A 55,668-nucleotide genomic window follows, 5' to 3' on the forward strand; every position below is an offset into this window, starting at 1 on the left:
ATGGTGGCTGCCAGGGCTCGCGGGTTGCACACGTGCCCTCAGGCCGCCTTTCTGAAGTATCACCACGTCATCGCCGAAGTCCTTGGCATTCCCGACGAGCAAATGCTGGTCTGCGGCATGAGCCTGGGCTATGCGGACGCGTCCAGCGTCGAGAACGAGCTGGTCACCGAGCGCGAACCGGTCAGTGCATTCACCACCTTTCATCACAATAACAAAGAGACTCGCCCATGAAGCCTGCAGCCCTCAACGAGTGCCTCGACAAGACCCCGGCCAATCACCTCCCCCTGACCCCGTTGGGGTTTCTGGAAAGGGCTGCGTTGGCCCATCCGACACGGGCTGCGGTGGTGTATGGACCCATCACGCGGACCTGGGCGCAGACGCGCGAGCGCTGCCTGCGACTGGCCAGTGCTCTGGTCGCTCGAGGATTGGGCGCTGGCGATACCGTCTCCATTCTGTGCCCGAATACGCCGGCCATGCTCGAAGCGCATTTCGGCATCCCGTTATCGGGCGCAGTGCTCAACACCATCAACTGCCGGCTCGATGCCGAAGGCGTGGCGTTCATTCTCAGGCATGCCGAGTCCAAGGCCATTCTGGTGGATCGCGAATACGCAAGCCTGGTTGCGGCGGCGCTCGAGCGGCTGGATCAGGCGCTGATCGTGATCGATATCGACGACCCCTTCGCGCCGTTGGGGCCATCGATCGGCGTGGTGGGTTATGAAGAGCTGCTCGCCAACGGCGATCCGGACTTCGCCGGCGTCTGGCCTGTCGATGAATGGCACCCTATCGCTCTGAACTACACCTCCGGTACCACGGGCGATCCCAAGGGGGTCGTCACCAGCCACCGCGCGACCTATCTGATGAGCCTGCTGCAGATGACCAACTGGCCGCTGCCGCGTGCGCCGCGCTACCTGTGGACGCTGCCGATGTTCCACGCCAACGGTTGGTGTTTTACCTGGGCGATCACCGCAGCGGCGGGCACTCATGTGTGCATGCGCAAGGTCAGTGCCGAGGCCGTGTTCGATGCCATCGATACCCACGGAGTGGACCATTTCTGCGCCGCACCCGTGGTCATGGCCATGATTGCCGATGCGCGTGATCGCGAGGTGTTGCGATCACCTGTGCGCGTGCTCACGGCCGGCTCCCCTCCACCGGCTTCGGTGCTCAGCGCGGTGGTTGCACTGGGCTTCGACGTGGATCATGTCTACGGCATCACCGAGGTATCCGGCACCCCGGTGAGCTGCGTGTGGCAAGACGGCTGGGACGCGCTGACGGACAGCGAACAACGCGCATTCCGGGTTCGCCAGGGCACGCGAGCGGCAACGTTCGAAGGGATGATGGTGGCGGATCCGGACACCTTGATCGCGGTGCCGCACGATGGTGTCACCACCGGCGAACTGTTGCTGCGCGGCAATACCGTAATGATGGGATACCTGAAGAACGCGTCGGCCACCGGCAAGGCCTTCGCGGGTGGATGGTTTCATACCGGGGACATCGCGGTGGTGCATGAAGGTGGCTACGTGCAAATCACCGATCGTTCCAAGGATGTCATCATCTCAGGCGGCGAGAACATCTCCTCGATCGAAGTCGAGGATGTCATCCACTGCCATCCCAGCGTCCTGCACGCGGCTGTCGTGGCCCAGCCCGACGACAAATGGGGTGAGGTGCCATGCGCTTTCATCGAGCTGAAGGCCGGTGTCGCGGCGCCCACCAGTGCCGAGCTGATCGCGTTCTGCCAAACGCGCCTGGCCAGGTTCAAATGCCCGCGACAGGTCATCTTCACGGAACTGCCGAAGACGGCGACGGGCAAAATCCAGAAATTCGTGCTGCGCGAGCGTGCAGGCAGCAAGGCTGCCATCTCGAGGCTCGCGTCCGGAGGGTGAAGCCGTTCGTAGGTGTGCGTTCAATACAGAGGGGCAGTGTTCAACCCATGCTGAGCACCGCCTCCCCTGTTACCCATCAGTTGGACCCTGCCCGGTTTGAGTGCAGGATTCCCATTCTGGAGCACACTATTGCGCTCTCAAAAGCGCACCAACAAAAAATATTCAGTGAAAACATCCAGTTACTGACAGCGGCCTGATTATTGCTTCGTTTAGGGCGTCGCGCCCCACGCGACATCTGTTTCCTCCAGCGGCCCTCATGCCCTGGGCGACCCGGCCCCAACGATGCGGCTGCGGTCACAAGCGAAACGCTCGACACCCGTTCAGCCGACAGCGTCGTCGGTACGTGAGATCAGGCCCTACCCCCCTCGCCTGCATCTCATCCAGCCCCCACTCCATTCCTGTTTCCCGGTGCTTGCACGGGCAGCCCCTTCGGCTGTGCGCAAACCGGCAGGCGATGGCACGCAGGGCTGGTTCCAGGAGCACTGAGCATGGCTATCAATCGTCGTACCTTCCTGCGTTCGTCCGCCATTTCCGCTGCCGCACTGTCGGCGCTGAGCTTCAAGAGCCTGTCGGCCTTCGCCGCCGACGACGCCATCAAGATCGCCTCGCTGTACGACAGCTCGGGTGGCCTGGACATCTATGGCAAGCCGATCGTGGACGCGCTGACATTCGCCACCGAGGAACTCAATGCCCAGGGCGGCCTGCTCGGTCGGCCGTTGAATCTGATCAAGTACGACACCCAGTCCAACATGCAGCTGTACGCGCAGTACGCCCAGCAGGCGGCGCTCAAGGATCGCGCTGCCGTGGTGCACGCGGGCATCACTTCGGCGTCACGCGAAGTGGTACGGCCGGTACTGGACCGCTACAAGACGCTGTACTTCTACGACAACCAGTACGAAGGCGGCGTGTGCGATCGCAACTTCTTCGGCACCGGCGTGACGCCGGGGCAGACCGTGGAGAAGCTGGTGTCCCACGTAACCCAGAAGTGGGGCAAGAAGGTCTACATCGTCGCGGCGGACTACAACTACGGGCAGATCGTCACCGCCTGGGTGAAGAAGTACGTCGAGCAGGCCGGCGGGTCGAGCGTGGGTATCGAGTTCTTCCCGCTCGACGTGACCAACTTCGGCGCGACCATTTCGAAGATCCAGGAAGCCAAGCCGGACTTCGTCTGGTCGGCCCTGGTCGGCGGCGCGCACATGTCGTTCTACCGCCAATGGAAGGCCGCCGGCATGACCGGCAAGCTGCCGATCGCCTCGACCACCTTCGCCGGTGGCAACGAGCACATCGTGCTCTCGCCCGAAGAGTGCAACGGCATCCTGATCTGCCAGAACTACGTGCAGGAACTGCAGACCCCGCTCAACACGGCGTTCGTCGAACGCTTCCACAAGCGCTTCGGCGCCGACTATCCGTACATCACCGAACTGGCCATGGGCGCCTACCAGGGCATGATGCTGTGGGCCGAGGGCGTGCGCCAGGCCGGTTCGATCGAACGCATGGCGGTCATCGAAGCGCTGGAGAAAGGCATCAGCCTGGACCTGCCCAGCGGCAAGGTCAGCATCGACCCGGCCACCCACCACTGCATTCTGGACGTGCACATCGCCGAGGTGCGCGATCGCCGCCTCGAGGTGGTTGAAAGCTTCGCCCAGCAGGCCCCTTCGGACACCGCCGCGGTTTGCGACCTGATCAAGAACCCCCGTGATGCCAAGCAATACAGCATCGCGCTGTAAGGAGACGGACATGGATTGGGCTGCGATTTTTTCCCTGCAGATAGTCGGTGCCATCGCCACGCTGGTGCTGCTCAGCATCGGCCTGGCGGTGGTGTTCGGCATGATGAAGATCATCAACCTGGCGCACGGCGAGTTCATGATGCTCGGCGGTTACGTGGCCGTCCTGGCCACCCACCATTGGCACGTGCCGATCTGGATCTCGATCCTGGTGCTGGCGCCGCTCACCGTGGGCCTGTTCGGCATGCTGGTCGAGCGCCTGCTGATACGCCACCTCTACGGCCGCATGATCGATACCATGCTGGCCACCTGGGGCCTGAGCCTGGGGCTGACCGGTGCGGCGACCATGCTGTTCGGCAACACCACGGTGGGCATCAGCTCACCGTTGCCGGGCATTACCCTGGGCGCCTATCAAACCAGTGGCTACGGACTGTTCGTGATTGCCGTGGCCGTGGCGGTCCTGCTGGGCCTGTGGGCGCTGCTGCGCTTCACCCAGTTTGGCCTGTGCGCGCGGGCGACCATGCAGAACGCCAAGATGGCTGCCGCCCTGGGCGCCAACCCCGGGCGCATCTACAGCCTTACCTTTGGCCTGGGTGCGGCCTTGGCCGGGCTCGGTGGCGCGGTCCTCGCGCCACTCACCGGGGTGATCCCGACGCTGGGCGCCAGCTACATCGCCAAGGCCTTCATCACGGTGATCGGCGGCGGCAGCGCGGTCATCACCGGCACGCTGAGTGCGGCCGGCGCGTTCGGCGTCATCAGCCAAGTGGTGACCTTCTTCAGTACCCCGGTGTTCGGTGAAGTGGCCCTGCTGCTGGCCGCCATCGTGCTGATCCGCGTGTTGCCCCAAGGCATCACCGGTCGTTTCTTTCGGAGGGCGTTCTGATGCCTGTCGCATTTCGTGATCTGCTGCCGGTGCTGGGCTGTGTGCTCGCCGCCGTGCTGGTCGGCGTTCTACCGCAGTGGCTGGACCTGTTCACCCTGCTCTCGCTGACCATCTACCTGGTCATGGCCTTGCTGGCGCTGAGCCTGGCGTTCATCTGGGGCTTTGGCGGCATCCTGTGTTTCGGCCAGGCTGCGTTCTTCGGCCTGGGTGCCTATGCCTATGCCATCGGCGTGCTGAACATCGGCGACAGCACCTGGCCGGTGCTGCTGGCCATTGCCGTGCCCGCACTGTTCGCCGCGGCCATGGGCTATTTCATGTTCTATGGCGGCATCAGTGATGTGTACCTGGGCGTGATCACCTTGGCGGTGACGTTGATTCTGTTCAACGTGATGAACTCCACCTCGGGCAGCGAATACCACATCGGCAGTGCGCTGCTGGGTGGTTTCAATGGCATCCCGGCGATCCCGACGCTCAACGTGCCGTTCGATCCGCAGCGTGTGCTGGAACCTGAAACCCTGTTCCAGGTGATCGGCGGCGCCTTGATTCTCTGCTACCTGGGCCTGCGCGGGCTGCTCGCCAGCCGCTTCGGCAAGGTGGTCGTGGCCATCCGTGAAAACGAGCAGCGTGCCGGGCTGCTGGGCTACGACACGCGCCTGCACAAGCTGATCGTGTTCAGCCTGGGCGGCGGCATTGCCGGGCTGGCCGGATGCCTGTTCGCCAACTGGGGTGCGTTCGTCAGCCCGGGCGTGTTTGGCCTGGCACAGTCGGCGCAGATCATCATCTGGGTCATCGTCGGCGGCCGCGGCACCTTGTTCGGGCCGATCCTGGCGTGCATCGGCCTGCAGGCACTGATGGCGCGACTGGGTGAACAGCAAACGGTCGACAGCGGCCTGGTGCTGGGCGCGATTCTGCTGACCTTCGTCATGCTGCTGCCGCGCGGCCTGCTGCCAAGCCTGGGGGCTTTGGCCTCGCGCCTCTTCAAGCGCCGCCCGGCGCCCAGCCCTGTCGTGCCACCGGAGAACGTCGTATGAGCGTGCTACTGCAAACCCAGGGCCTGGGCGTCAGTTTCGGGGGTGTTCACGCCGTCAAGGCAGTGGACTTCACCCTTCACAGCGGTGAGCTGCGCTGCCTCATCGGCCCCAACGGTGCGGGTAAAAGCACCTTTTTCAAACTGCTCAGTGGGCAGTTGAAGCCGACCCACGGCACCTGCCACTTTCAGGCCAGGCGCATCAGCGGCCTGCCCCCGCACCGCATCGCCCGCATGGGTATCGGCATCAAGACCCAGACGCCCAGCGTGTTCGACGGCCTGGATGTATTCGAGAACCTGCGGCTGGCCGCCAGCCGTACGCAGAGCGCCGATCAGGCCCGGCAAAGCGCCGAACACACCCTGCGGCGCATCGACCTGGCCGAGTACCGTCATCGTCTGGTCGGCGACCTGGCCCACGGTCAGCGTCAATGGGTCGAGCTGGGCATGATCCTGGCCTCGCGGCCGACGTTGGTGCTGCTGGACGAGCCGGCCGCCGGCATGACTTATCAGGAAGTGCGCAAGACCGCGGAGCTGATCAAGGAGATCAATGCGCACAGCACCGTGGTGGTGGTCGAGCACGACATGGAGTTCATTCGCCTGATCGCCGGCACGGTCACCGTGTTCAACCAGGGGGCAATCCTCGCCCAGGGCAGCTTTGCCGAGGTGACTCAGGACCCGTTGGTGCGCGAAGCCTATCTGGGCAAACAGGAGATCAAACATGCTTGAAGTCAACGGATTGTGTTCCGGCTACGGGCGCGTGCCGGTGTTGCGCGACATCGGTCTGCGCAGCGCCACCGACAGCTGCATCGGCGTGCTCGGCCGCAACGGCATGGGCAAGACCACCCTGCTGCGCGCGCTGATCGGCGAGTTGCCGGCGCTGTCAGGCAGCGTGCGATTCGCCGGCCACGACCTGAGCCGCGCCGATGCCAGCCAACGCGCACGCGCCGGCATCGGCTACGTGCCCCAGGGCCGGCAGATCTTTCCGTTTCTCACCGTGGGTGAAAACCTGCGCATGGGCTGCGTGAAGCACTTCGCCGAGGCCGGCGCCACCATCGAGCGGATCCTGACGTATTTCCCGCGGCTGCAACGGCTGCTCGACCAGCCCGGCGGCGCGTTGTCGGGCGGCGAACAACAGCTGCTGGCCCTGGCTCGCTGCCTGTGCGGCAACCCGAAGCTGATTCTGCTCGATGAACCGACCGAGGGCATCCAGCCCTCCATCTGCGACGAGATCATCGAAACCCTGCAGCGCCTGCGTCGCGAACAGGGCCTGGGGATCATTCTGGTGGAGCAGGATATCGACTTCCTGACGGCGCTGGCCGATCGCATCCTGATCATCGAGAACGGTCGACTGGTCGATGAAGTCGACCCTGCCAGCACTACCACCGAAGCGCTTGCCGAGCGTTTCATGGGCTTTCATTCTTAAGGATTCATCGTCATGTCCATTCAACGTCCAACCCAGGTCGAGCTTGCCGAAACCGGCAACCAACTGGGCCTGCATCTGCCAGCGCCGTTACTGGCGCAGTATGCCGACATCCTCGAAGCGGTCTGGCAGGACTATGACCGCCTGGATCAGCTGCAACCGGTCAGCCTGCCGCAGCGGTATCCCAGGAATGCCGGACAGATTCCCGCGCCGGCGCAGAACCCCTACAACGCCTGGTACGTGCGCACCGACCTGCACGGCGCTGCCGACGGCGCCCTGAGCGGCAAGCGCATTGCCCTCAAGGACAACATCTGCCTGGCCGGTGTGCCCATGATGAATGGTTCGTCGACCCTGCAGGGTTACGTGCCCGATGTCGACGCCACCGTGGCCACGCGCGTGCTGGACGCCGGCGGCAGCATTCTGGGCAAGGCCCATTGCGAATTTTTCTGCGTCTCGGGCAGCAGCCACACCAACGCCACCGGCGCGGTGCACAACCCGCGCAACCCAGGGCACTCGACCGGGGGGTCGTCGTCGGGATGCGCCGCGCTGATCGTCGCCGGTGAAGTGGACCTGGCCATCGGCACCGATCAAGGCGGCTCGGTGCGCATTCCAGCGGCCTACTCGGGCATCTACGGCATGAAGCCGACCCACGGCTTGGTGCCCTACACCAGCATCATGCCCATCGAAATGACCCTGGACCACGCTGGCATCATGAGCGCCACGGTGGCCGACAACGCACTGATGCTCGAGGTATTGGCCGGCGCCGACGGCCTGGATCCGCGCCAGGATCGGCAGATGCCAGTACAGGCCTATACCCAGGCCTTGGGAGCAGGTGTTGCGGGCCTGCGCATCGGCGTGGTCAGCGAAGGCTTCGGCCACGCCAATTCCGAAGCCGATGTCGACGCCGCCGTGCGCCGCGCCGCCGGTCTGTTCGCCGAATGGGGCGCGCTGGTGGAAGAGGTTTCCATCCCCCTGCACGCACTGGGCCATGCCATCTGGACACCGATTGCCGTGGAGGGCACCACGCAGCTGCTGCGCGGCTACAATTATGGTTCCAATTGGAAGGGCTTGTACGTGGAGAGCCTGATGCGCGCGCAACAAGACTGGCAACAGCAGGCCGACGCCTTCCCTCACGATCTGAAAACCTGCCTGCTAGCAGGCCACTATGCCCATCAGCGATTCGCCGGCCAGTACTATGCCAAGGCGCAGAACGCCGCACGCCAGCTGCGCGCCGCCTACGACGAGCAGTTGGCCCGCTACGATCTGCTGCTGATGCCGACCGTGCCGCTCAAGGCGCCCAAGCTTCCCGCAGCCGATGCCACGCCCGCAACCTGGGTTACCCGTGCCTTGGAAATGAACGCCAACACCGCCCCGTTCGACGTGACCGGCCACCCGGCCATGTCGATTCCCTGCGGGCTGGCGCAAGGGTTGCCTGTGGGACTCATGCTCATAGCCCGCGATTACCATGAGGCGACCCTTTACCAGGCTGCGCATCACTTCGAACAGCATATCGATTGGGAAAGCCTGACCTCATGAGCGGCGAAGACTACAAGGTAGGCCTGCTGTTTTCCCGCGCTAGCCTGACGGCGGCGTCGGAAACCGCCCAGGCCAATGCCACGCACCTGGCCATTGCCGAAATCAATGACAGCGGCGGCCTCGACGGCCGGCGCCTGCTGGCCATCGACGGCGACCCCGGCGCCGATCCGAACGACTACCGCGACAGTGCGCTGCAGCTGTGCGACCAGCATCAGGTGCAGGTGCTGTTCGGCACGCACATGTCGAGCACGCGCAAGGTCGTTCTGCCGGTGGTCGAAAGCCGTCGTCGATTGCTGTTCTACCCAACCCTGTACGAAGGTTTCGAATACTCGCCGTACTGCTTCTATACCGGCTCGGCACCCAACCAGAACTCCCTGCAGCTGGCCCGCTACGTGCTGGAAACCCATGGCGGGCGGGTGCTGTTCGTCGGGGGCTCGTATGTCTACCCCTACGAATCGAACCGCATCATGCGCGAGCTGTTCGAACAGGCCGGCGGCGAGGTCGTCGACGAGATCTACCTGCCCTTCCACGCCACCGCCGAAGATTTCGACCGGGTCATGCAGCGGGTGCGCGAAACCGCTCCCGACGCCATCTACTCGACCATCGTCGGCAGCGACATTCCGTCGCTGCACCGCGCCTATCGCCAGGCGGGGTTCGATCCTGCGGTCGTGCCCATCGTCAGCCTGGCCACCAACGAGGTCGACGTGCAAGCCATGAGCGACGAGGAAGCCGAAGGCCACATCTCCGCCGCGCCTTGGTTCTCGACCTTGCAGACCCCAGCCAGCCAGGCGTTCGTGGCACGCTACCGTGCGCGCTTCGGCGAACACGCCGCGATTACCTCGGGTGCCGAAGCGGCCTACTTTCAGGTTCACCTGTTCGCGCAAGCCGCGCGCCGCGCGTCCGATGACTCAGTGCAGGCCCTGCGCGAAGCACTGGCCGGGGCACGCTTCGAGGCGCCTCAAGGCACCGTGCAGATCGACGCCCAGACCCAGCACACCTGGCTGTGGCCGCGCATCGCCCGGCTCGACCAGCGACGGCGATTCCAGCTGGTGCTGGAGAGCGCCGAAGCCGTGCAGCCGAGCCCCTATATGGTCGACTACCAGATGGACGTGCAGCCATGACCTGCCGGAGGCCGAGATGACCAGCGCGCCGTCCCTGCTGCGCGAACTCAAGGGCCTGCGCGTACTGGTGATTCACCCACAGGACGGTGAGGCACGCATCGTGCTCGACCAACTGCAGCGCATCGGCTGCATCGTCGAACAACGCTGGCCGGTGCCCACCACGCTGCCCGAAGCGGTCGACGTGGTGCTGCTGGCCGTGGAACTGAGCCAGCGGTTGAACACGCAAACCTTGGTGGAAGGCCTGAGCGAGCAGGCGCCGCCAATCATCGCCGTGGTCGGTTACGAGAACCCGTCGATGCTGCAACTGGTGCTGGAGACGCAACCGGCGGCGGTCATCGAGCGGCCCCTGCGGCCCTTCGGCCTGCTGACCCAGTTGCTGATGGCGCGGGCCGCCTGGCGGGCGCGCATCGACATGCTCGCCGAGTTGCGCAAGCTGCAAAGCCGGCAACCGGCCGTGTCGAAAATCTCCATGGCCAAGGCACTGTTGATGGCGCGCCATCGCCTGGGCGAAAACGATGCTCATCGGCGCCTGCAACGCGAAGCCATGACGCGCCGCACCAGCATGGAGGCCATCGCCCAGCAGATCATCGATGCCGATCAACCTGCCGAACCCGAACCGCCGCTGCCCTAGCCCTGTGCTGAACCAGCGCCCCCAACCACAAGAATACGAGGTCACCCCATGCAAGGATTCACCTTCAGCAGCACTGCCCACCTCATCTGCGCCACCGGCAGCGCCGCTGGCCTGGCCGAACAGTGCGCCAGCCGCGGCGCCCAGCGGGTATTGCTGGTCACGGACGCCGGCATCCTCAAGCACGGCCTGCTCGACAGCGTGCTGCCGGGCTTCGCCACTGCGGGCATCGAACTGGCGGTGTACAGCGACGTGCTCGCCGATCCGGCAGAGGCCCTGGTGCTGGCAGCCACCGAGCAGGCCCGGGGCATGCAAGCCGACCTGATCGTCGGCTTCGGCGGCGGCAGCTCCATGGACACCGCCAAACTGGTCGCCTACCTGGCACACCCTGGGCAGCGGCAGAGCCTGAGCGACATCTACGGCGTGAACCAGGCCACCGGCCCGCGTTTGCCATTGATTCAGGTACCCACCACCGCGGGCACGGGTTCGGAAGTCACGCCCATCTCCATCGTCACCACGGCCACCGGCAAGTCCGGCGTGGTGGCGAACCAGCTGTTGCCGGACCTGGCAATTCTCGACGCGCAATTGACCATCGGCCTGCCCGCCCCGGTCACCGCTGCCACCGGCATCGACGCCATGGTGCATGCCATCGAGGCCTACACCAGCAAGCACCGCAAGAACCCGCTCTCCGACCTGCTGGCGCGCGAAGCCTTGCGCCTGTTGGCGGCGAACCTGGAACGCGCGGTCAATACACCGCAAGACCTGGAAGCCCGCCAGGCGATGTTGCTGGGCGCCTGCCTGGCCGGCCAGGCCTTCGCCAACGCACCGGTTGCCGCCGTGCATGCCCTGGCCTACCCGCTGGGTGTCAGCTTTCACCTGCCCCACGGCCTGTCCAATGCGCTGGTACTGCAGCAAGTGCTGCGCTTCAACCTGCCAGCCGCCCAGGGCCTGTACGCCGAGCTGGCGCCATTGGTGCTGGGCGAGCGCCTGCAATCGGGCGACGCGGCGCAGCAGTTCATCGACGAACTGCTCAGGCTTCATGTGGCCACCGGCCTGCCGCTGCGCCTGGGTGATGCCGGAGTGACCCGCGAGAGCCTGCCGGAACTGGCTCGCAGCGCAATGCTGCAACAGCGCCTGCTGGTCAACAACCCGCGCGAAGTCAGCGTGGCCGATGCGCTGGCAATCTATACCGCGGCGTTCTAGGTCGCTGCCGAACACCGCGCCTCCTGTGCTGCACGGCAGACAGCCCTATACCGCGGGGCTGTCTGCCTGCGGGCAACCCATCGCATCAACTCCATCAATGTTTACTATCGTGAAAGTCCGCTTTCTTTTCGCGGTGCCAGACGTTTATATGCGCGACTTATAGCAACTGTCTCGCTTTGGAGCTTCACGTGTACGCCCGCCCTGATTTGAAATACTCGCTTCTGTTCGCTTTGGCCAAATGTTCGATTGCTGGCTTGTCGTTTGCCATGGTGTGGTTGGACATCGCAGTCTTTCATACCGATATCCTTGAAATATCGTTTACCGAGATCACCCAGGAGCTCATGCTCGCGCTGTGCGCCCTGTTGTTCTGGAGCGCACCGGGACCGGCCCGCAAAGGCGGCTTCGAATACCTCGCCGCAGGATTTTTCGCCTGCCTGCTGACCCGAGAGCTGGACGGTCTGTTCGACCCCATCAGCCACAGTGCGTGGCTGTGGCCGTTCCTGGCTATCGCTGCAGTCGCCATAGGCAAGGCGGCAAGTGCCAGGCACAGACGGCAAACCCTGCAGTCCCTGGGCGCTTTCCTGCGCACGCCAACGTTCGCCGCGCTGGCCACCGGCTTCGCGGTGCTGATCTTTTCCAGGATCTTCGGCATGGGTGCGTTCTGGCACCAGGTCATGGGTGACGGCTACCAGCGCCTGGCAAAAACCACGGCCGAAGAAGGTGTGGAGTTGCTGGCATATGGCATCTGGCTGTGCGCCAGCTTCGAGTATTGGGTCAAATGCCGGCTTGGCGAAAGCTGGAGTCCTCAAACCGCAACGTCTTGATGTGGAGTCCGCTGATGACTATTCGATCGTCAGTACTGTTCGTGTCCCATGGTTCCCCCATGTTCGCGGTCGAGCCCGGCCTGGCTGGCAAGCACCTGGCCGAGCTGGGTCGTGAGCTGACGCGGCCCGAAGCCATCGTCATCCTTTCCCCGCACTGGATGACCCGCAGTGACATCTGCGTGACCGCCAGTGCAGCCCCGCCGACGATTCACGATTTCGGCGGCTTCCCCGACGCCCTGTATCGGATTCAATACCCAGCACCGGGCGCACCGGCCCTGGCCGCGCGGATCGTCGACATGCTGCAGGCCGGCGGCTGGCAATCCCGCCTGGATGCCGAGCGGGGCCTGGACCACGGGGCCTGGGTACCGCTGCTGTATCTGGCGCCGGACGCGGACATACCGGTCATCCAAGTTTCCATGCCCGCTGCGCTTGATACTCATCAGGCCTGGAAGCTCGGCCAGGCGCTCAAACCACTGCGCGACATGAACGTACTGATCGTGGCGTCCGGCAGCCTGACGCACAACCTCTACGAATTCCGTGGCGCAACGCCCCATGGCGCGCAATACGTCAAGGATTTCGCCGCCTGGACGGCGAAGACCCTGGCCTCGGGTGATCTGCACGCGCTGCTGGACTACCGGCAATACGCCCCCTCGGCAGAACGCGCGCACCCCACGGACGAGCACTTCATGCCGTTGTTAATCGCGCTCGGCGCGGCGGGTGAGCAGTATGAAACGCGGGTGATCGAGGGCGGCGTGGAGTATGGGGTGTTGGCGATGGACAGTTATTTGTTCACGTAAAGCAGCAAGCGTGAGCTACACGGGCGGCCACTGGAATGGCCAGCCCTGCCGAAGTGGAACGTTCCGCTACCAATCCTCACTGCGCTCTGCGTGTTGGTGCAAGATTCGATACACCAGAATGGCATTGCCTTTCAGGGTGTAGATCGCACGGTAGGGATACTTCGCAAAGATCAACTCACGGCAATCGGGGATGCCCGACGCCTTGCCCAGTTGAGGAAACGCCTCCAGCTGGCTCAAACCATCCAACAGCTGAAAAATGGTTTCTTCTGCTTTTTCAGGTCCTCTGAGCGCTTCGTAGTGCTCATGAATACCGTCGAGATCACTCGCCGCCTTGCTGGTTAATGCGACTTTCGGCACTCGCCACCCACTTAGCCTTTACGGCATCCAAATCGACCAGATTGCCTGCCTCTGCATCTGCGATGCCTTCGGCTACAGCACGGAAATGCCACGACTCGGATTCCACATAGCGAGCCAAAGCACGTTTCAAATGGTATTGACGATCTCGATCGGTGGCTTCGGCGAGCTGATCGAGCTGATCGATCAGCTCGGCTTCCACACGGAAAGAAAGAACGGGCGAACCCATGGCAGTACTCCTGGCACGTTTGTTTACGATGTATACGTTTATGCGCAACGTACACACTACCGATTGGAAGCTGCTTGAGCAATCCCTGTCGTGACTGATCCGGAAGTCAGCTGCTGCTTTCGAATACCAGGCTGCTGAAAAGCCTGGTGTGTACTGGTTAAATCACCACTGGCTGTACGGTATTACTTGCCAATTCGTCAGGTAGTTTCACTGCTACAACAACCCAGAGACCATACGGACATGCTCATCGACCTGCTGCCTGCCTTCGCCCTTTTCGCTCTGGTGTCGTCCATCACCCCAGGCCCGAACAACACCATGCTGCTGGCCTCGGGGGTGAACTTCGGTTTCCTGCGCACCATTCCCCATGCCTTGGGCATCAGCCTGGGTTTCATGCTGCTGGTGCTGGCAGTCGGACTGGGGCTGGGTGAAATATTCACCGCCGTGCCCTGGACCTACACCGCACTGCGCTGGATAGGCGCGGCCTACCTGCTTTACCTGGCATGGTGCATCGCCACCTCGGGCAGCATGAGCGAGGCGGGAGAACAGAACAGCACACCCATGACCTTCCTCGGCGCCGCCGCCTTTCAATGGGTCAACCCTAAAGCCTGGGTAATGGCGGTTGGCGCCATCACCACCTATGTGCCGGCGCAGGGTTACGTTTATAACGTGATGGTCATCGCTGCAGTGTTTGCACTGGTCAACCTGCCGAGCGTGTGCGTCTGGGCAGGTTTCGGCAGTGTGTTGCGCAACGTGCTGCGCGTGCCGCGCTGGTTGCGCTTGTTCAACTGGGGCATGGCGGGGTTGCTGGTGCTGTCGTTGTATCCGTTGCTGCAGAGCCCGGCACCTGTTTGAGGTGTTGGAAAGTCATCCGCATATTAGCGTTCCGGTGATGTATTGGGCTATTTCCTGATGGCCCGGTCTTGGGATATGCGATGAGTATGCGCCGGTTTCACGACGCGCTTTCGAGCTAGCATTGTAGATACTATGTTTATACAAAACGCTTGCGGCTGACTCGACACGTATCTACAATGTGTACACTTTTTCAGGAGGTTGCCATGGAAGTCAAGGTGCAGCAGTGGGGCAATAGCGCGGCGATTCGCCTGCCAGCAACTGTGCTCAAGATGATGAATCTGGTCAGCGGCGATGTGCTGAAACTCGATGTGTCCGCCGAGGTGATGACCCTCAAGCCTGCGAAGGCCAAGCCGCGTTACTCGCTGGCCGAGCTGATGGCGCAGTGTGACTTGAGCGCGCCGGAACCTGCCGACATGGCAGCGTGGAATGCCATGTCGGCCGTTGGGCGTGAGGCGTGAGGCGGGCCAAATTCAACCGTGGCGATATTGTGCGCCTGAACCTGAACCCCACCGCCGGCCGTGAGCAGCAAGGCGATTTCCGTCCGGCGCTGATCATTTCGCCTGCGGCCTTCAACGTGTCGGGCTTGGTCCTGATTGCGCCCATCACCCAAGGCGGGGATTTTGCCCGCCATGCTGGTTTTGCCGTGCCACTAAGTGGTTCCGGCACCGAGACGCAAGGCGTGGTGTTGTGCAATCAACTGCGCACCGTTGACCTCGAGGCTCGTGGAGGCAAACGCGTAGAGACGGTCCCCGAGGTGGTGATGGACGACGTACTGGCCCGCATTCAGGTGTTGATCGAGTAAGGAAAACAATACCAGCGCCGGCCCTCGCGGAAGAATCCATTGGAAAATACGCTGCAATATCGGCAGCGACACCTACCGGCCCACACTGGATACACCCATGAAATACAGCATCCTGGCTTCGCTATTGGCTTTGAGCCTGAACGCATCGGCCGCTCAACAGAGTCTTGATCTACCTAGTTGCGACATCAAAGCCCAGCGCGAGCTGGTGGGCGAAACAGGTGGCAAGATCACCGACCCTCGACAGGCCCACATCTCGGTACGAGCCAACATTCTCAGCGCGGACATCGGCACCACGCGAAAAACCCGCAAGATCAGCCAAGCTCAAGCCGACCGTATGATCGAACGTGTCGAAGTCGTCCGTCATCAAACCGACCAATTCGTACATCAGCAGGGCTTCTTGAGCGCAGCGGAAAAAGCCAGTTTCGACCGAGAGTTCGACAGCCTCGCCATGCAGTTGTGCAAGCAGAAGAGTCGGAGTGAATAGGTCGATGGTATGCTCACAACGCGGATAAAACGCTCGACTCACAACACCGCAGCTCACCTAAGAAGAGCATCCGCAACCCAGCGAATCGATCGAAGAAGGTCACCTCATGAAACTGAAAGCTTTTTACTATTGCACTGCTTTCCTGTGCGCGGCTACGTTGGCTGGTTGCTCCACCAACACGGTCGTCACGTTGCAGAACGGCACACAGTACATCACCAAGGATGTACCTGACGCCAAAACGAAAGACGGCTTCTATGAGTTCGAAGATGTTTCGGGCAAGCAGGTAAGGGTCAAGGCAGACGAAGTGGCTACCGTGAAGGAAGAGGATTGATCCTGCCGTAACGCCGCGCCCCGGCGACACAGAGGATCACCGCTACTGTGACGCCGAACATGCCAAGGCTGACCTGTTCGTGCAGCAGTACCGCGGCCAGTGCCAGGCCAAAAAATGGTTGAAGCAGTTGTAGCTGGCCGACAGCAGCGGTGCCGCCCTGCACCAGGCCGCGGTACCAGAACACGAAGCCGATCAGCATGCTGAACATCGACACGTAAGCCAGGCTCAACCACGCCGGTGTGCTGATGCCGGAAAACGAAGCGGGCGCCAACCATGCTGTCAGTGGCATCACGACCGGCAGCGCCAACACCAGCGCCCAGCAGATCACCTGCCAACCACCCAACGTTTTGGAAATTTTTGCCCCTTCGGCGTAGCCGAGGCCGCAGGCAAGAATGGCCAAGAGCATCAGAATGTCGCCGGTCGGTGAGGCGGTCAGCCCTTGGGTAACGGCAAACCCGACGACTATCAGACTGCCCAGCACCGAGAAAAACCAGAACGCCGCCCCAGGGCGCTCACCACCCCGCACTACGCCGAACGCAGCAGTCGCCAGTGGCAACAGGCCGACGAACACAATGGAATGGGCCGACGTCACGTGCTGCAACGCCAGTGCAGTCAGCAGCGGAAAACCGATCACCACGCCCATTGCTACGATGATCAAAGGCAATAGGTGCTGACGTACCGGTCGCCGTTCCTTGAACAGCAAGAGCAGGCACAGCGCGAGCACGCCGGCGATGGCTGCCCGTGCCACGGTCAGAAATACCGGGTCGAATTCCAGCACAGCAATGCGAGTGGCGGGCAGCGAACCGCTGAAGATCACGACACCGATGAGGCCATTGACCACCCCGCTCGCGGGTTTCACTGTCGTTTGGCTGTGCACGTCAGAGGTGCGTTCCATTGAGTGTCCACTCCATATCGGGTTGCATGTAGCGCATCGTATGACCGACTATCGTGACAATCAAAAAATTGTCATGGATACACTTCAAGATGGCTCCCTCCCGGTACAAGTCGCTGGTAGATACCTTTGCAGCCGATATTCGCGCCGGACGTTTGCCGCCGGGTACGCGTTTGCCGACACATCGCCAACTTGCGGCTACCCATGGATTGGCCTTGGTCACCGCCAGCCGGGTGTATGCGGAGTTAGAAGCCATGGGACTGGTCAGCGGCGAGACCGGGCGCGGGACGTTCGTGCGGGAAACCTCACTGCCGCCCGGCCAAGGTATCGATCAGCCGGACATTGCCGCGGGCGTGATCGACCTCAACTTCAACTATCCGGCCATGCCAGGTCAGGCCGACCTGTTGCGCAGTGCCTTGCGCCAGCTGGCGTTGTCCGGCGACCTGGAAGCGCATTTACGCTATCAGCCACATGCGGGTCGCCTGCATGAACGGGCTTCAATTGCCCGTCATCTGATCCACCGTGGCGTCACGGTGGATCCCGAGCAGATTCTGATCGTCAGCGGCGCCCAACATGGTTTGGCGATAAGCCTGATGGCATTGCTGAAACCTGGGGACGTGATCGCGGCAGATGCGTTGACCTATCCTGGGTTCAAGTTGCTGGCCAAGACATTGCACCTTGAAGTGGTGCCCATTCCCGCCACCGCACAAGGGCCGGATCTCGATGCCCTCGCCTCGCTCTGCCGCCGTCGTTCGGTGCGCGCCGTCTACACGATGCCTACGCTGCACAATCCGTTGGGTTGGGTGCTGCCCGCCGATCAGCGCGAGCGCTTGGTGGCGATCGCTCGCGAGCATGACCTGACGATCATTGAAGACGCAGCCTACGCGTTTCTGGCGCAAGATCCGCCGCTACCGATTATTGAGTTGGCGCCTGAAAGAACGTTTTACGTGTCAGGGTTTTCCAAGAACATCGCCACCGGCTTGCGCGTCGGCTTCGTCGCAGCCCCTGTGCATCGAGTGGACGCGTTGAAGCGCACGGTCAAGGCCACGACCTGGAACACACCCGGCGTCATGACCGCCATCACCTGCGCCTGGCTCGACGATGGCACGGTCGCCGCGCTGGAGACGAAAAAGCGCGCGGACGCGCAGGCCCGGCAGGCGTTGGCTGACACGTTGTTGTCAGGGTTACCGGTGGTGCGTCATCCCTCTTCGTACTTTCTATGGCTGCCGTTGGCGGAGGATGCAAGGGCGGATCAAATCGCCCTGGAACTGATGCGCGAGCATGTGTCGGTCTCGACGGCCGAGCCGTTTTCGATCTCGGTGCACGTCCCTCATGCACTACGGCTGGCACTTGGGTCGGTGAGCATGGACGCCCTGGGTGAGGCGCTGGGCACCGTAAAGCGGGTGGTGGGGGCGTATATCTGATCCCAGTTCACCCAGGTAAGAAAACGAGACACCACGTCGTCTACTCGACCGCCGAATGCGATATGAGGTGAGTTTGGACATGTGGCCATCAAACACGTTTGATTGCGTACATAAAAGCAAAAACAGCCAGGATCTTGAAAGTTGCCAAAAACCCTTTAAGGGCCAAAGAATACCACTCTGTTCCTTCAACACAGTCCATGCACTGCAGCGACGCAGGCGAGCTTCCTGACTTCTTGAACTCCAGTTCGCGGCAGTAGCCATAAAACATGAACGACCAGAGAAGCATGACCGCGCCCAATGCTTTGATCTTGTCTCTGGATGAGTAGATGACCTCTGGCTCAAGAAGGTAAACCACGCCTGCCAAGACAAAAATCAACATGCCCACATAAGCCATTTTTTTTCGGCACCTTGGCGACGCCCGAAAATTGTTGAATACATCGAAAGGATGAAATGTACGGTCCCTCTGTAATCTATCTTCGAGGGAAACCAAATAGCCGGAGCAAAAAGCAAGCATCCCAATAATAAGAACAAGGATCATATGAAGCCCCGCATTAGCAAAACTGGGCAGAACACCGATCTACCATTTCCCGATCAGGCTGTGGCTCCCACGACCTCAATACTAACACCGGTACCCGCCATCGGAATATGATGCGGCAGTGGTGTCAACGCCCCCTTCTCGCGCGATCTATCGCCCGGCTCGGGTGCTAAAATCCCTCGTCCCTGGACTCCGCCCGAGTGATGCACTCATGCTCCTGAATCTCGAAATCCGCAGCTATGAGTGTGAAAACCCTCATCACTCCCACGATCATGCTCAATTGGTCCTGCCGGTTCGTGGCCAGATGGAAATCGATGTAGACGGTCGCGGCGGGAGTATCGATCAGTCATTGGCCGCCGTGGTGAGGCCAGGCTCGGTGCACTCTCAGCTCAGCCGCGCAGACAGCTGTTTTCTGGTGCTGGACTGCGCGCCGGCTCTGCTGGAGACACTTCAGATGGAGCATCTGGCTCGAAAGACGTACGTACCTATCTCCCCTGCGACACGACGGCTGATCGAGTTCGCCGAGCTCATCGGCAACAAGCGACTAGCCTTGGACGCTTCACAGTTGAGCTCGCTGCTTCTCTCATCTCTCGGCCCTGACACCTACAGTTCCCCATCCGCCATCGAGCAACTGGTCGCTCGCTTGCGGGCTAACCCGGGGGCAAACTGGAGCAACGAGGTCATGGCCCGGGCTGCAAACATGAGCATGAGTCAAATGCACCAGCGATTTCGGCAAATGTTTGGAATGAGTCCTCAGGCCTGGTTGACGGGGTTACGCATCCAGGAAGCTCAGAGATGGCTGCGTGGCACTTCCTTGCCGATCGCCGAGATTGCCTTGCGTACAGGGTTTTCCGATCAGGCATCGCTGACTCGAACCATGCAACGTGTAAGCGCCGTCACTCCGGCGGTCTATCGCAAAGCGCAAAAGCATTCTGGGATAAAAATCCCGTAGTTACCGACAATACTCTCCTGGTTCGGCGCTTCAGACTTTCCCCGTTCAAGCTACGGAGCACGGGTGGAATGTTTACTGATCAGTCGCTGTTGAAGGGTATTGTTTATGGTGTTTGCGCGGGACTGTGCTGGGGAGTGATTTTTCTTGGGCCACAGCTCACGCAAGGCTTGAGCGGCCTGCAATTCGCAGTGCTTCGATTTCTTTTTTACGGTGCGATTTCAGCTGTTCTGCTTATGTCCCGGTGGCGGCAGGTGTGCGCAAACCTTACTCGAGCCGATTGGAAGTCGCTCTTCTGGCTCAGCCTGATCGGGAATCTCGTTTACTACGCGCTGGTAGGTACCGGGGTGCAACTGGTGGGAATTGCGACGACGTCACTGATTGTCGGGCTCATCCCCGTGTTGCTGACCTTCAGGTCGGCACGACACCAATGCCGTCTCCCTGCGCAGACTCGCCCCCTCGCTGTGCTGCGCAATGGCCGGCGTTGTACTTATCAGTTGGCATGCACTGATCAATGGCGACACGCCTGAAACATCGACAGCCATCGCGGGTATTCTCTGCGCCACAGGTGCGTTGGTTGCGTGGACTTGGTTCGCCGTCCGCAATGCTCGGCGGCTGATTCAGCTCACCAGCATTTCCTCCAATGACTGGGCACTGCTGACCGGCATCATGACGGGCGCTCAGTCGTTGCTCTTGGCGGTGCCTGTGCTGGTTTTTCAGGCAGATGCCCATGGCAGTTCAGAATGGCTGCATTTTTTTCTGGTGGCCTGTGGTGTAGCCCTTCTTTCTTCGGTTATTGGGGGCGCGTGCTGGAATCAGGCAAGTCGGCTTCTGCCGTTGGCACTTAGCGGGCAAGTGCTGGTGATCGAGACGCTGGCAGCGTTGGCTTTTGGATTTCTATGGGAGCATCGGTTACCCGATACGTACGAGATAGCGGCCATTGCGTTGCTGGTCGCCGGGGTTGTCTGGTGTCTGAATTGTCATCGTGCTCCTCCTACACTTGCAAGCTGATCAAACCCGCTCGTGAACATGGGCAACGGATGTGCTGATCTGCCGAACTGACGGCCAAGCGAATTCAATCACTGACCGATGGACTTCGCAGCGTTGACCAAGCCATCCAGCCAGTCCTGATGGCCATTGATCATCGGATTTGGTTTGGCTTTGGCTAGATCCTGCGCAGGTTTGCCCTTCTGGGTCTCTTGGGTAAGGATGCGCACCCGTCCATGGGGCAGATCCTCGATCAGCCAGGCATGATGAACATCCAGACGTGTCTCGCCTTCACCCGCCCAGCCATGCCAGGCAATCCGGCCAGGTTCGGTCGAGGTGGGCGGCACATGCTCGGTGCACAGCGCCTCGACGGGAAATCCGAACGTCTCGAAGTAGAAGCGCACGCCCTTGGCCAGATCCGGCCCAACGTGATCGTGAAAGCGCACGTTTGCAGAGTTCGCGTAGTACGAAGGCCACCGCTGGGCCTGACTCAACAGCGGCCACACCTGTACAGCACTCAAACCCGCAACGATCACTTCGTTGGAAACGAAGTTTTCAGTGAAACCGGGCAAAAAGCCCTCGGGCCAAATGATTTCGTTCATGGACGACTCGGTAGGTGATGGATGGAATAGCGCCATGATCGGTGTAAGCTTGGAATAACGCCAATCGCGATTTTTTATCCAGCACATCATGAATACTGATATCAGAAACCTGGACCTGAACCTGCTCAAGGCCCTCGATGCGCTGCTCGATGAGCGCAGCGTCACCCGTGCAGCCGAAAGGCTGGCACTGACCCAACCCGCCGTCAGTGGCATGCTCAACCGACTGCGGGAAAGCTTCGACGATCCGCTTTTCGTGCGCGCCCAGCGTGGCATCGTGCCGACAGTGCGAGCCGAGCAATTGGCGGCACCGGTCAAGCAACTGCTGGCTGATGTCGAAGCCTTGCTACAACCCCAGGGGTTCGATCCGCTCAATGCCAACCTGACCCTTCGTCTGGCGTCGACTGACTATGCGTTGCGCGCAGTCGTCGTGCCGTTCTTGCGTGCGCTGAGGGAAAGGGCCCCGAACATCCGGGTTGCGGTTCAGCCCGTTGATGATCAGCAGCTTGCCTCCCAGATGGATCACGGTGATATCGATCTGGCGTTGGTCACACCCGCCACAACACCCGCAGGGCTACACGCTGCCCCGTTGCTCCATGAGCAATACGTCTGCGTCATGAGAACTGACCACCCCGACGCGCTGAACGGCACGATCTCACTGGATCGTTTTTGCGCCGTGGATCACGTATTGGTTTCGCCCTCCGGTGGAGGATTTCGAGGCGTGACAGACATTGCCCTCGAACGCATTGGCCGGACACGTCGAGTCATCTCATCGGTGACCAGCTTCTTGATTCTTCCGGAACTGCTGATGCAGAGCGACCTGATTGCCGTGGTCCCCCGGCGCCTGGTGCTGCATCAAAATGGTCTGTGCCTGATGAAACCCCCGGTCGAGATTCCCGGCTTCAGCAAGACGCTGGTCTGGCATGAAAGGACGCACCGCGATGCGGGACATCAGTGGATACGTTCACTTCTGCTCGAAACGATCGAGTTGCTTGACTGACAAGGGCATGAAAAAACGAAAGCCTGGCGCATGTCTGTTTGCTTGGACACCATCGCGGCCCTGAGCTCATCTAGGCAGTTGCGTAGATTTTTGAAGGGTGCCCGACTAGGCGGACACCCTCTCTGGCTGACTAGGCACTTGGGCTTATCGATATTTCGGGTGCGTGGCTGACTGGGAAGTTTACCGAACGGGCAATGAAGCACTTTTCATGAGCTACTTTGTGAAGCGTCTGAGCTTTTGCGATCTCAGACCCCGATTCCAGTACCACTTTCGGCCTCAGAATAACTGAGGTGAACTGACCGGCGCCGTTGCTCTCCTCGAGCATTGTTCCTTGAGCGTTGTCCTCGTAGGCCAACACAACGATACCGGCCTCGGCGCAAAGCCCAAGGTACCAAAGCTTGTGGCACGCAGATAAGGATGCCAAGAGCAATTCCTCGGGATTCCAGCGCGTGGGGTCTCCTCGAAAACTGGGATCGGACGACCCCTCAATGGGTGTTTTGCCGTTGGCTGCGATTACGTGCGCCCGGCTGTAACCCCGATAAGATGACGTTCCGGTCCCGTTGTTGCCGGCCCAAGTTACCTGGACTTCATACTCGTGCGTTTTATCTACCATTGATCCCTCCTGGGAACGTTTTCGAAAAGTCCGTCAAAGAACGGGCTCATTGAGTAAGCACCCATCGATGAGGTAGCGAGTCAGCGCAACCCAACGTTTGAGGTCGCCCGGCTATAGGCGATCTGTGGCACGTCGAGAAATGTCAGTGGGCAGAGGTTGGCACGAAACAGGGGCAGATTCGCCGCGAGCCGTGAGGTGCGCTTGTTGATATAGGCAAAGGGCTGCAGATAGGGCAAGTGCACCATCACGAAAAAGGATTGCTCGAACGGATCGGCAATCTGATTGGCCTTGCTCAGCACTTCGTCCAGTAACGGCTCAATGAGCCCGGGCGCAGACAGCGGCCGGTACACGCTTTTGCTGATATCTACCGCATGCTGACGAATCCGCCCTTCATCGGCTGGGTTGGGCAGCAGGTTTTCTGCCAGTGGCGCAATTGTGGCGCGATTTCGAGAATCGCGCCAATTTTTGGCGCGATTTATGGCGCAATCTGCAGAATCGCGCCAACCGTATTTGACATTGAAGGAAACAAACGCTGGCAACGTGTCCAGCAGCAATTTCCTTCAATACAGCCCCTCCCATGATCTCTACCGTCAGTGCTCCCTCACCCGTATTGAAGGTGCCTGATGAGTATCGTCGTTTCCATGGCCGTTTTTGCACTGGCCTCTTCCATAAGCCCCGGCCCGGTCAATCTGGTCTCCCTGAGCTGCGGTGCACACCACGGACTGCGGGCCGCCCTGCCCCACGTCACGGGAGCGACTCTGGGTTTCATCCTGCTGCTGTTGCTCATGGGCCTGGGACTGCATGAAGTGCTGAACCGCTGGCCGTGGCTGACACAGCTGATTCGCATCGCCGGCGTGATATTCCTGCTGTACCTGGCCTACAGACTGGCAAGCAGTGATGGGCGAGTGAACACGGCGCACGTGCAGACACGACCCTCAGCCTTCACCGGCGCACTGATGCAATGGCTCAACCCGAAAGCGTGGCTCGCGTGCCTTGCGGGCATGGGCGCTTTCGTCGCCGACGGCAATGTGCGAATGGTGTGGATGTTCGCACTGATCTATCTGGTGGTGTGCTGGCTATCACTGGCCAGTTGGGCCTGGGCCGGTGCCTCGTTGCGCGACTATTTGAACAACACTGCCAGACTGCGCGGGTTCAATCGCGTCATGGCCGCGCTGCTCGGGGGCTGCGCCGTGTATCTATTGCTTGAGTAGGCACACCGCGATAGTGCCCTGGCCTCGTAGCCAAGGCGCGCTTGAACAGCCGCTGCAAGTGCGCTTGATCCGCAAAACCAACGCGCGCCGCGACCTGGGCGATGTCCTCACCTTGGCGCAGGCCATCGCGGGCCAGCTTGAGGCGGCAATCAATCAAGTACCCATGAGGTGTAAGCCCATGGCACGCTTTGAAAGCGCGGATCAGATAGGAAGGTGAAAGCTGCACAGCCGACGCTATATCCTCCAGCCGCAGTGCATCAGCGCAATGCTCACGGATGAATTCCGCTGCCTGGGCCATTTTGTGCGGTTCACTTTTGGCGTCATCGCTGACCGGCTGCAACCGCGCCACCAGTCGCTGGAAAAACCCCAGCGTTGCACCCTGCATGATAGTTGGCGGGCAGTCGCTGGCATTGAGCGTGCGATACAGATCGTCCAGCTCGTCAAACAGACCGACGTCGGCGCTGTAGGTCTGCGCAAAAGGCACGAAGCCCTTTTGCGTGCCAAAACTTTGCTGCTGCTGCAGATCCGCGAGCCACTGGGCATCCACGTAGAACATCCGGTACGCCCAAGGCTGTTCGTGCACGGGATTGCACGCGTGCACCACACCGGGGTTCATGAGCACCACACTGCCAGCACTGATCAGGCGGCTACTGTCGCCGTTCAAATAAGTGCTCTGCCCCTGCATGATCGCGCCAATGGAGAACGTCGAATGAGAGTGGCGCGCGTGGCTGAACGTGCGACCGTCCTCGACGTTGCGGATTTCCAGGTGTGCGAGCGCAGGATGACGCCAGTAGTGAGACATAGGTACTTCCATCCCGAGGGGCTCGCATGCAGAAAGGGGCAGCGTTGCCGTTGGGCACGATTGAGCTTGATCCTGAGCTTATACCGAGGGTCCGCGCTCGGCCAACTGCTGTCGTGAGCGCAATGAATGAGTAGCGATGCTAAGCCGGCGCACTCATTGCTGCGGCGTTACAAGCACGCCCTTGGCGCTACCCTAAAAGAGATCAACAAGTGGGTACTGGAAAAACCAGCCACCAATATGTTACGGTATAACATATTACTATTCACCTGAGGCAATGACTATGAAACCTGGAATCCACCCTGACTACCGCACGGTCCTGTTCCACGACACGGCTGCGGACGTCTATTTCCTGATCGGTTCGACAGTAGAAACGGATCGAACCCAGACCCATACGGATGGCAACGTGTACCCGTATGTCGCCCTCGATGTCTCGAGTGCTTCACACCCTGTCTACACCGGCCAGGTCCGCAAGACTCAGGCGGAAGGCCGTATTGCCGGATTCAACAAGCGTTTTGCCGGTTTCGCGTCGAACAACAAGTGACCCCTCGTAACCAGTGTCGCTGAAGCCAGTGCGCCCCGCTGGCTTTGGTCCTGGCGAGACGTTTACTCGGCTGCACGTCACGCACCGTGGTGCCAAGCCCTCTATCGCGACAGTATGCAGTTAGACTGTGCACACATTTCAGGTATGGATCCCGAGCCGTGAGCGTGATTCTGATCAGCATTGTGTGCATCATCTTCTGGACCACTGTGTCATGGCTCTCAGGCACTGCGGAGCCGTGGGACGCAGCGGGTTACTGGACCACTGTCTACCCTGCGGCGCTGGTGCTGTCAGCCATTCTGGGGGCAATGTTTCTACGCTTCAGCCTGATAGCAGGCGCGATAGTCATGTTTGCCCAACTCCCGGTGGTCGTAGTGTCTGCCGGCGTTTCGCCCTTGCTGGCTGTGGGGGTCATCTATGTCGCTCTCCTTTCCATTCCTGCAATGATGATCTCTTGGGGGTCCGGAAAACTGCGGCGTTTTTGCAGCGGTTGAGTAGCGGCAGGCTGCTGGCCCCTCTGCTCGGAATTGATCCTTACAGTATCGGGTGATGAGGCATCGGAGATGCTTCGATGGCCAATATCCTCGATTAGGAGATGCGAGATGAAGGATCAGGACAACCATGCGCTGGTGAGCACGTTGATATTCCCTATTGCTCCCATCGTGGTGATTTTCGCGCTTTCGGCTCTCTGCGCAGATATGTGGCACGCAGCCCATTACACGCCAGGCGAAGATGGTGGTGAAGCTGAGCCTGCCATGGCGCTTATTCTGATACCGCTGCTGCTGACGATTTTCGCCATGGTCCTTGCAGGAATGACAGCACTCAATCGCTGGGTCGCCCGACGGTTCGCTCCGGGCGTCTGGTGGCGCCTCGCAATGGCCATTCCGCGAATGCTGCTGGCGGGCCTTTCACTGCTGCTTTTTCTCGTCTCCGCTGGTTTCTTCATGGGCGACGTAACGGCCATAGGACACTGGCAGGTAGTTTGCGCCTGGATTGCCTGCCTCATCGTAATGGCGACGTTTGTTGTTCAGCAGTATCGCCGCCTGACTGAATGAAAATCGGACGTAGGCACCGCCGACGACTTCGTGGCGGCGGGTGGTTCTTCGATCTGGAACAGTCGAGGTGAAATCCTTTGCAGTGCTGGTGTAGATCAGGAAGCGTTGATTGCGTATGACATGGAGACTGGCGAAGCGGGTATTTTTAGCCTGGTGTGAAACCCCACGCTTGATGTCGCGGCAGAGGACATTGCCGGTTACCTGCGCGCGAGCCCGGCGATACCACTGCACAGAAAAATTTTGTAGACGACCGGTCGGTATGTGTTTACCATGCTGCCCATCATGAAGAAACCAGCTCAAGACATGCGGCAGCACATCATCGATGTGGCTCGTTCGCTGATGACCAACAAAGGCTATACGGCCGTTGGCTTGGCCGAAGTGCTGAGCACGGCGGGTGTGCCCAAAGGGTCGTTCTATTACTACTTCAAGTCGAAGGAAGAGTTCGGCCAGGCTTTGCTGGAAGAATATTTCTCCGAGTACCTGGGCCGCGTGGACGCGCTCATGGCAAAGCCTGGAAGCGGCGCCGAACGCTTGCTGGCCTATTTCAACTACTGGACTGAAACCCAAGGCACTGACCTGCCCGAGGGCAAATGCCTGGTGGTCAAGTTAGGCGCAGAGGTCTGCGATTTGTCTGAAGACATGCGCGCTGTGCTCGAAGTCGGTACGGCGAAGATCATTCAGCGCATCACAGCATGCGTGGACATGGGCGTAGCCGACGGCAGCATTCATCCAGAAGGTGACCCTGCAGCCTTTGCTGAATCACTCTACCAGCTATGGTTGGGCGCCTCCCTGCTGGTCAAGGTGAACAGATCCACGGAGTCCTTTTCAAAAGCTCTGATCATGACCAAGCGCTTGCTGCACTAGTACGCGCTTTTTATTTACCCAATTTAGTAGACGACCGGTCCACTACAAAGGCTTAGAACATGAAAGACATCAGCAACACCACTGACCTGTTTTCTCCCGTACGCATGGGTGCCATCGAACTGGCTAACCGCATTGTCATGGCGCCCGTCACCCGTAGTCGTTACGGCGAAGCAGGTATCCCCACTGAGTTGCACGCCACTTATTACGCTCAGCGGGCCACCGCTGGATTGATCGTGGCTGAGGCGACCAACATCTCGGCTCAAGGCCGCGGCTACGCGGCGACCCCTGGCATCTGGAGCGAGGAGCAGGTAGCAGGATGGAAAAAGGTCACCGATGCGGTGCACGCTGCAGGTGGCAAGATTGTCAGTCAGCTCTGGCATGTAGGGCGCTTTTCAAGCGTCGACCTGCAACCCAATGGCGAGGCGCCGGTAGCACCTTCCGCTATCCAGGCAGAGGGTAATACCTACACAGCCGATGGTTTTGTGCCTGTGTCCATGCCGCGAGCGCTCGAAACCGACGAGATTCCCGGCATCATCGAGCAGTACCAACACGCGGCCAAGAATGCCAAGCGCGCGGGTTTCGACGGGGTAGAAGTGCATTCGGCCAACAGCTACCTGCTGGACCAGTTCCTTCGCGACTCCACCAACCAGCGTACAGACCAGTACGGCGGATCCATCGAGAACCGCGCGCGTCTGACCCTTGAAGTGACCCGAGCAATCGTCGATGTCTGGGGCAATGACCGCGTAGGCATTCGCCTGTCACCGGTGACACCGGATGCGGGAAACACGCCACCGGACAGCAATGTCATGGGCCTTCACGGCTACCTTATCCAACAGCTCAACGCGCTGGATCTGGCCTACCTGCATTTTGTCGAAGGGGCCACGGCCACCTCCCGAGAAGTGCCGGCAGGTGTCGACATGGACGCATTGAGTGCCCAGTTCAATGGTCGGTTCATTGGCAACAACAACTACGACCTGGAGATGGCGGTCGAGCGGCGCGCAGCGGGCAAGATCGACGCTGTGGCATTCGGCCGCCTGTTCATTTCCAACCCAGACCTCGTCGCGCGCCTGCGCCACGGTGCCGAGCTGACCATTGCGCCTCGTGAGTCGTACTACGGCGGCGGCGCCAAAGGCTACACCGACTGGCCATTGGGTAATTACTAAGACCAGCACTTACCTACTCCCCTGCCCGGTTCATCTGGCACTCCCCAACGGTTAGTACGCGCCACCTACGCGGGAACACCGCCACAAAGGAACACGACATGAATTACCTGGACAAGAAAACCGCCATCGTCACTGGCGCCTCTTCTGGCATTGGAGCCGCCACGGCTAGAGCGCTGGCGGCCCATGGCGCCAACGTCATCGCCGCGGCCCACGAAGAAGCGGGCCTCGTCGTTCTGGTCAGCGAGCTACGTGCCGCCGGTTATGAAGCGGTGAGCTACGTAACGGACGTTACCTGCCCAGAGCAAACACTGGCGATGGCCCAGTTCGCCAAGGACACCTACGGCTCAGTGGATATCTTGGTGAACAACGCAGGCCTGATGCTGTTTTCCAACTGGGTCGACCTCGCCACCCGCGACTGGAACGCCATGATCGATGTGAATATCAAGGGCTACCTGAACGCCATCGCGGCCGTTCTCCCATTCATGATTCAGCAGAAGTCCGGCCAGATCTTGAACATGGACTCAGTGGCAGGGCATCAGGTCGGCCCAGCCGCCGGTGTCTACAGCGCTACCAAATTCTTCGTTCAGGCTATGACTGAATCCATGCGCAAGGAGTTGGGTGTGCACCACGGCATCCGCGTCAACACCGTAAGTCCAGGCGTGATCAATACCGGCTGGGCCGACAAAGTGACCGATCCCGAAGGCCGCAAAGCCGCCAAGGCGCTGAATGAAATCGCTATCGCGCCCGAGGACATCAGTCGCGCGGTGATCTACGCACTCAATCAACCAGCCAACGTAACTGTGAACGATCTGATCATTTCGCCGACGCGTCAGGACTGGTGATCGGATTATGCACGTCGATGTAACCCAGTGATCCGTCGAATCCAACTTCAGGAGAAACACCCTATGAGCAACAACATCAAAGCCGTGCCAACCAGCGATTACAACGCCGTCATCGAAACCGCCAGCAACTATGTCGAAGGCTTGCGTGCAGGCAGCGTTGCCATCATCGCGGAAGCGTTTCATAAAGACGCCGTGATGTACGGCTTCACCAACGGTCAACTGTTGGGCGGGCCGATCAGCAACCTGTATACGTTCGTCGAAACCAACGGCACGGCGCCAGACATCAGCACTCGTCTGGACGTGCTGGCTATCACTCCGACCACCGCTGTCGTACGCGTCGATATGGAAAAAGACGCGATCGGCGCTGACTACAACGACTACCTGACGTTGATCAAAATCGATGGTGCCTGGAAAGTCATTGCCAAGGTTTACCACCAATTCGAAGGCTGACTGCGCAGGCCTGTGCCGGTGCAAGCCGCACCGGCACTTCCCCACAACAGGAGCAACCCATGTCCAGAGTTTTTGTCATTGGCGCCGCCGGTAAAGTCGGCAAACGCCTTGTCAGTCTTCTTGTCAGCAACGGTCACGACGTAGCCCCACTGCATCGGCAGCGCGTCGATTGATTTGGCTGCAAGCACGCTCAGCCAACGATAATTTTTAAAGATATGGCTTTGAAGGCTTTTGGAGTTTGATGTATGGCAACAGTTGAATACAGCGCCGTTATCGCAACCACTGCAGAACACGCCTGGAAAGTGCTAAGAAACTTTGGGGAAATAGCCCAATGGCACCCGGCAATCAATGAAAGCAGCCTCGAAGATGGGCAATCAGAAAGCACGATTGGCTCAGTCAGACGGCTTGATCTGGCAGACGGAGGCGTTCTTCGCGAACGCCTTCTGGTACTGGATAACCCCCAGATGCGCTTAACATACAAATTCGAAGAATCACCTCTACCGCTCGACAACTATCGAGCAGACGTCAGGGTGATCAAGGTCAGTGGAGAGCTTCAGTGTGTCATTGAATGGCGTGCGAGCTCCGACGTCCGCGATGCAGAAATGACTGCCCACTTTGAAGCGCTGATCACCCGGCTGGTCGTGGATGGCCATGACAGCCTGGCGCTTTACCTCGCTCAGTCACGGACGTGCAAAGACGGGCACTGAAGCCAGCCGGTTTGAAGGACTACTGATGCCCCATCACCGGCCAGCCTGCGATCTAAAGCGGCGGGCGCTCGAGGGCGACCCAGGCCTGCACGCTGGGACGCTGCCATTGACGTTGCGCATACTCCACCAACGCTGAAGGCACAGCATCGCCATTGAGTATCAGCCGGTTGAGCATGAGCGCCAGATCGACATCCACTATCGACCATTGGCCGAAAAGATTTTCTGCGCCGTCTTTGAGCAGCGCTTGCGCCGTATAGAACAACTTGTCCGCTGACTCACGAGCCGTCGGCGACAAAGGGCCATATTGCTGACCATAGAAAACCCCAACGGTGGAACGCTCCTGCCTGATGGGCAGCAGATCGCTACGGATCCAGGCCTGAACCTGCCGCGCTTTTGCCAAAAGCCGAACGTCTTTTGGATAAATCGGCACTTCGGGGTAAACGCTTTCGAGATACTCCGTGATCGCTGAAGATTCCGACAAGGCAAAATCTCCATCCACCAGCGTGGGGACCCTTTGGGTTTGCGAGAGAACAGCGTAGGCATCTGCCTGGTGTTCAAGTTTCTGCAGGTCGACTGCGCTCATCGCAAAATCGATACCCTTCTCGCGCAATGCAACAAACACCGACAGGGCATAGGGGCTGGTGAATTGCGAATCGACGTACAAGTGCAAACGGCTCATGGACTGATCTCCTTATGCAGAAGACTCCACGCTACGAGATTAAGCAGAGAGAGGGAAATCAATGATTTTCATGGGGGTATTCTTGGTAGGAATGGGCGGTGTTGGGGTGTTGGTCTGGATAGGCTAGGGTCTGGGTCGATCCAGCCCACGCGTTTATCGGCTCAGGCGAGTACCGGCTCGGTGCGGACCATGGCAGTCTCGAGGTACGAATCAAGCGTCCCAGTGGCTACGCGATTCCAGACCAGGCGTTTAAAGGTTGGCACAAGTGACAGCTTGTTTGATATCATAGCCTCGTCAGCACAGACCGGAACCTTCGCTTGAAGGGGTGTTGATTTCGGAGCGAAAGCTCTCCCAGCCAGTGTGCGGGATAAGGCGCAAGCCGAAAGAACAGGCCGATATTGAGACACGCAAAAAGCCCCTGTGCGCAAGCACAGGGGCTTTTTGCTTCCTGTCAAACCGACTTTCCTTTATTGCGCATCTCCAGTACGTAGCGCGTGTTGAATGCTTTCCCTTTGGGCAGCGAGTGGCGACCCCAGGTATCAACCTCATAAGCGCTGATGACGTGCATTCGCAGTAGATTCGTCGTTTCGGCAGGCTTGGTGATGGAAAAGAAAATCGCGTAATCATGTAGATCCAGACAAAAGTACCTCTGGCCACTGTTCTTGCTGTTATGCGGCACTACCATTCCGGTATAGAAGCGGCGCTCTATGTAGTCACGCAGCTGGGTGCTGCAGTGGTACCGCGAAGGGCAGAAGTATCTATGTTCATGCTTGTGCCGCAGCGGCTCACCGTTGCCTTTATCGTCCGTGAAGCAATGAAAGCCGAATTCGAAACGGACGGTCAGCTGGTTACCAGCCACCTCGAAGGTCATCTCGAACGGCTGCAAATGCGCCATACTCTTGGTAACACCGTTGATGACCAGATGATTCCATTGCATGTTCAGTAGCAGTCCAAGCGCCCTGTGAAGCGGGCATTGTATCGTTGCTGAGACAGATTGCATTCCGCGTCCAGGTAGACCTTTCCAACATACCGAGATGAGCCATCACTTGATGCCAGAATATCCCTGCGGTTGGCATGCCGTGTGGCTGCTTTGGCTGCGTTGCGAGACTTGTGTTTGGCGCGATCAACAGAATGAATCGCGCCAATCTCCTTCCAAGTCACTCACCGCGAATCAACAACGCATCTACCAATGCCTTCGCCCCCTCGATGCAATGCACCGTGGCGCCAACCAGTCCTGGATCCACCACCCGGGCATCGCACATTTCAGATGCCGAAGCATGGGCGCATGTCAGCAGATGGGACAATTGCGTCAAGGCATCTTCCAAGGCAACACCCGAGTTGACGCTGAATATCGGCTGCTGGTCCGAGCCATGGCGGCCGAACGGCAAGACGTTGGTTTCCGTGATTTCGATCATGGTCAATCTCCTTATCTACGATGAACACGCCAACAGGCTTAACTACAGGCAGGCATCTGTGGGAGCGGGCTCTGCCCGCGAATGCCGCGCCACGGTCTATGTCCGCCAGAACTGCCAAAAGCGCCGCGGCGGCTGACTCTCGCGCTGCGCATTTCTCCGCGCCTGCTCCATCAACGCACGCTGACGCTTGAATCGCTCGGCCAGCACACGGCCATCGGTTTCAGAAAAGTCTGTCGGGAAATGAAACAACGGGTGATCGGAAGGAAGATCGACAACGGGTGGATCGGGGGTCGGCTTGACCATGATGCAACTCCTGACGGCTCGATTGAACCGCCACCTCCCGCTGCTAAACGAAAAGGGTGGCAGCTGTACGCGGGTTAGCAGACCGGACCGTCAGGCACCCGGCGCACCCGAAGGTGCCCCACGCACAGCCGCCATAGATCGACACTGTAGGCGAAAAAAAACGCCGACAATGGGTATGGAGGCGCTGCGCGCCTGACGAATTGTTCGAGCTGCTAAACCCGGTCGCTGAATTGGCAGCGACGGGTGTGAGGTTAGCGGAGGTCGTGGGGGATGGCAAGGTTGGGGGGAAAGGCGTTGCTGCTCCCAAGCGATGGTTGAACGACCGCTTTCGGCCAAGAGCAGTCCGTCACTATAGGCAGAGTTGGGTCAAAGGATTCGCTCGACAGGGATCTCAGATCGCTGCCCCATATGTTTCGTCACAGACGCCTTCAACTACCACTGAGCATTGCCTACACCCTGCTTAGCATGTTCAAGAACCTCATCCAGCTAGTGAGCTCCGTTTTGCCGTCAAGGATACGGCCTGCGCGTGTCGCTACGCAGACGATAGACAGACGCCCGAACTGAGCGTACAAGAGATAGCAAATTAGCATTAGCAAGGAGCATTGCGATATGAATTCTGTCAAGGAAATAGTTGAGTGGGCAGCAAGTGATCTGTCTGATTGGGAGGCGGATATCGTCAGACGGTTACTTCTCAATAAGACTTTACCCACACAAGATCTCAAAGAAGTAATTGATAACGTATTTATAACCTACGGCATCGCTGAACACAACGAGAAGAAAATTTGCAGCGTTCCGACAACGAACTCAGAGATAGCAGGAGAGATCGTCGCGAGTGTGTCTGTCAGACTCTGCAACATTCACAACGCTCAAAATATCAATGCCATATCCAGCGAATCCAAGCTACCATTTAGCCACAATGGTATAACTTTAATATATGGCGAAAACGGCTCGGGGAAGTCAGGCTATACAAGAGTTTTGAAAAACGCCTGCTTTGCCAAGCATACAGAACCCGAAATACTTCCCAACGTATATAAGCAAGACACCGGCCCACAATCAGCCATAATAACTTTCATAAAAAATGGTGAAAAGCAGCAATGGGAGTGGAGTCCTGGAAAGACCCTTGCCGACCTCGCTGGCATCAACGTTTATGACTCCGACTGCGGCAAGGTCTTGCTAGAAAAGAACAATCAAGTAACTTACAAGCCTAAAGGCGTCGAAATTTTTGATGGAGTCTCGGCCATTGCAGAAGCGATTCGGGAGGCAGCCTCAAAGAAAATGCGAAACAGCAAGCTGCCTATTATTCAAGAAATTGAGAAAATCCCCGCTCTAAGCAAATGGCTTGCTAGCATCAATGAAAACACCACCTCGGTAACTATAGATTCTAAACTGATTTGGACGGAAGAAAACAAGTCTGAGCTGAACCAGCTAAACACATCTATACAGGACTACCAAAATGGTACGGCAACAAAAAAAATCGAGAAACTAAAAGACATTTCTGAAAATAGAGTGCCGCGAGCTATTACAAAACTCACCAACTGTCTTTCTATTTTATCTAGCGACAAATCCGAGCATGTAAAAAAACTTGAGTTTGCAGTAAATACAACAAAAATCGCCTATGATATTTCTGTCAAAGGCTTTGATACTGAGGAGCCCTTAGCGGGCACACATACTGAGGCTTGGAAACAACTATTCAATGCAGCAAAATATTTCTCGGAGCAGTATACTTATATAGGCGAAAGCTATCCTAAAGTCGATGACGGCTCAAAATGCGTTCTTTGCATGCAGCCCTTGTCGGATGACGCCAAGCGCCGAATGTCTCGGTTCGACGCCTACATCAAAGATAAAAGTAAGACGCAGTACGAACAAGCAGTAAAATTATTAGCCGATACTAGGCTAGCAATTCAGAACCTAATCGTGCCGGATCTCGAGGCTTATGAGCCGCTTTGCAATGATTTGTTGGAGCTAACAGGGACAGACCACGGACTGGCTGCTGCGTTCGAAATAGCAAAGCAGCGCAAAGAATATTTTAATACTTTTGGCGCGTCCTCTTTTCCATTAGGCGATATTGATACTATGCAAATATCTGCCAATCTAACTAACTCCCTAGCTCAGAAAATTACCGAGCTCCGTGCAACTAACTCTGAAGAAACAAACAAACTGAATCTTCTTCGACAAACCGAACTTTTAGTGCAATATAGGCTCTACGAAGCTAAAGACCAGATCGTTCAACATCATCGAAACCTGATATTTAATAAGCGTGTTTCTGAGGCAATTGGGGCTCTTCGTAATACAAAGCAAAAGTTCTCGTCCAAGGCTAAGTCCTTCATCTCCAAGCTAGTGACCCCCGAATTCGTTCAAAATTTCAGTCGCGAGCTTAAATTTTTAGGCGTGACTTTGGACGTTAAAATCTCGGCTGTAGTAAAGGATATTGATACATCTCATAGTTTCACCATTGCTACAAAGCGCCCCGGAAGAATTCTCAGTGAAGGCGAGCAAAAGGTGATTTCAATTGCAGCCTTCTTGGCTGAGATAGCAACATTCAAGAACAGTGAGGCGATTATTTTAGATGACCCAGTGAGCTCTCTGGATCATGTTTACCGTGAAAAAATCGCCCATCGTTTGGCTATTGAAGCGTTGGAGCGGCAGGTAATTATTTTCACACATGACCTTTCACTCATAATGGAAATCGAAGGCAAGTGCGAAGATATTTCCTTGGAGCAAGGACAGGGGCCTGCTCGCTCCGTATTTACGATCAGAAGGAGCGGGAAAGACTCCGGCTTCTGTTATACCAAAGCCCCTTGGCGTGGTATGACTACCGCGCAGCGAGCACAGAACCTTGACGAAGATGTCCATGCCATTAAATCTCTGTATGAAAGCGACGCGCACAGCTACAACCAAAAGGCAGCCTTTATATATTGTTTGCTGCGCGAGGCATGGGAGGCTTTAGTAGAGCAAGACCTTCTCTGTCAGATAGTCACACGAGGCCGCAATAGCGTTCAAACACTTCGTCTTGGCCAGCTTTCGATTCTGCCGACAGATGCCAATACCATCACGCAGAACATGACCAAAACCAGCAACTGGATGTTTGGCCATGACAAGTCCAAAGCGCTATCAGAAAATCGCCCGGCTCCAACCGAATTGCTGCAAGACATTGCTAGTCTCAGAGCATTTGCGAAAGAAGTTTCTGCCAGAAAGAAAACCACAGAAAAGACGTTTGAAGACCAATTTAAGTCTCCCATCTCGGAAGTAGGCTAAGTGGTTAAGTGAGGGAAGAGACTCTTCACTCACTTACTGATTGTAGGTAAAGGTCCATCCAGGCTGATCCTGCAGCAACGGTGACACGTTGAACGTCTGCTTGTGGCGGAAGTAGCTTATGCGAGTGACCGCTCCTGGCAGACTCGTGACCATCGTGATAGGCGGTGAGTGGTCAAAATCTGAGATTCTACCTCTATTCGAACAATATATGGCCACTTGTATATGATCATAGATTACTCTTTTAAGGCTAAATGTTCCTTTAATCCTAGGTGTACTTTGAATAAATTGCCCGAACTGTCCCATGCTTCACCTGGCTCGGAGTATCTATAGACCCACTTCTTACCACCATAACCAGATGCCCTGTACGCGCCTAGCACTGAGTACTCGTAAAGCGTCTCCAGCGCTTGTTCAGAGGTATAATTATTTCCTGCAGTAACGGACTGCGGATATCGATCTTCAAAGCTAACGCGAGCAAATGACAATCGACCCATCTTAGAAATTGCTTTAAGAGAGTCTTCCCACTCCGCCCAATGAGGAGATATTTCATCGTGCAACTCTAGCCTAAGATATGTAGAATATTCACGCCTCGACGCCACAATATCTTTGTTGGTAAAGACTGTTACACCACCTTTGGTACTGATACGCTCCTTCGCCTTTGAAAGCAGAATATTCAAAAAGCTGATCACATCGCGCGGACGTAAGAACGTTCTAGCTACTATATAAGAAAATTTATGCTGACGACCTCGCATAGTAGCTGCATCATGAATCGCATCCCAATTTTCCCCAGCGATGCTATTCACCCGGGAGTTCACAACACTCAAAAGAGATTTTTCATCCCAGGAAATGTCTAAAACTGAAGTTGTGGTGATTTTGTTTTTATCTGAAAAATTTATTTGGTTCCACAAATCAGTGCGAAGATACACTACTGACTTTAACTTAACGGAGTTCTTGGCCGCCTCTCGGTTAATTGACCTTGTAGCCAAAATCAAACCTGTCAGCATTTGTTGCCTAGGACGATCGAACTTCGACATCCCCTGATCGAGCTCATCAAAGTGAATCAGAACTTTTTCAATTCCTTCACGGCCGCATAGGTACAGTGCATTTCTAAGGATGAGATCAGATAGCAGATTTAACTCTCTTGCCAAACCTCCTTCCTCGTTCTTACGCTCAAGTGTTATGCCCCCTAGTTTAACTCCTAACAGCTGAGGTTCGAACGACGCCTTGGAAAGTCTCAGTTTTTCGGGTCGCAAAAAATCGCCCAAACCTACATCTATGCCTCCATAATTCTGAGAAAAAAACTCGACTAAATTCTTTGCCTCGTCCGTCCATTTCGATAGCCCAGTTAGTCTCTTAGCTACTATCTGGGCAAACTCTACAACTATGAGATAACGCCAGCTAGCCTCATACCGTTCTGACTCGTCTACATAAGAGTCAGAACGCTTGGCATGCAGAGCCCAAGGATATCCTCGTAGGTTAAGAGCAATTGAAACAAGTCCATTCTGCTTTTTCTCATTAAAATAACGCACAAGGGCTGTCTTTCCAGATCCCTTCCTGCCCAACACTAAAAATCTCTCTCCATCACTAATTTCAGTGACAGCGCTCGTTTCCACAAAGTAATTCAACACTGGCTCATCTTCTGCAGCAACAGCTCCAAAAGTACTGATCGCTCTAACGTCCATGCCTTATCCCTAATAGACCTTAATTTCGAAGCATCTTAACCTTAATAAGCTCACGCGCGATAGCCATCTGCCTGTGCTCATAATAGTGCCAGGGATTGCCCAAAACGGCCAGTGATTCCGAGTGAACTCGCTTGCCTCGCGAGGCTGATCTTAGGCGCGTCCTTTTCATTGAGACGTTCATGTGACTGCTATTGTCCCAAAGCAGCCCTTTCCGCACGTAGTCATCGACCGCCAGTGATCTAGACCATTCGCAGCCTTGTTCCAAACGACAGCCGCTACCTTCAGAGATCTCTCACCTCAAACATCTGCCGCACGCCGGAAGAAGACCACTCTCGAAGCAAACACTTACCCCATGCGGATACGGCTATCAACCGGTTCGACATCTTCGAAGCTCTGAAAGTAAGACCGACGGCTGTTATTGAACGCACTCGAAAAACGCTGGACCAAACGCCCGATCAGGGGTTCTGGATACACCTAGATGTTGCTGATCTAAGTCCTGCTAACCGTCGCGCGCAACCCGCCCCACGCCACCCTCCTCAAACGCCAGTACCAGCAAAACATCATTCAAGACGCAGCAATCTGACCCGCCCCCATCAGCGGACAAACCTGCGCGGCTCGCTCGGCCAATAGGTTGCGCAGAGCGTGCATTTGTCCAATGCGCTCGTCCAACAAAGCGATTTTCTCTGCAAATAACTGAGCCAGCAGATCGGTGGAAGCTTCTTCGCCAGTCCATAGCAACGGTAGATTTTCACCGATCTCCCGCAGTGAAAATCCCAGCTGCTGCGCCAGCTTGATATATCCAACCAGTTGCAGCGTCTGCTCGGCATAAAACCGATAGCCGTTGGCAGCACGACCCGGCTTGATCAAGCCTTTCTCTTCGTAGAACCTCAGGGTATCGACTGACACGCCCGCCTTCGCTGCCACTTCTCCGATCTTCACTCGTCAATTCTCCATTTGACTCTGGACCTAACTCCAGGCTTTAGCCTGCAAGCTCCAACTGTGAGGGGTGAATATGATCAGCGTAAATAGAAATCTACAGATCGTTCGGGCCAGTGCTGTTTACGATCTTGTGGTCACTGCGGGCTTCATGACGCCTTGGACGGCATTGCTGGTTTTTGAGGGATTCGCAGCGCTGTCCGCTGCGCTGGCATTGGACCGAGCGGTCCCCACGCTGGACACTACCGCAATGCTGTTCGCCAACCTGCTGGGCAGCATCGTGGTGATCTGGTCGATATGGCGGCTGGTGCAACCGAGCCGCAGCGTTGGTTTGTATGACGCACTGGCGAGAGTGCTGTTCGCTGCCTGGCAGCTGTTTGCAGTAGCTCACGGCGCCAGTTTTCTGATTCTGGGCTTCACGGTTTTCGAAGTGGCTTTTGCCATTGCGCAACTGCTGCCGACACATAATCCAGGAGCGGTTCAAACGCAGGCACGCCCTGGGGGTTCTGGTCTCGGTGCGCGGTAGCCAAAAGTCTCGCTATGGCATCACTCGCAACAGCTTCGCATCGACCCCATCGGTCAGCACATAGATCGAACCATCGGGAGCTATCTTGACGTCGCGCATGCGCTCGTCCAGCTCGCCCAGCAGCAGTTGCTGACCGACGATCTGCTGGCCGTTACGCACAACGCGGCGCACGGCACGCTCCTTGAGTGCCGGGACCAGCAAGTCGCCTTGCCATTGGGGAAACAGCGGACCGTCGTAAATGGCCAAGCCAGCGGGTGCAATCGACGGTGTCCACTCCAGGAGTGCGTTCTGGTAGCCAGGCAAACGGGTGAATGGCGTTATTTTCGCAAACGGGTAGTCGATACCGCCCGTGACGATGGGCCAGCCGTAGTTGGCGCCCGGCACGATGCGGTTGACCTCGTCGCCGCCGCGCGCGCCATGCTCGGTGATCAGCAAATCGCCCGTTGTCGGGTCGACGGCGATGCCCTGCACATTGCGGTGGCCAAGGCTGTAGATTTCCGGGGCGACGCCAGCTTGGCCGATGAAAGGGTTATCCGCCGGCGGGCGGCCCTCGCGGTCGATTCTGACCAGGGTGCCCAGATCGTTCGCAGGATTCTGCGCTTCTTCCCGCCGCTCGCTGCCGTCGCCGAGCGCGAGCACCAGGGTCTGGTCGCGAAGAAAGGCAATGCGCCCGCCGTTGTTGCCGGCGCGAGGCTTGAGCGTGGAGCTGAACAGTACGCGTACGTCGTCGATCCGATCATTCGCCAACGTGGCACGCACAAGGCGCGTGCCGTTCGCACCGGCTTCGCCATAGGCCATGGTCAGGTAAAGCCAACCGTTGTGTTCGAACTGCGGATCCAGCGCGACCTCCATCAATCCCGCGGTACCGCCCTGCTGAAAGATGGGCGGCAGCCCGTCGAGCTTGATCTGCGCAGACGCGCCATCGGCAGCGATGGCGAGGAGCCGCCCTTGCATCTCTGTGACCAGGACGCGGCCGTCTGGAAGAAACGCCACCGACCATGGGCGGTTCAGGCCCGTCGCGACGGTCTGGACCTTGTAGCTGGCGGAATCTACCCTCGCTGGCGTATCGCCGGTGCCAGGGGCCATGGCGAAGAACAACATGGCGGGCGCAGCGATGAGAACCGCCACCACACCCGCCTGACGCCACTCCCCTCCTCGGCTCGACGAACGAGCAGTCATGACCGAAGGCGCGCTCAGACGCGCATAAAGCCACCCGCCAACGATCCCCGTCAGCGACATCAGCACATGGCCAACCGCCGTGCGGGTGCCCGGCAATGCGGGCATCGGAATCACCGAGCGCATCAGCCAGAGGACGAAACCCAACGCACCCACGCTGGCCGCGATTAAAACGAGCCTGCGCCAGGAAGCTGGGGTGAAACGCAGCACCCAATGGCCTGCCAACACCGCGAAAGACAGCGCCAAAAAGGCTATGCCGGCCATGACCGGAGCGAACCGCGCAAGGTCTTCGAGCGTGGTCCAGGCCCGGAGGGACAAGGTAACCGGTGCGCCAAGGCTGACGAGCTCGCCGAGATTGAGCTGGGTCTGCACGACACTGGCCAGGGCGCCAGTTGCCAGCGCGGCAACCAGCAGCGCCCTGGTGATGCGAATCATGGCCGTCATTCGATGCCTTCTCTGCCTGGTTTCTACCGTTCAGAGATTAACCTCAAACCAGGACCGGCAAAACCGCAGATCGCAAGCTTGCGCATTGGACGTGCGGCCGGTTCTGACAGACGAATTACCACGTGTACTTGACGCTGGTCAGCAGCGTACGGCGCATACCCGGATAGCACTCATAAGAATCGTCACAAGTGGCCACATACTCGGTGTCCAACAGATTTTGCGCGTTGACCGAGACGGTGACGTGTTTGTTGATCGGGTAGCTGGCGCCTGCATCGAACAGCGTGTAGTTGTCGATGTGGTAGGTATTGCCGTTGTCGCCATACAGCACGCCGGTGTAACGAGCACCGCCGCCCAGGCTCAAGCCTTTGAGCGGGCTGTCGTCGAAGGTGTAGTTCAACCAGGTCGACGCCATATGCTTGGGCACGTTGGCCGGGCGGTTGCCTTCGTCGCCACGATTGCTTTTGGTGATTTCGGCGCGGGTGTAGGTGTAAGACGCGATCAGATCCCAGTGATCATCCAGGCGCGCCTTGATCTCGGCTTCAATGCCGCGCGATTGTTGTTCACCCGATGCAACCGTGAAACCGGTGTTCACGCCACCGACGATTTCCGTCGTCAGCACATTGGTCTTGGTCAGGTCGTATGCGGCCAGGGTCATCAGGATGGCGTCGGTAGGCTGGTATTTCACCCCCACTTCCCATTGATGCGCCATGCTCGGGTCGAACGCGCTGGCGTTGCGGTCCGTGCCCGTGTTGGGGGTGAACGACTCGGCGTAGCTGACGTAGGGCGCCAGGCCGAACCCTGTGAGATAGGTCACGCCCAGGCGGCCGGTGAAGGCATTGTCCTTCTGGTTTGAAGAGGCACCGACGTGGTTGTCCAGGTCGTTGCGAACATGGTCATAGCGCCCACCGGCGGTAATCACCCAGTGGTCGTCGAACTTGATCTGGTCTTGGATATATCCGCCGACCTGTTCGATGCTCTGGTCGTAATCGATCGAACTCAGGCTCTTGGCCGCATTGGGACGAGCAATCGCCAGGCCATACTGCGGCGCGCCAAGGTTCAGGTCGGGTGCTCGCGTGCGCCAGCGCGAGATATCGGCGTCTTGCCAGGTGTAGTCGACGCCCATCAACAGTGTGTGGCTTAGCGGGCCGGTGACGAAGTCGGCCTGCAGCTGGTTGTCTAGGTTGAACGTATCCATGTGCTGATCGAAGCGGTCGGCGATCCGCGTCACGTTGCCGGTGGTGGTGTCGACGGCAGCGGGCAGCAGATTCTGGAAGATCAGGTCCACTTGCCCGTAGCGCGCGTTCTGGCGGAACTCCCAGGTGTCGTTCAGCCGGTGGCGAAACTCGTAGCCCAAGCTGAACTGTTCCTGGTCCAGATGATTGAAGCTGTGATCGCCCATCAGCGTGTTGGTGGTGTGGCCGTTCGGCGTGCTGTAGGCGAACAGCGAACCACCGTTCGAATCACGCAGGAAATCACTGAGCAGGGTCAGGCTGGTGTCTTCATTCGGCGCCCAGGTGAAGGACGGCGCGATGTACAGGCGGTCGTCTTCCAGCGCGTGGCCGTCTGCGTAGTCCACTTGGGTATCGGCTTCACGGGCCAGGCCTACCACGCGGTAGAGCAGGTGTTGATCGTCACTCAGCGTACCGCCGATATCGAACTGGCCTTGCAGGCGATCATGATTACCGCCAGTCAATTGCACTTCGTTGACGTGATCGGCCTCCGGTTTTTTGCTGACCCGGTTGACGACGCCGCCCGCATCGCCTTGGCCGAACAGGCTGGACGCCGGGCCACGTACCACGTCTATACGGTCCAGCGAGTAGGGCTCGCTGCGGAAAAACGCATAGCTGTTGTTCTGCTGACGAAGTCCATTGAGGTAATCGCTGCTGGCCTGACCGTTGAAGCCGCGAATGTACAACCAGTCGAAGCCCTTGGGGTCCAGGCCATAGGCTTCCACCTTGACGCCGGGTACGTAACGCAATGCATCGGTAACGGTCTGCGCGCCCTGGGCCTGCATTTGCTGGCGGGTGATCACCGAAATCGACTGCGGAGTCTCGATGATGAGTGTATCGGTCTTGGTGCCTGCGCTGCTGCGGGTGGCCACGTAGCCCTCCACCGGGCCGGCCGCTGCCTCAACGGATTGGCCGTTGATGCTCGTGGGGTCCAATTGCAGCGTTGCGTCGGTGACAGGGATCAGCGAGTAGCTGCCGTTGCTCAGTAGTACGGCCTGCAACGTGCTGCCCGCGAGCAGTTGACGCAGACCTGAATCCACCGTGTAGGCGCCGTGCAAGCCAGGCGAGCGCTGCCTTTGCGCCTGGGCGGGATCGAACGAAATGTTGACTCCGGTGGTGGCGGCAAACTGCGCCAGGGCGGTATTGACCGCGCCGGAGGGTATGTCGAACTGGCGGAGTCCGGCGGTCTGCGCCCAGGCGGGCCCGGGGATCATGATGCTGGTCAGCGGCGCGCCCAAGGCCATGCCCAGCAGCGTTCGACGCGCGATGTGGGCCAGTGATGGGGATCGTCGAGTGGTTGGCTTGCGTACGGACATACCGTTTCCTTTCGCCCAGTGGCAATAGAGTGAGAGCGGCGTCTGATACGCCTCTATCTACCAAGTCGAATGAGAAACCGAATCAACAACACCCAGGTGTGATTTATTTTCCGACGCGGGTTCAGACCGCCTCCACACGGGTCCAATAGCGACTGAGCTGGCGGATGCGCACAGGCAAGGTCGAAGACAGGTTTTCCAGAACCTTATCGATATTGTTCAAATGAAACGCGCCGGAGATTCGCAACGCTGCGACCTGTGCCTGGCAGCCCAGATGCCCAAGGCGGTAGCGTTGAAGTTCACGAATCAGATCTTCCAGGCGCCAGTCGTTGACCACCAGCATGCCGTGGGTCCATGCATCGGCGTCGGGGCTTGCAGGCTGCACGCTGCCCATCTGGCCCTGGCTGAACCATACCTGTTGGCCTGCAGCCACTTGCACTGTCGAGGTGCGAAGTGCGCTGCACACCTGGACGGCGTGTTCAAGCACGCAGACCCGAGTCAGATCGTCTTCGCGGCGCACGATAAAGCGCGTACCCAATGCACGGATACTGCCTTCGCGGGTGTGCACCACAAAGGGCCGGGCCTGGGCATCGTGCGCGGTTTCTACAAGGATTTCGCCGCTGAGCAGCTGCAGCTCACGAAGGCTTGTGCTGTAGTGGATGTTCATCGCCGTAGCGGTATTGAGGCGTACCTGACTGCCATCTTCCAGGCGCAGGCTTTTGCTTTCGCCCGTGACGGTACGTTGGTCTGCCACCAGCGACGGCAGCGCAGTGGTGCGCCATGCCAAGGTGCCTGCACCGCCGGAGACGATCAACAGCGACAGCACCTTGAGCACTTCACGGCGCTTGAGCCGTGCGCTGCTGAGCGTCGGCGAAGCAATACCGGGCCCGACCCGATCAAAGCGTTCCTGCAGCTGGATCAGCCGTTCCCAAGCCTGACGATGTTCAGGCGCACCTTCGAGCCAGCGCCGATGCGCGTGGCGAGTGGTTTCATCGGCGCTGTCACAGCGCAAGTCGACGTACCAGCGCGCGGCGGCTTCCAGGGTTGCGTGATCCAGTGCCATGGCCTACTCCTCGGTGGCCAGCAGGCAGTGCATCAAGGCCCGTACTGCGTGTTTCTTGACGGTGTTGACCGACACGTGCAGTTGTTTGCCTATTTCCACATAGCTCAGGCCATCCAGCTGGGCCATCAGGAAAATCTGTCGCGTACGAGCACCAAGGCCATTCAGGATTCGGTCGATTTCCAGCAGGGTTTCAATGATCAGAAAGCGTGTTTCCGGCGAGATGTCGAGCGCTTCGGGTCGCGATGCCAAGGTTTCCAGATACGCCTGCTCCACCGCCCGGCGCCGGAACATGTCGATCATCAGGCTACGCGCGATGGTGCTCAAGTAGGCACGCGGCTCACGCAGTTCAAGCGCCTTTCGTTGGGTCAGTACCCGCATGAAAGTGTCTTGAGCCATATCTGCCGCATGATCGACACAGCCCAGGCGTTTGCGCAGCCAGCCACACAGCCAGCGATGGTGATCGGCGTAAAGGGTGTGCACGGTTTGTTGATGCAGGTGGTCGAGAGGCGGCATGGCTCAAACCTGGAAAGACACATATGATAATCAATCTCATTTTCGTGTCTGCCAGGTTATTTTGCAAGGCTGGAAATGGAGCCCGGCACTGGCGGCGAATCCGCATTGCGGATCGGTCTTCAAAGAGCCTATATCGATTCCAGACAGAATGAATACATTAGCCTAACAACCGTTAGGCAAACCATTGACGAATGCTCGTTGGCAGCCTATGGTCAGTCTACCTAACAAGTGTTAGGTAGACCTCTCTCCAACAGGACCCACCCATGACCGCCAAACTGCAGCTCTTCACCTCCCCCTCGGCTTTCCCCAACCCGCAGCGCCTGCGGTTGTTCATGCACGAAAAGGGCATTGCCGATCAGTTCGATGAAGTCATCTACGACATGGCGCCGGGTGGGCAGCAGCGCGGTTGGCGCCATCTGAACATGAATCCGTGGGGTGAAACGCCCACCTTGCAGTTGGCCGATGGCAGCTACCTGGCGGAAACGGCGGCCATCGCGCGTTACCTCGACCAGTCCTATCCGGGCCGCAAGATCATGGGCGAAAGCGCGCTGGAACAGGGCCTGGACACCATGTGGGACAACCGCATCTGGGTGCATATCCTCTATCGCATCGTCACCGCGTTCCACGTGCTGCACACCGGCCTGGGCTTCAAGCTTGAACTGACCAAGAACGAAGCGTGGGGTGAGCACTGCCGCAAGGAGGCGCTGATGCATGCTGCCCTGGTCAATCGCCATCTGGCTGACGGCCGTGAATGGCTGCTGGGCGGTGCCGAGCCGACGTTTGCCGACATCACTTTGGCAACCGCCATCGCCTTCTCCAAGTTCCCGGTCAACGCCACCCCGCTGGACGAGCGTTTCGAGCATCTGGACAGCTACTGGCAGCGCTGGCAGCAACGGCCAGCCTTCCAGGCGGCCTACGCTGACCGCAGCAGCGGCATACCAGAGCTGGATTCGCCTACCGCGTGATCGGTCGCAACGCGTAGCAATGGCCGAGGCCGCCATCCCCTGGCGGTCTCGGTACGCGTCATGCCGAGCCCTTTTGCTTTAAGATGCCGCGCTTCCCCGAGAACTCGTTCGACGTACGAAAGGCACCCAAATGAGCAGCAACGCCCGCGAGGCCATACTCCTGGCTGCCCGAAACATTGCCCAGTCACAAGGCTACAACGGGCTGAATTTTCGTGACCTGGCGAATGAAGTCGGGATCAAGCCGGCCAGTATCTACTACCACTTTCCGAGTAAGGCCGACCTCGGCGTTGCCGTTGCACGGCGCTATTGGGAAGACGGTGCGGCTGCGCTGGAAACCATTTCCGAGCAGACCCCCAACCCAGTCGAAGCGCTGCAGCGCTTCCCCGAGATCTTTCGGCGCTCGCTGGAGGCTGACAACCGGCTTTGCCTGGGCAGCTTCGTGGGCGCTGAAACCGATAACCTTCCCCCGGCCATGGCCGAGGAAATCCAGGCCTTCGCGCAGGTGAACATTGCCTGGTTGAGCCGGCTGCTGGTCGAGGCGCAGGTGTGCGAACCGGCTGCAAGCGAGGTACGTGCGCGGGCTATCTTTTCGGCAGTGGCCGGCGCTCAACTGGTTGCCAGAAGCCGCTCGGACATCTCGCTGTTCGATACGCTGATCGAGGCCTATCGGGCTTACGGGCCCCTGCCCCCCGTCAGTAGCCTTCAGGGCCCGACACCCACTACCGCTGCACGCGAAACTGTTTCGGTGATTGCCCCGTACAGCGTTTGAAAAAGCGCGAGAAGTACGCCGGGTCGGAGAACCCGAGGTTGTCGGACACTTCGGCGATGGTCATGCTGGTGTAGACCAGATCGCGCTTGGCCTCCAGCAGCAATCGCTGGTTGATCATCTGCAATGCAGATTGCCCCGCAAGGCGCCGACACAGCGCGTTGAGATGGGCATTGCCGATGCCGAGCGTCGCGGCATAGTGATCGATAGGCAGGTGCTCACGAAACCTTAGTTCCAGTGTCTTGATGAAGACCTGCAGATAATCGCGCCCACGATCCACTTGCAAGGTGTCCGACGAGGACAGTGCCTGTTTGCGCCGACTGAGCCAGATCGACAGTATCGTGATCAAGGATTGCAGCATTGCATCGCGGCCCGATCGCTGTTGGTTGTACTCCTGGGCAAGGGCTGAAAACAGCGTGTCCAGATATGCACGCTCGGCACCGACCGGATAACACACAGCCGTGGTCAGCACCGGGCTGCCGAGCAAGGCGCCGAGTTGATGGGCCAAGGGCAGCGCCAGGCTGAGCACGTGGCCCTGGGTGTCGGCGGAAAACTTGAAGGTGTGCACGCTCAGCGCTGGAACGACCTGCAGCGAAGGAGAATCGACGAGATTGACCTCGTCCTCGACCTTCAACGTGGCCTGCCCTGCCTGCACGTACAACAGTTGCACCAGATCGCTGTGCCGATGGGGTTTTATTTCCCAGCCATGCAGCTTGCTCCGCTCGGGAATCGACTCGCAATGGATCAGGTCTGGCGTCGGCCAGGCCCCGGTTTCGCCGTACAGTTTGAACACCGGAACGGGCGCGGCGAGCGATTTCGACATTGTGTCTTCCCCACTGCAACGATCCGCCGAAAGTCCATGAAATATGCCGGATATTGCCTTCTTATCTCAAGTCTGCTCATCAAAAATACAGGGGACAACAATAAAAATGCACTGCAAGGGGTCACGCCCGCAGTCGCACCTCACAAGGCTGCTCACATGAAAACTCAAGTCGCTATTATCGGTGCCGGTCCGTCCGGCCTTCTGCTCGGCCAACTGTTGCATCGTGCGGGTATCGACAACGTCATCGTCGAACGCAAAGACCCCGACTACATCCTCTCGCGGATTCGTGCCGGCGTGCTCGAGCAAGGCACCGTCGACCTGCTGCGCGAAGCTTCGGTCAGCGCGCGTATGGACGCCGAGGGTCTGGTGCACGATGGGTTCGAACTGGCGTTCGATGGACGCAGTGAACGCATCGACCTCAGCGCACTGACCGCCGGCAAAACGGTGATGGTCTACGGCCAGACCGAAGTCACCCGCGACCTGATGCAGGCCCGGGCCGCCGCCGGCGCGCTGACGGTCTACGAGGCCGACCAGGTTCAGCCCCATGACATGAACAGTGACAGCCCGTACCTGACCTTCCAGCACAACGGCGAGACGGTTCGCCTGGACTGCGACTACATCGCCGGCTGCGATGGCTTTCATGGCGTGTCGCGGCAAGCGATTCCGGCAGAGGCCCTGAGCGTTTTCGAACGCACCTACCCCTTCGGATGGCTGGGTATTCTGGCCGACACACCGCCGGTCAACCACGAATTGATCTACGCCAACCATGAGCGTGGCTTCGCCTTGTGCAGCATGCGTTCGGCAACGCGCACCCGTTACTACCTGCAGGTGGGAGCAGAGGAGAAGGTCGAGGACTGGTCCGATCAGCGCTTCTGGGATGAATTGAAGCGTCGCCTGCCCGCGCCTGTCGCAGAGCGGCTGGTCACCGGCCCGTCCATTGAAAAGAGTATCGCGCCGTTACGCAGTTTCGTGGTGGAGCCGATGCAATACGGCCGTTTGTTTCTACTCGGCGATGCCGCCCACATCGTCCCGCCCACGGGAGCCAAAGGCCTGAACCTGGCGGCCAGCGATGTCAGCACCCTGTATCGCATCCTGCTCAAGGTCTATCGCGAAGGGCGTACCGACCTGCTGCAGAAGTACTCGCACATCTGCCTGCGCCGCGTCTGGAAAGCCGAACGGTTCTCTTGGTGGATGACCTCGATGTTGCACCGTTTTCCTGACACCGATGCCTTCGGACAGCGTATGCAGCAGACCGAACTGGACTACTTCGTGGGTTCGCCTGCCGGCCGCCAGACCATCGCCGAGAACTACGTCGGGTTGCCGTATGAAGACATAGAATGAATACGAGCTTCCAGTGCGGTACGGAAACTGCATTGATCTCGCTTTGCCGCCAAGCCAATGACGCCTTTTATGAAACCAAGCGACTTTACCCCAGCCAGACTATCGCCGTCGTTGCTGAGCAAAGCCCTGATAGGCTTCATTGCATTGGTGTGTCTATCCTTGGGTCTGGCAACTGCGTGGCAAATGAGTTTGTCCCGGGAAGAACGTCTGGCGGCCGCCAAAGTTGCAGTTTCCAATATCGTCCGTGCTGCCGAACAACAAGCTCAAGATACGGTGCGACAAGCTGACAATACCTTGCGTGATCTTGTGGAACGCGTAGAGCACGACGGGCTTGCGATCGACGCGCGAGCGCGGTTGGCGAAGCTGATGGCGGCAAACGTGTCGAACGTCGAGGCTATCCAGGGGCTCTTCATCTTCGACGCCCGGGGCAACTGGATAGTTAACTCGTTCTCCGAGATTCAAACCCACGATAACGGTGATCGTCCTTATTTCATCTATCACCGTGATCACAGTGATACCGCCACGCGAATCGGCTCCATCGTGAAAAGTCGCATCACCGGGGATATGGTCATCCCGATCAGCCGACGTATCAATGGCGCTGATGGCACTTTTGCCGGTGTGGCATTGGCCACGGTGCCCGTTGCCTATTTCCAGACGTTCTTCGAACGAATGGATGTAGACGACCAGGGCGTTATTTTCCTGGCCCTGAACAACGGTGACCTGCTGGCCCGGCGCCCTACCCTGACGGCGCTGATGACCACCAACCTTGCCAAAGGCGATATTTTCTCGCGCTATCTGCCCGAGAGTGACAGCGGTATTGCCGTGACCAGATCTTTGGTGGACGGTGTGGAAAGGATCTATGCCTACCGCCGGGTCACCGGCCTGCCTATCGTCGCGGCTGCGGGTGTCTCATCCCAACACGTATTCGCCCCCTGGTGGGCATATGCCTATCGGTCGGCGGGGCTGATTGCCCTGATCTGCCTTGCCTTGATAGGGTTGAGCGTCTTGCTGTACAAGCAGATCCAGCAACTGATAACGGCGGAAAGCGAGCTGCAAGGCGCCCAGAATGAATTGGAAACAATCGCGCAAACCGACAGCCTGACGCAGTTGCCCAACCGACGTCGCTTCGACTTTGCCGTGCGCCAGGAATGGGCACGAGCCAGCCGCAATCGCTCAACGCTGGCGATCATCCTGTTGGACATCGATTGGTTCAAGCAATACAACGACCAGTACGGGCATGTCCGAGGCGATGACTGCCTCATGGAAGTCGCCAGCCTCATAGGCAGTGCGGTGCACCGAGCCGGGGATCTGGCGGCGCGTTATGGTGGCGAGGAGTTCGTGATTCTGCTACCGGAAACGGATCTTGCCGGCGCGCTCAGCGTTGCCGAAAAGGTCAGGCTGTCCATTTTCAATGCCGGCATCGAGCATTCAGCCAGTGCGTTGGGTAACGTCACTGTCAGCTTGGGCGTGGTGGCAATCAACGCACCCAAACACGACGCCTATACCGCGGCCCTGAAGGAGGCGGACAGGCTTCTGTATCGCGCCAAAAACCGAGGCCGAAACCGTGTCGAGGCGAACGAGCTGCCTGGTGCGCAAGCAACCGGTTCATACGTTAGCAGCCTGGTGACTTAGGGCAGCTGCCCTGGATTATCCCGAGCGAGGGCTGCCGTCCGTCACCGCAGCCCCAGCCCGTCCTCACACCTTGAAGCGTCGTACCACAGCGATCAGATTGGCATTGGATGCGGCGAGCGCAGACGTACTCTTCTCGGTCTGCGCGCCTCCTGCCACCAGGTCCTCGACTATCTGCCGCACCGCTACCATGTTGCGGTTGACCTCTTCGCTGACGGCGCTCTGCTCTTCAGCTGCGGTGGCTATCTGCGTGCTGAGGTCGTTGATGCACACAACCGATTCGGTCATCGCATCCAAGCCTTCGTTCACCCTGGAGGTCTTGTCGACCGTGGCCTGACAGCGCGCCTTGGTGCTCTCCATCGCCACCACGGCAGCACTGACACCCTGCTGCAGACGGTTGAGCATTTCATTGATTTCCGAGGTACTGGACTGGGTACGCCCTGCCAAGGCTCTTACTTCATCGGCAACCACTGCAAAACCGCGGCCTTGTTCACCTGCGCGCGCCGCCTCGATCGCAGCGTTGAGCGCGAGTAGATTGGTCTGCCCGGCAATGTCACCAATCACGCCCAGTACAGAATTGATACGCTGGGCATCGTGTTCCATGGCCCTGACCTTGGTAGTGGCGTCTTCCACTTCCGAGATCAGTTCGCGGACACTGCTCGAGGCATCTTCGACCACCACTTTTGAATGCCGGGCCTTCTCGCTCGCCACCTGGGTCATGCTCGCGGTTTGAGCGGCATTGCGGGCGACGTCATCGGCGGTAAAGCTCATCTCGGTGATGGCCGTCACCGCTTGATCGGTTTCATTGGCATGGCGAGTCAGAATGCTGTTGGTGCCGCGCGACTGTCCGCGTAGCTGCTCGATACCCTCGGCAATCAAAGAAGACGAGTCGGACACTTCACTGATCATTTTCTGCAAATAGACGATGAAACGGTTGATCGAGTGGCCCACTGCGCCAACTTCGTCCTCGGCGCGAATGACGATGCGCTTGGTCAGGTCGGCATCACCGGCCGACAACGTATCGATATTGGTCTTGAGCACCGCCAAACGGTTCATCAGTTGCCTGAGGGCGAACACGATGACCAGCAGCATGATCACCACCATCGGGATCTGCAGCATCGCCAGGGTCGTGAGCACATGGCTGCTTTGCGCCGTCAGCACTTCAGTGGGTTGGGCTACCGCCATCTGCCACGGCGTGCCCTCGACGGGCATCAGGAACAGGGTGTATTCCTTGCCATCGCTGCCGACGAACGTCGAACGCGTGGCACCGGGGCTTTTCAGCAAACCCTGCAATGCTGCCGCAAAGGGGTATTGGCCAGCCAGGTCGCCGAGATTCTTCAGTACGTTGTTGCCTGGAATCTCCGGCTGGTTGCTCAGGACTTTGCCGTCGCTCTCGACGATCATCAGTTGCGCGTTGATCTCACGCTCTTTCTGCGCGATCAGCTCATTGAAGAAGCCCAATGTCACATCGATGGTCGCGACGCCATAGGCCGCGCCGTCCTTGGTAATGGCCATCGCGCAGTTGGTGCGCGGCTCCGGGCTGGCATCGTCCTGGTAGGCCGAGGCCCAGTTGCACTGCCCCGCAGGGGCCTTGAGCCCACCGAGGTACCAGGACTGGTCAAAGTAGTTTTTCGATTCAGGCGAGTTCCAGTGCGTGTTGACTATCAACTTGCCGCTGGCATCGCGGTGATAGAACGTACTGTGCTTGGCCCGGCCCACGGTACGTTTATCGGGAAGCGGCCAGATACCTCCGCCGAATACCTTCGACTCGCCATACTGGTTGACCATGCTGGGCAGCAGGCGGTCGATACTGTCGCTGTCCAGTTGTGCAACCGTCTCGGTAATCACCCGCTGCTGCGCCTGCACCCGGGCCAACTCGCGCTTGATGACGGCACTGATCTCCCCTGCCTCAGTGACCAACTTGCGTTCATCGGTGCTTGTAAGGCTGGGCGTGATGAAGTAATTGACCCCTATCGCCGTCAGCACCGCGACGAGCAGAACGAAGCCTACGAAAGTAGCGGTATAGCGAGTTTGAATGGTGTGCAGCATGAGGGGCGCATCCGCAAGGTGTGGAGTTATTGATCTTGTATAACCTTATCGGCGCGGAACTTTGTCGCATGAGTGCAAGCCCTGATAAAACGTGAACATCTCGGTTCATCAGGAGCGTGCACGGCTTGCTTATACAGTGCGATCAGAGCGCGTTCACCTGACCGATCGCCAAAGGCTCGGCGCTTTCGCCGATGCCGTTTTCCAGAGGTGCGCCAAACGCATCAAGGCTGATCTGGAAGCGATCACCCGGCTGGGTTTTCACGCCGTCGGCAAACGACAGTGTCGCGGTGCCGAAGTAATGCACGTGGACATCGCCCGGACGCAGGAACTGCGCGTATTTGAAGTGATGGAATTCAAGGTTGGCGAGGCTGTGGCACATGTTGTCTTCGCCGCTGAGAAACTCCTTTTCCCAGAGCGTTTCGCCGTTGCGAATGATGCGGCTGGTGCCGGCAAGATGCGCTGGCAATGCACCTACGCGCAGTTCCGGGCCGTAAGCGCAGAAGCGTAATTTGGAATGGGCAAGGTAGAGGTAGTTGCGCCGCTCCATGACATGGTCGGAGAACTCGTTGCCCAGGGCATAGCCGACGCGGTACGGCTGGCCATCCTCACCAATCACATACAGCCCTGTGAGTTCGGGTTCTTCGCCGGCATCTTCGGCGAAGGGTGGAACAGGGAAGTCGGCCCCCGGCCGCACGACGATGCTGCCGTCACCCTTGTAGAACCATTCCGGTTGCGCGCCGGCTTGGCCTTGTGCCGGTTTGCCGCCTTCCAGGCCCCATTTGAAGATGCGCATGGTGTCGGTCATGCCGGCTTCGACGGCGCCCTCGTGCTGGTGCATCTTGTCGCGCGCCGAAGCGCTGCCCAAGTGAGTCAGGCCGGTGCCGCTGATCAGGCAATGCGCAGGGTCTTCGTGGTCGAGCGGCGGCAATACGCGGCGCTCTTGCAACAACTGCGCATAGTCCGGACCCGGTCGCGTGCCACGGGCGGCCACTTCATCGGCCAGGCCGTGGTGACCGCGAATGGCCGCCAGAGCGAGCTCGCGGGTCGTGCGGGTATCATTGACCACCTGGACGTGGGCGCCCTCGACAACGCCAACCTGGCGTCCCCCGTCGGTGTTTTCGAATTGAATCAGACGCATGTGTGGCCTCCGGAACGTCATGGTTGGCGCCGCCCACAAGCGGCGCCAAAGGGTCACTCGATGATGTTGAAGTCGCTCAGGTATTCATCGGAGATTTCCAGGCCCAGACCCGGGGTGTTGTCGTCGAGCTGAATGTAGCCGTTGACCGGTTGTGGCTCGCCCTTGAACACGTAATAGAAGAGTTCATTGCCCACCTCGACATCGAACACCGGGAAGAACTCGGCCATCGGCGACGCCGTGGTCGACATGGTCAGGTGATAGTTGTGCATTTGCCCGGCGTGCGGGATGACGGGCACCGACCAGGCTTCGGCCATGGCGTTGATCTTGCGGGCAGCGGTGATGCCACCGACACGGTTGGTGTCGTACTGGATCACGTCGATCGCACGGCGTTCGAGCAAGTCCTTGAAACCGTACGAAGTGAATTCGTGCTCACCGCCGGAGATCGGCATGATGCCCATCTTCTTCAGCTCGATGTAGCCTTCGATGTCGTCGGCAATCACCGGCTCTTCGAGCCAGCGCGGTTCGAACTCGGCGAGCTTGGGCAGCATGCGTCGGGCGTATTCCAGGGTCCAGCCCATGTAGCACTCGAGCATGATGTCGACGTCGGGGCCGGCCAGCTCACGCAGGGCGCGCACTTGTTCGATGTTCTTGCGCATGCCGGCCGGGCCGTCTTTCGGGCCATAGCCGAAACGCATTTTCAGCGCAGTGAAGCCCTGGTTCAAATAGCCCTGAACCTCTTCGAGGAACAGGTCGAGGTTGTCATTGGCGTAGAGCTTGGAGGCGTAGGTCCAGATCTTTTCCTTGGTACGGCCACCCAGCAGTTTGAACACCGGTTTGTTGACCGCCTTGCCCATGATGTCCCAGATCGCGATGTCGATTGCCGAGATCGCCGCCATGCCAATGCCCTTGCGGCCCCAGGCGTGGCTCTGGCGGTACATTTTCTGCCAGATGTATTCGTTGTCGAACGGGTCTTCACCTATGGCGATCGGCGCCAGATAGGTGTCGATGATTTCCTTGGCCACACGTGGCGCCAGGGCGCAGTTACCGATGCCGACCAGACCGGTGTCGGTCTCCACTTCCACCACCAGCCAGCCGTGGAAACGGAACGAGCCCATGGCGTCGCCGCGCTCGAACAGAATGTCACTGGCGTTGGTGCAGAAGTGCGCCTGGGGCGGAACGACTTTGCCTTTCCATTCGAAAACGCGGGTACGGATGGCTTTGATTTTCATGGATTCAGGTTCCTTGCGCTGCCGGTTTCTTGTAATTGTCGAGTCGTGTTCAGTAGCTGTTGCCCGCCCATCCGGCAGGCAATTTCGAACGCTTGGCGAATGGCGCCGACATTGGCTTTGCCCTGCCCGGCAATATCGAACGCGGTGCCGTGGGCCGGGGTGGTGATCGGGATCGGCAAGCCGCCCTGCACCGTTACGCCGCGGGAGAAGCCCATCAGTTTGATCGCGATCTGCCCTTGGTCGTGGTACATCGTGACCACTGCGTCAAAGGCACTGGCATCGCCCTGGACCTTGAGGAAGATCGTGTCGCCCGGATACGGGCCTTCCGCGGCAATGCCCATGGCCTGCGCCGAACGCACTGCCGGGCCAATGATGTCCAGCTCTTCGCGACCGAACGAGCCGTTGTCGCCGTTGTGCGGGTTCAGCCCACACACGCCGATGCGCGGTTTTGCCAGGCCGCTGCGCTTGAGC

The 55,668-nt window shown here is 58.8% G+C and carries 59 protein-coding genes and 3 pseudogenes (2 of these 62 cut by a window edge); 38 read left to right on the top strand and 24 right to left on the bottom strand.

The window, feature by feature from the left end:
• From IFU31_RS04155 to IFU31_RS04215, 13 genes are all read left to right on the top strand, one after another.
• Positions 1-231, top strand: partial view of a nitroreductase gene (locus IFU31_RS04155; RefSeq protein WP_122476147.1) — the 3' end only. 510 nt of this gene lie to the left of the window's left edge; 231 of the gene's 741 nt are visible here — the last part of the coding sequence; its start codon lies off the left edge, out of view; its stop codon occupies positions 229-231.
• Entirely contained in the window at positions 228-1,880 is a 1,653-nt protein-coding gene (locus IFU31_RS04160; protein ID WP_192102367.1) for an AMP-binding protein, read from the top strand. Before IFU31_RS04155 ends, IFU31_RS04160 begins: the two co-directional genes overlap by 4 nt.
• A gap of 488 nt (positions 1,881-2,368) precedes the next feature.
• Complete coding sequence (locus IFU31_RS04165; RefSeq protein ID WP_122476150.1) at positions 2,369-3,607, top strand: urea ABC transporter substrate-binding protein; 1,239 nt, start codon at positions 2,369-2,371, stop codon at positions 3,605-3,607.
• Between the two features lie 10 nt (positions 3,608-3,617).
• The gene (locus IFU31_RS04170) at positions 3,618-4,487 is read left to right on the top strand and encodes an ABC transporter permease subunit (RefSeq protein WP_185794423.1); all 870 of its coding nucleotides are present in this window, start codon (positions 3,618-3,620) and stop codon (positions 4,485-4,487) included.
• Positions 4,487-5,518 (top strand): ABC transporter permease subunit, encoded by a 1,032-nt coding sequence (locus IFU31_RS04175; RefSeq protein WP_122476154.1) that lies wholly within the window; start codon positions 4,487-4,489, stop codon positions 5,516-5,518. The genes IFU31_RS04170 and IFU31_RS04175 overlap by 1 nt, the downstream gene beginning before the upstream one ends.
• Positions 5,515-6,240 (top strand): ATP-binding cassette domain-containing protein, encoded by a 726-nt coding sequence (locus IFU31_RS04180; protein WP_192058060.1) that lies wholly within the window; start codon positions 5,515-5,517, stop codon positions 6,238-6,240. The genes IFU31_RS04175 and IFU31_RS04180 overlap by 4 nt, the downstream gene beginning before the upstream one ends.
• Positions 6,233-6,937 (top strand): ABC transporter ATP-binding protein, encoded by a 705-nt coding sequence (locus tag IFU31_RS04185; RefSeq protein WP_185794420.1) that lies wholly within the window; start codon positions 6,233-6,235, stop codon positions 6,935-6,937. Before IFU31_RS04180 ends, IFU31_RS04185 begins: the two co-directional genes overlap by 8 nt.
• Before the next feature lie 12 nt (positions 6,938-6,949).
• Positions 6,950-8,470: an amidase gene (locus tag IFU31_RS04190; protein ID WP_192102368.1), complete on the top strand. Its 1,521-nt coding sequence runs from the start codon at positions 6,950-6,952 to the stop codon at positions 8,468-8,470.
• Positions 8,467-9,591, top strand: a complete 1,125-nt coding sequence (locus tag IFU31_RS04195) for a transporter substrate-binding domain-containing protein (protein ID WP_192102369.1) — start codon at positions 8,467-8,469, stop codon at positions 9,589-9,591. Before IFU31_RS04190 ends, IFU31_RS04195 begins: the two co-directional genes overlap by 4 nt.
• A 16-nt stretch (positions 9,592-9,607) precedes the next feature.
• Positions 9,608-10,222 (top strand): ANTAR domain-containing response regulator, encoded by a 615-nt coding sequence (locus IFU31_RS04200; RefSeq protein ID WP_185794417.1) that lies wholly within the window; start codon positions 9,608-9,610, stop codon positions 10,220-10,222.
• Positions 10,223-10,270: 48 nt separating this feature from the next.
• Entirely contained in the window at positions 10,271-11,422 is a 1,152-nt protein-coding gene (locus tag IFU31_RS04205) for an iron-containing alcohol dehydrogenase (RefSeq protein WP_192102370.1), read from the top strand.
• 188 nt (positions 11,423-11,610) lie between these two features.
• On the top strand, positions 11,611-12,246 hold the full coding sequence (locus IFU31_RS04210; RefSeq protein ID WP_192058050.1) for a hypothetical protein: 636 nt from the start codon (positions 11,611-11,613) through the stop codon (positions 12,244-12,246).
• A gap of 14 nt (positions 12,247-12,260) precedes the next feature.
• A complete protein-coding gene (locus IFU31_RS04215; RefSeq protein WP_192102371.1) occupies positions 12,261-13,043 on the top strand; it encodes a DODA-type extradiol aromatic ring-opening family dioxygenase in 783 nt (260 codons plus the stop codon).
• Between the two features lie 66 nt (positions 13,044-13,109).
• Here IFU31_RS04215 and IFU31_RS04220 read toward each other — a convergent pair whose 3' ends face one another.
• Together IFU31_RS04220 and IFU31_RS04225 are read right to left on the bottom strand one after the other, a co-directional pair.
• Positions 13,110-13,400, bottom strand: a complete 291-nt coding sequence (locus IFU31_RS04220) for a type II toxin-antitoxin system RelE/ParE family toxin (protein ID WP_192102372.1) — start codon at positions 13,398-13,400, stop codon at positions 13,110-13,112.
• Positions 13,363-13,626, bottom strand: coding sequence for a CopG family ribbon-helix-helix protein (locus IFU31_RS04225; RefSeq protein WP_192102373.1), 264 nt, complete (start codon positions 13,624-13,626; stop codon positions 13,363-13,365). The genes IFU31_RS04220 and IFU31_RS04225 overlap by 38 nt, the downstream gene beginning before the upstream one ends.
• Positions 13,627-13,866: 240 nt before the next feature.
• On the opposite strand from IFU31_RS04225, the gene IFU31_RS04230 reads away from it, so the two are divergent.
• The 5 genes from IFU31_RS04230 to IFU31_RS04250 all read left to right on the top strand — a co-directional run bounded on the left by IFU31_RS04230 (position 13,867) and on the right by IFU31_RS04250 (position 16,095).
• A complete protein-coding gene (locus IFU31_RS04230; RefSeq protein WP_192053062.1) occupies positions 13,867-14,478 on the top strand; it encodes a LysE family translocator in 612 nt (203 codons plus the stop codon).
• A 203-nt stretch (positions 14,479-14,681) separates the two neighbouring features.
• A complete protein-coding gene (locus tag IFU31_RS04235; protein ID WP_122801237.1) occupies positions 14,682-14,936 on the top strand; it encodes an AbrB/MazE/SpoVT family DNA-binding domain-containing protein in 255 nt (84 codons plus the stop codon).
• The gene (locus IFU31_RS04240) at positions 14,933-15,280 is read left to right on the top strand and encodes a type II toxin-antitoxin system ChpB family toxin (protein ID WP_185794411.1); all 348 of its coding nucleotides are present in this window, start codon (positions 14,933-14,935) and stop codon (positions 15,278-15,280) included. Before IFU31_RS04235 ends, IFU31_RS04240 begins: the two co-directional genes overlap by 4 nt.
• Before the next feature lie 97 nt (positions 15,281-15,377).
• On the top strand, positions 15,378-15,764 hold the full coding sequence (locus IFU31_RS04245) for a hypothetical protein (protein ID WP_192102374.1): 387 nt from the start codon (positions 15,378-15,380) through the stop codon (positions 15,762-15,764).
• A 106-nt stretch (positions 15,765-15,870) separates the two neighbouring features.
• Positions 15,871-16,095: a YgdI/YgdR family lipoprotein gene (locus tag IFU31_RS04250; protein ID WP_122476182.1), complete on the top strand. Its 225-nt coding sequence runs from the start codon at positions 15,871-15,873 to the stop codon at positions 16,093-16,095.
• Here IFU31_RS04250 and IFU31_RS04255 read toward each other — a convergent pair.
• Positions 16,073-16,990 (bottom strand): DMT family transporter, encoded by a 918-nt coding sequence (locus tag IFU31_RS04255; RefSeq protein WP_192058044.1) that lies wholly within the window; start codon positions 16,988-16,990, stop codon positions 16,073-16,075. The two genes, IFU31_RS04250 and IFU31_RS04255, sit on opposite strands and share 23 nt — an antisense overlap.
• A gap of 89 nt (positions 16,991-17,079) precedes the next feature.
• On the opposite strand from IFU31_RS04255, the gene IFU31_RS04260 reads away from it, so the two are divergent.
• Positions 17,080-18,411, top strand: a complete 1,332-nt coding sequence (locus IFU31_RS04260) for an aminotransferase-like domain-containing protein (protein WP_192058298.1) — start codon at positions 17,080-17,082, stop codon at positions 18,409-18,411.
• 88 nt (positions 18,412-18,499) lie between these two features.
• Here the strand turns inward: IFU31_RS04260 and IFU31_RS04265 are convergent, their stop codons facing one another.
• Positions 18,500-18,949 (bottom strand): hypothetical protein, encoded by a 450-nt coding sequence (locus IFU31_RS04265; RefSeq protein ID WP_192053059.1) that lies wholly within the window; start codon positions 18,947-18,949, stop codon positions 18,500-18,502.
• Positions 18,950-19,157: 208 nt separating this feature from the next.
• On the opposite strand from IFU31_RS04265, the gene IFU31_RS04270 reads away from it, so the two are divergent.
• Positions 19,158-19,898: an AraC family transcriptional regulator gene (locus IFU31_RS04270; RefSeq protein ID WP_192102375.1), complete on the top strand. Its 741-nt coding sequence runs from the start codon at positions 19,158-19,160 to the stop codon at positions 19,896-19,898.
• A gap of 68 nt (positions 19,899-19,966) precedes the next feature.
• Positions 19,967-20,906 (top strand): annotated as a pseudogene (locus IFU31_RS04275) (DMT family transporter).
• A 68-nt stretch (positions 20,907-20,974) separates the two neighbouring features.
• Here the strand turns inward: IFU31_RS04275 and IFU31_RS04280 are convergent.
• Positions 20,975-21,484: an SRPBCC domain-containing protein gene (locus tag IFU31_RS04280; protein WP_122713846.1), complete on the bottom strand. Its 510-nt coding sequence runs from the start codon at positions 21,482-21,484 to the stop codon at positions 20,975-20,977.
• Between the two features lie 88 nt (positions 21,485-21,572).
• On the opposite strand from IFU31_RS04280, the gene IFU31_RS04285 reads away from it, so the two are divergent.
• Positions 21,573-22,481 carry a LysR family transcriptional regulator gene (locus IFU31_RS04285; protein ID WP_192102376.1) on the top strand — a complete coding sequence of 303 codons (909 nt, stop codon included), beginning with the start codon at positions 21,573-21,575 and terminating at the stop codon, positions 22,479-22,481.
• Between the two features lie 130 nt (positions 22,482-22,611).
• Here the strand turns inward: IFU31_RS04285 and IFU31_RS04290 are convergent, their stop codons facing one another.
• Positions 22,612-23,094 (bottom strand): OsmC family protein, encoded by a 483-nt coding sequence (locus IFU31_RS04290; protein WP_122476198.1) that lies wholly within the window; start codon positions 23,092-23,094, stop codon positions 22,612-22,614.
• 80 nt (positions 23,095-23,174) lie between these two features.
• Positions 23,175-23,648, bottom strand: coding sequence for a Fic family protein (locus IFU31_RS04295; protein ID WP_240998679.1), 474 nt, complete (start codon positions 23,646-23,648; stop codon positions 23,175-23,177).
• A gap of 69 nt (positions 23,649-23,717) precedes the next feature.
• Here IFU31_RS04295 and IFU31_RS04300 point away from each other — a divergent pair, with 69 nt between their 5' ends.
• Complete coding sequence (locus tag IFU31_RS04300) at positions 23,718-24,305, top strand: LysE family translocator (protein ID WP_122476200.1); 588 nt, start codon at positions 23,718-23,720, stop codon at positions 24,303-24,305.
• On the opposite strand, the gene IFU31_RS04305 is transcribed toward IFU31_RS04300, so the two are convergent.
• Positions 24,256-25,107, bottom strand: coding sequence for a helix-turn-helix transcriptional regulator (locus IFU31_RS04305; RefSeq protein ID WP_244652472.1), 852 nt, complete (start codon positions 25,105-25,107; stop codon positions 24,256-24,258). The two genes, IFU31_RS04300 and IFU31_RS04305, sit on opposite strands and share 50 nt — an antisense overlap.
• Before the next feature lie 280 nt (positions 25,108-25,387).
• Here IFU31_RS04305 and IFU31_RS04310 point away from each other — a divergent pair, with 280 nt between their 5' ends.
• The 9 genes and pseudogenes from IFU31_RS04310 (at position 25,388) to IFU31_RS04345 (ending at position 30,726) form a co-directional block, all read left to right on the top strand.
• On the top strand, positions 25,388-25,648 hold the full coding sequence (locus IFU31_RS04310; RefSeq protein WP_122713851.1) for a type B 50S ribosomal protein L31: 261 nt from the start codon (positions 25,388-25,390) through the stop codon (positions 25,646-25,648).
• A gap of 158 nt (positions 25,649-25,806) precedes the next feature.
• Complete coding sequence (locus IFU31_RS04315) at positions 25,807-26,139, top strand: hypothetical protein (RefSeq protein ID WP_192102378.1); 333 nt, start codon at positions 25,807-25,809, stop codon at positions 26,137-26,139.
• 108 nt (positions 26,140-26,247) lie between these two features.
• Positions 26,248-26,700 (top strand): hypothetical protein, encoded by a 453-nt coding sequence (locus IFU31_RS04320; protein WP_192102379.1) that lies wholly within the window; start codon positions 26,248-26,250, stop codon positions 26,698-26,700.
• A 282-nt stretch (positions 26,701-26,982) separates the two neighbouring features.
• On the top strand, positions 26,983-27,564 hold the full coding sequence (locus tag IFU31_RS04325) for a TetR/AcrR family transcriptional regulator (RefSeq protein ID WP_122714116.1): 582 nt from the start codon (positions 26,983-26,985) through the stop codon (positions 27,562-27,564).
• A gap of 59 nt (positions 27,565-27,623) precedes the next feature.
• Complete coding sequence (locus IFU31_RS04330; RefSeq protein ID WP_192102380.1) at positions 27,624-28,727, top strand: alkene reductase; 1,104 nt, start codon at positions 27,624-27,626, stop codon at positions 28,725-28,727.
• Between the two features lie 98 nt (positions 28,728-28,825).
• Positions 28,826-29,569 (top strand): SDR family oxidoreductase, encoded by a 744-nt coding sequence (locus IFU31_RS04335; RefSeq protein ID WP_192058034.1) that lies wholly within the window; start codon positions 28,826-28,828, stop codon positions 29,567-29,569.
• 63 nt (positions 29,570-29,632) lie between these two features.
• Positions 29,633-30,019 (top strand): nuclear transport factor 2 family protein, encoded by a 387-nt coding sequence (locus IFU31_RS04340; RefSeq protein ID WP_192053041.1) that lies wholly within the window; start codon positions 29,633-29,635, stop codon positions 30,017-30,019.
• 59 nt (positions 30,020-30,078) lie between these two features.
• Positions 30,079-30,180, top strand: a pseudogene (locus IFU31_RS21760) (NAD-dependent dehydratase); the annotation flags it as partial.
• 84 nt (positions 30,181-30,264) lie between these two features.
• A complete protein-coding gene (locus IFU31_RS04345) occupies positions 30,265-30,726 on the top strand; it encodes an SRPBCC family protein (protein WP_192102381.1) in 462 nt (153 codons plus the stop codon).
• A gap of 52 nt (positions 30,727-30,778) precedes the next feature.
• Here IFU31_RS04345 and yfcF read toward each other — a convergent pair whose 3' ends face one another.
• From yfcF to IFU31_RS04365, 4 genes are all read right to left on the bottom strand, one after another.
• Positions 30,779-31,405 (bottom strand): glutathione transferase, encoded by a 627-nt coding sequence (gene yfcF, locus IFU31_RS04350; RefSeq protein ID WP_122476216.1) that lies wholly within the window; start codon positions 31,403-31,405, stop codon positions 30,779-30,781.
• Positions 31,406-31,856: 451 nt separating this feature from the next.
• Positions 31,857-32,300: a hypothetical protein gene (locus IFU31_RS04355; protein ID WP_122476218.1), complete on the bottom strand. Its 444-nt coding sequence runs from the start codon at positions 32,298-32,300 to the stop codon at positions 31,857-31,859.
• 262 nt (positions 32,301-32,562) lie between these two features.
• Positions 32,563-32,820, bottom strand: a complete 258-nt coding sequence (locus IFU31_RS04360; RefSeq protein WP_192053035.1) for a DUF3077 domain-containing protein — start codon at positions 32,818-32,820, stop codon at positions 32,563-32,565.
• A gap of 96 nt (positions 32,821-32,916) precedes the next feature.
• Positions 32,917-33,123, bottom strand: coding sequence for a hypothetical protein (locus IFU31_RS04365; RefSeq protein ID WP_122794958.1), 207 nt, complete (start codon positions 33,121-33,123; stop codon positions 32,917-32,919).
• A 609-nt stretch (positions 33,124-33,732) separates the two neighbouring features.
• On the opposite strand from IFU31_RS04365, the gene IFU31_RS04370 reads away from it, so the two are divergent.
• Positions 33,733-36,378, top strand: coding sequence for an AAA family ATPase (locus IFU31_RS04370; protein ID WP_192102382.1), 2,646 nt, complete (start codon positions 33,733-33,735; stop codon positions 36,376-36,378).
• A gap of 233 nt (positions 36,379-36,611) precedes the next feature.
• Here IFU31_RS04370 and IFU31_RS04375 read toward each other — a convergent pair whose 3' ends face one another.
• The gene (locus IFU31_RS04375; protein ID WP_192102383.1) at positions 36,612-38,057 is read right to left on the bottom strand and encodes a P-loop ATPase, Sll1717 family; all 1,446 of its coding nucleotides are present in this window, start codon (positions 38,055-38,057) and stop codon (positions 36,612-36,614) included.
• A 564-nt stretch (positions 38,058-38,621) separates the two neighbouring features.
• Complete coding sequence (locus IFU31_RS04380; RefSeq protein WP_192102384.1) at positions 38,622-38,996, bottom strand: MerR family transcriptional regulator; 375 nt, start codon at positions 38,994-38,996, stop codon at positions 38,622-38,624.
• A 73-nt stretch (positions 38,997-39,069) separates the two neighbouring features.
• Between IFU31_RS04380 and IFU31_RS04385 the strand changes: the two genes are divergently transcribed.
• On the top strand, positions 39,070-39,519 hold the full coding sequence (locus IFU31_RS04385; protein ID WP_192102385.1) for a hypothetical protein: 450 nt from the start codon (positions 39,070-39,072) through the stop codon (positions 39,517-39,519).
• Positions 39,520-39,531: 12 nt separating this feature from the next.
• On the opposite strand, the gene IFU31_RS04390 is transcribed toward IFU31_RS04385, so the two are convergent.
• From IFU31_RS04390 to IFU31_RS04405, 4 genes are all read right to left on the bottom strand, one after another.
• Entirely contained in the window at positions 39,532-41,139 is a 1,608-nt protein-coding gene (locus IFU31_RS04390) for a PQQ-dependent sugar dehydrogenase (RefSeq protein ID WP_192102386.1), read from the bottom strand.
• A gap of 115 nt (positions 41,140-41,254) precedes the next feature.
• Positions 41,255-43,684 carry a TonB-dependent siderophore receptor gene (locus tag IFU31_RS04395; RefSeq protein ID WP_192102387.1) on the bottom strand — a complete coding sequence of 810 codons (2,430 nt, stop codon included), beginning with the start codon at positions 43,682-43,684 and terminating at the stop codon, positions 41,255-41,257.
• 121 nt (positions 43,685-43,805) lie between these two features.
• Positions 43,806-44,744 carry a FecR domain-containing protein gene (locus IFU31_RS04400; protein WP_192102388.1) on the bottom strand — a complete coding sequence of 313 codons (939 nt, stop codon included), beginning with the start codon at positions 44,742-44,744 and terminating at the stop codon, positions 43,806-43,808.
• A 3-nt stretch (positions 44,745-44,747) separates the two neighbouring features.
• Positions 44,748-45,257, bottom strand: a complete 510-nt coding sequence (locus tag IFU31_RS04405; protein ID WP_122713868.1) for a sigma-70 family RNA polymerase sigma factor — start codon at positions 45,255-45,257, stop codon at positions 44,748-44,750.
• Between the two features lie 263 nt (positions 45,258-45,520).
• On the opposite strand from IFU31_RS04405, the gene IFU31_RS04410 reads away from it, so the two are divergent.
• Both IFU31_RS04410 and IFU31_RS04415 read left to right on the top strand, forming a co-directional pair.
• Positions 45,521-46,222 (top strand): glutathione S-transferase family protein, encoded by a 702-nt coding sequence (locus IFU31_RS04410; protein WP_192102389.1) that lies wholly within the window; start codon positions 45,521-45,523, stop codon positions 46,220-46,222.
• Positions 46,223-46,352: 130 nt separating this feature from the next.
• Positions 46,353-46,991: a TetR/AcrR family transcriptional regulator gene (locus IFU31_RS04415; protein WP_240998685.1), complete on the top strand. Its 639-nt coding sequence runs from the start codon at positions 46,353-46,355 to the stop codon at positions 46,989-46,991.
• Here the strand turns inward: IFU31_RS04415 and IFU31_RS04420 are convergent.
• Positions 46,942-47,811, bottom strand: coding sequence for a helix-turn-helix domain-containing protein (locus IFU31_RS04420; RefSeq protein WP_192102390.1), 870 nt, complete (start codon positions 47,809-47,811; stop codon positions 46,942-46,944). The genes IFU31_RS04415 and IFU31_RS04420 overlap by 50 nt on opposite strands.
• 156 nt (positions 47,812-47,967) lie before the next feature.
• On the opposite strand from IFU31_RS04420, the gene pobA reads away from it, so the two are divergent.
• Entirely contained in the window at positions 47,968-49,152 is a 1,185-nt protein-coding gene (gene pobA, locus IFU31_RS04425; protein WP_192102391.1) for a 4-hydroxybenzoate 3-monooxygenase, read from the top strand.
• A 69-nt stretch (positions 49,153-49,221) separates the two neighbouring features.
• Positions 49,222-50,784 (top strand): sensor domain-containing diguanylate cyclase, encoded by a 1,563-nt coding sequence (locus IFU31_RS04430; protein ID WP_240998686.1) that lies wholly within the window; start codon positions 49,222-49,224, stop codon positions 50,782-50,784.
• A gap of 63 nt (positions 50,785-50,847) precedes the next feature.
• On the opposite strand, the gene IFU31_RS21810 is transcribed toward IFU31_RS04430, so the two are convergent.
• The 5 genes and pseudogenes from IFU31_RS21810 to IFU31_RS04450 all read right to left on the bottom strand — a co-directional run.
• On the bottom strand, positions 50,848-51,690 hold the full coding sequence (locus IFU31_RS21810) for a methyl-accepting chemotaxis protein (RefSeq protein ID WP_446731004.1): 843 nt from the start codon (positions 51,688-51,690) through the stop codon (positions 50,848-50,850).
• A 15-nt stretch (positions 51,691-51,705) separates the two neighbouring features.
• A pseudogene (locus tag IFU31_RS21815) lies at positions 51,706-52,830 on the bottom strand (cache domain-containing protein); the annotation flags it as partial.
• Positions 52,831-52,972: 142 nt separating this feature from the next.
• On the bottom strand, positions 52,973-53,968 hold the full coding sequence (gene araD1, locus IFU31_RS04440) for an AraD1 family protein (protein ID WP_192102393.1): 996 nt from the start codon (positions 53,966-53,968) through the stop codon (positions 52,973-52,975).
• A gap of 53 nt (positions 53,969-54,021) precedes the next feature.
• Positions 54,022-55,197, bottom strand: coding sequence for an L-rhamnonate dehydratase (locus IFU31_RS04445; RefSeq protein WP_192102394.1), 1,176 nt, complete (start codon positions 55,195-55,197; stop codon positions 54,022-54,024).
• A protein-coding gene (locus IFU31_RS04450) for a 4-hydroxythreonine-4-phosphate dehydrogenase PdxA (RefSeq protein ID WP_185794376.1) crosses the window boundary here: on the bottom strand, positions 55,194-55,668 show its end. 584 nt of this gene lie beyond the right edge of the window; the window shows 475 of its 1,059 coding nt (coding positions 585-1,059); the start codon falls outside the window, past its right edge; its stop codon occupies positions 55,194-55,196. The genes IFU31_RS04445 and IFU31_RS04450 overlap by 4 nt, the downstream gene beginning before the upstream one ends.

Origin of the sequence: Pseudomonas sp. CFBP 13602 (assembly GCF_014842725.1) — a bacterium.
Lineage (GTDB): Bacteria > Pseudomonadota > Gammaproteobacteria > Pseudomonadales > Pseudomonadaceae > Aquipseudomonas > Aquipseudomonas baltica.

Bases quoted from the DNA above. Each gene is read 5' to 3' on its own strand.
- IFU31_RS04160 (WP_192102367.1), top strand. From the start codon at position 228: ATGAAGCCTGCAGCCCTCAACGAGTGCCTCGACAAGACCCCGGCCAAT.
- IFU31_RS04165 (WP_122476150.1), top strand. From the start codon at position 2,369: ATGGCTATCAATCGTCGTACCTTCCTGCGTTCGTCCGCCATTTCCGCT.
- IFU31_RS04170 (WP_185794423.1), top strand. From the start codon at position 3,618: ATGGATTGGGCTGCGATTTTTTCCCTGCAGATAGTCGGTGCCATCGCC.
- IFU31_RS04175 (WP_122476154.1), top strand. From the start codon at position 4,487: ATGCCTGTCGCATTTCGTGATCTGCTGCCGGTGCTGGGCTGTGTGCTC.
- IFU31_RS04180 (WP_192058060.1), top strand. From the start codon at position 5,515: ATGAGCGTGCTACTGCAAACCCAGGGCCTGGGCGTCAGTTTCGGGGGT.
- IFU31_RS04185 (WP_185794420.1), top strand. From the start codon at position 6,233: ATGCTTGAAGTCAACGGATTGTGTTCCGGCTACGGGCGCGTGCCGGTG.
- IFU31_RS04190 (WP_192102368.1), top strand. From the start codon at position 6,950: ATGTCCATTCAACGTCCAACCCAGGTCGAGCTTGCCGAAACCGGCAAC.
- IFU31_RS04195 (WP_192102369.1), top strand. From the start codon at position 8,467: ATGAGCGGCGAAGACTACAAGGTAGGCCTGCTGTTTTCCCGCGCTAGC.
- IFU31_RS04200 (WP_185794417.1), top strand. From the start codon at position 9,608: ATGACCAGCGCGCCGTCCCTGCTGCGCGAACTCAAGGGCCTGCGCGTA.
- IFU31_RS04205 (WP_192102370.1), top strand. From the start codon at position 10,271: ATGCAAGGATTCACCTTCAGCAGCACTGCCCACCTCATCTGCGCCACC.
- IFU31_RS04215 (WP_192102371.1), top strand. From the start codon at position 12,261: ATGACTATTCGATCGTCAGTACTGTTCGTGTCCCATGGTTCCCCCATG.
- IFU31_RS04225 (WP_192102373.1), bottom strand. From the start codon at position 13,626: ATGGGTTCGCCCGTTCTTTCTTTCCGTGTGGAAGCCGAGCTGATCGAT.
- IFU31_RS04230 (WP_192053062.1), top strand. From the start codon at position 13,867: ATGCTCATCGACCTGCTGCCTGCCTTCGCCCTTTTCGCTCTGGTGTCG.
- IFU31_RS04235 (WP_122801237.1), top strand. From the start codon at position 14,682: ATGGAAGTCAAGGTGCAGCAGTGGGGCAATAGCGCGGCGATTCGCCTG.
- IFU31_RS04245 (WP_192102374.1), top strand. From the start codon at position 15,378: ATGAAATACAGCATCCTGGCTTCGCTATTGGCTTTGAGCCTGAACGCA.
- IFU31_RS04250 (WP_122476182.1), top strand. From the start codon at position 15,871: ATGAAACTGAAAGCTTTTTACTATTGCACTGCTTTCCTGTGCGCGGCT.
- IFU31_RS04255 (WP_192058044.1), bottom strand. From the start codon at position 16,990: ATGGAACGCACCTCTGACGTGCACAGCCAAACGACAGTGAAACCCGCG.
- IFU31_RS04260 (WP_192058298.1), top strand. From the start codon at position 17,080: ATGGCTCCCTCCCGGTACAAGTCGCTGGTAGATACCTTTGCAGCCGAT.
- IFU31_RS04265 (WP_192053059.1), bottom strand. From the start codon at position 18,949: ATGATCCTTGTTCTTATTATTGGGATGCTTGCTTTTTGCTCCGGCTAT.
- IFU31_RS04270 (WP_192102375.1), top strand. From the start codon at position 19,158: ATGCTCCTGAATCTCGAAATCCGCAGCTATGAGTGTGAAAACCCTCAT.
- IFU31_RS04280 (WP_122713846.1), bottom strand. From the start codon at position 21,484: ATGAACGAAATCATTTGGCCCGAGGGCTTTTTGCCCGGTTTCACTGAA.
- IFU31_RS04285 (WP_192102376.1), top strand. From the start codon at position 21,573: ATGAATACTGATATCAGAAACCTGGACCTGAACCTGCTCAAGGCCCTC.
- IFU31_RS04290 (WP_122476198.1), bottom strand. From the start codon at position 23,094: ATGGTAGATAAAACGCACGAGTATGAAGTCCAGGTAACTTGGGCCGGC.
- IFU31_RS04300 (WP_122476200.1), top strand. From the start codon at position 23,718: ATGAGTATCGTCGTTTCCATGGCCGTTTTTGCACTGGCCTCTTCCATA.
- IFU31_RS04305 (WP_244652472.1), bottom strand. From the start codon at position 25,107: ATGTCTCACTACTGGCGTCATCCTGCGCTCGCACACCTGGAAATCCGC.
- IFU31_RS04310 (WP_122713851.1), top strand. From the start codon at position 25,388: ATGAAACCTGGAATCCACCCTGACTACCGCACGGTCCTGTTCCACGAC.
- IFU31_RS04320 (WP_192102379.1), top strand. From the start codon at position 26,248: ATGAAGGATCAGGACAACCATGCGCTGGTGAGCACGTTGATATTCCCT.
- IFU31_RS04325 (WP_122714116.1), top strand. From the start codon at position 26,983: ATGAAGAAACCAGCTCAAGACATGCGGCAGCACATCATCGATGTGGCT.
- IFU31_RS04330 (WP_192102380.1), top strand. From the start codon at position 27,624: ATGAAAGACATCAGCAACACCACTGACCTGTTTTCTCCCGTACGCATG.
- IFU31_RS04335 (WP_192058034.1), top strand. From the start codon at position 28,826: ATGAATTACCTGGACAAGAAAACCGCCATCGTCACTGGCGCCTCTTCT.
- IFU31_RS04340 (WP_192053041.1), top strand. From the start codon at position 29,633: ATGAGCAACAACATCAAAGCCGTGCCAACCAGCGATTACAACGCCGTC.
- IFU31_RS04345 (WP_192102381.1), top strand. From the start codon at position 30,265: ATGGCAACAGTTGAATACAGCGCCGTTATCGCAACCACTGCAGAACAC.
- yfcF (WP_122476216.1), bottom strand. From the start codon at position 31,405: ATGAGCCGTTTGCACTTGTACGTCGATTCGCAATTCACCAGCCCCTAT.
- IFU31_RS04355 (WP_122476218.1), bottom strand. From the start codon at position 32,300: ATGGCGCATTTGCAGCCGTTCGAGATGACCTTCGAGGTGGCTGGTAAC.
- IFU31_RS04360 (WP_192053035.1), bottom strand. From the start codon at position 32,820: ATGATCGAAATCACGGAAACCAACGTCTTGCCGTTCGGCCGCCATGGC.
- IFU31_RS04365 (WP_122794958.1), bottom strand. From the start codon at position 33,123: ATGGTCAAGCCGACCCCCGATCCACCCGTTGTCGATCTTCCTTCCGAT.
- IFU31_RS04370 (WP_192102382.1), top strand. From the start codon at position 33,733: ATGAATTCTGTCAAGGAAATAGTTGAGTGGGCAGCAAGTGATCTGTCT.
- IFU31_RS04375 (WP_192102383.1), bottom strand. From the start codon at position 38,057: ATGGACGTTAGAGCGATCAGTACTTTTGGAGCTGTTGCTGCAGAAGAT.
- IFU31_RS04385 (WP_192102385.1), top strand. From the start codon at position 39,070: ATGATCAGCGTAAATAGAAATCTACAGATCGTTCGGGCCAGTGCTGTT.
- IFU31_RS04390 (WP_192102386.1), bottom strand. From the start codon at position 41,139: ATGACGGCCATGATTCGCATCACCAGGGCGCTGCTGGTTGCCGCGCTG.
- IFU31_RS04395 (WP_192102387.1), bottom strand. From the start codon at position 43,684: ATGTCCGTACGCAAGCCAACCACTCGACGATCCCCATCACTGGCCCAC.
- IFU31_RS04400 (WP_192102388.1), bottom strand. From the start codon at position 44,744: ATGGCACTGGATCACGCAACCCTGGAAGCCGCCGCGCGCTGGTACGTC.
- IFU31_RS04405 (WP_122713868.1), bottom strand. From the start codon at position 45,257: ATGCCGCCTCTCGACCACCTGCATCAACAAACCGTGCACACCCTTTAC.
- IFU31_RS04410 (WP_192102389.1), top strand. From the start codon at position 45,521: ATGACCGCCAAACTGCAGCTCTTCACCTCCCCCTCGGCTTTCCCCAAC.
- IFU31_RS04415 (WP_240998685.1), top strand. From the start codon at position 46,353: ATGAGCAGCAACGCCCGCGAGGCCATACTCCTGGCTGCCCGAAACATT.
- IFU31_RS04420 (WP_192102390.1), bottom strand. From the start codon at position 47,811: ATGTCGAAATCGCTCGCCGCGCCCGTTCCGGTGTTCAAACTGTACGGC.
- pobA (WP_192102391.1), top strand. From the start codon at position 47,968: ATGAAAACTCAAGTCGCTATTATCGGTGCCGGTCCGTCCGGCCTTCTG.
- IFU31_RS04430 (WP_240998686.1), top strand. From the start codon at position 49,222: ATGAAACCAAGCGACTTTACCCCAGCCAGACTATCGCCGTCGTTGCTG.
- IFU31_RS21810 (WP_446731004.1), bottom strand. From the start codon at position 51,690: ATGATCAGTGAAGTGTCCGACTCGTCTTCTTTGATTGCCGAGGGTATC.
- araD1 (WP_192102393.1), bottom strand. From the start codon at position 53,968: ATGCGTCTGATTCAATTCGAAAACACCGACGGGGGACGCCAGGTTGGC.
- IFU31_RS04445 (WP_192102394.1), bottom strand. From the start codon at position 55,197: ATGAAAATCAAAGCCATCCGTACCCGCGTTTTCGAATGGAAAGGCAAA.